The 43,495-nt window shown below is 65.1% G+C and carries 38 protein-coding genes; 25 read left to right on the top strand and 13 right to left on the bottom strand.

Going from position 1 to position 43,495, the window contains the following annotated elements:
• Nucleotides 1-229 precede the first annotated feature (229 nt).
• The 9 genes from C7G41_RS34260 to C7G41_RS34220 all read left to right on the top strand — a co-directional run bounded on the left by C7G41_RS34260 (nt 230) and on the right by C7G41_RS34220 (nt 10,347).
• The gene (locus C7G41_RS34260; protein WP_106946666.1) at nt 230-1,234 is read left to right on the top strand and encodes a Gfo/Idh/MocA family protein; all 1,005 of its coding nucleotides are present in this window, start codon (nt 230-232) and stop codon (nt 1,232-1,234) included.
• 9 nt (nt 1,235-1,243) lie between these two features.
• Nucleotides 1,244-2,431 (top strand): DegT/DnrJ/EryC1/StrS aminotransferase family protein, encoded by a 1,188-nt coding sequence (locus tag C7G41_RS34255; protein ID WP_106946665.1) that lies wholly within the window; start codon nt 1,244-1,246, stop codon nt 2,429-2,431.
• 43 nt (nt 2,432-2,474) lie between these two features.
• Nucleotides 2,475-4,001 carry a murein biosynthesis integral membrane protein MurJ gene (gene murJ / locus C7G41_RS34250; RefSeq protein ID WP_106946664.1) on the top strand — a complete coding sequence of 509 codons (1,527 nt, stop codon included), beginning with the start codon at nt 2,475-2,477 and terminating at the stop codon, nt 3,999-4,001.
• A gap of 154 nt (nt 4,002-4,155) precedes the next feature.
• Nucleotides 4,156-4,572 carry an SRPBCC family protein gene (locus tag C7G41_RS34245; RefSeq protein ID WP_106946663.1) on the top strand — a complete coding sequence of 139 codons (417 nt, stop codon included), beginning with the start codon at nt 4,156-4,158 and terminating at the stop codon, nt 4,570-4,572.
• A 300-nt stretch (nt 4,573-4,872) separates the two neighbouring features.
• Entirely contained in the window at nt 4,873-5,151 is a 279-nt protein-coding gene (locus C7G41_RS34240) for a DUF1127 domain-containing protein (RefSeq protein WP_106946667.1), read from the top strand.
• Between the two features lie 50 nt (nt 5,152-5,201).
• Nucleotides 5,202-5,990, top strand: a complete 789-nt coding sequence (locus tag C7G41_RS38515; RefSeq protein WP_106946662.1) for a GNAT family N-acetyltransferase — start codon at nt 5,202-5,204, stop codon at nt 5,988-5,990.
• Nucleotides 5,903-8,176 (top strand): xanthine dehydrogenase family protein molybdopterin-binding subunit, encoded by a 2,274-nt coding sequence (locus C7G41_RS34230; RefSeq protein ID WP_245446846.1) that lies wholly within the window; start codon nt 5,903-5,905, stop codon nt 8,174-8,176. The genes C7G41_RS38515 and C7G41_RS34230 overlap by 88 nt, the downstream gene beginning before the upstream one ends.
• An 87-nt stretch (nt 8,177-8,263) precedes the next feature.
• Nucleotides 8,264-8,710 (top strand): cytochrome c, encoded by a 447-nt coding sequence (locus C7G41_RS34225; protein WP_106946660.1) that lies wholly within the window; start codon nt 8,264-8,266, stop codon nt 8,708-8,710.
• Between the two features lie 341 nt (nt 8,711-9,051).
• On the top strand, nt 9,052-10,347 hold the full coding sequence (locus tag C7G41_RS34220) for a cystathionine gamma-synthase family protein (protein ID WP_106946659.1): 1,296 nt from the start codon (nt 9,052-9,054) through the stop codon (nt 10,345-10,347).
• Nucleotides 10,348-10,425: 78 nt separating this feature from the next.
• On the opposite strand, the gene C7G41_RS34215 is transcribed toward C7G41_RS34220, so the two are convergent.
• Complete coding sequence (locus tag C7G41_RS34215; RefSeq protein ID WP_106946658.1) at nt 10,426-10,842, bottom strand: CHRD domain-containing protein; 417 nt, start codon at nt 10,840-10,842, stop codon at nt 10,426-10,428.
• A gap of 155 nt (nt 10,843-10,997) precedes the next feature.
• On the opposite strand from C7G41_RS34215, the gene C7G41_RS34210 reads away from it, so the two are divergent.
• A complete protein-coding gene (locus C7G41_RS34210; RefSeq protein ID WP_106946657.1) occupies nt 10,998-11,927 on the top strand; it encodes a cytochrome c in 930 nt (309 codons plus the stop codon).
• A gap of 25 nt (nt 11,928-11,952) precedes the next feature.
• Here C7G41_RS34210 and C7G41_RS34205 read toward each other — a convergent pair whose 3' ends face one another.
• Nucleotides 11,953-12,198 (bottom strand): Lrp/AsnC family transcriptional regulator, encoded by a 246-nt coding sequence (locus tag C7G41_RS34205; RefSeq protein ID WP_007602021.1) that lies wholly within the window; start codon nt 12,196-12,198, stop codon nt 11,953-11,955.
• A 128-nt stretch (nt 12,199-12,326) separates the two neighbouring features.
• Here C7G41_RS34205 and thiD point away from each other — a divergent pair, with 128 nt between their 5' ends.
• From thiD to C7G41_RS34185, 4 genes are all read left to right on the top strand, one after another.
• Complete coding sequence (thiD, locus tag C7G41_RS34200; protein WP_106946656.1) at nt 12,327-13,127, top strand: bifunctional hydroxymethylpyrimidine kinase/phosphomethylpyrimidine kinase; 801 nt, start codon at nt 12,327-12,329, stop codon at nt 13,125-13,127.
• A 185-nt stretch (nt 13,128-13,312) separates the two neighbouring features.
• On the top strand, nt 13,313-14,125 hold the full coding sequence (locus C7G41_RS34195) for a UDP-2,3-diacylglucosamine diphosphatase (RefSeq protein ID WP_007602023.1): 813 nt from the start codon (nt 13,313-13,315) through the stop codon (nt 14,123-14,125).
• Between the two features lie 13 nt (nt 14,126-14,138).
• Nucleotides 14,139-15,182, top strand: coding sequence for a glycosyltransferase family 1 protein (locus tag C7G41_RS34190; RefSeq protein ID WP_106946655.1), 1,044 nt, complete (start codon nt 14,139-14,141; stop codon nt 15,180-15,182).
• A gap of 63 nt (nt 15,183-15,245) precedes the next feature.
• The gene (locus C7G41_RS34185) at nt 15,246-16,229 is read left to right on the top strand and encodes a threonine/serine dehydratase (RefSeq protein ID WP_106946654.1); all 984 of its coding nucleotides are present in this window, start codon (nt 15,246-15,248) and stop codon (nt 16,227-16,229) included.
• 73 nt (nt 16,230-16,302) lie between these two features.
• Here C7G41_RS34185 and C7G41_RS34180 read toward each other — a convergent pair whose 3' ends face one another.
• Nucleotides 16,303-18,108, bottom strand: coding sequence for a caspase family protein (locus C7G41_RS34180; RefSeq protein WP_199198762.1), 1,806 nt, complete (start codon nt 18,106-18,108; stop codon nt 16,303-16,305).
• A 164-nt stretch (nt 18,109-18,272) separates the two neighbouring features.
• Here C7G41_RS34180 and C7G41_RS34175 point away from each other — a divergent pair, with 164 nt between their 5' ends.
• Nucleotides 18,273-18,716, top strand: coding sequence for an RbsD/FucU family protein (locus C7G41_RS34175; RefSeq protein ID WP_106946652.1), 444 nt, complete (start codon nt 18,273-18,275; stop codon nt 18,714-18,716).
• Between the two features lie 30 nt (nt 18,717-18,746).
• Here the strand turns inward: C7G41_RS34175 and C7G41_RS34170 are convergent, their stop codons facing one another.
• Complete coding sequence (locus C7G41_RS34170; protein WP_007602028.1) at nt 18,747-19,064, bottom strand: antibiotic biosynthesis monooxygenase; 318 nt, start codon at nt 19,062-19,064, stop codon at nt 18,747-18,749.
• A 121-nt stretch (nt 19,065-19,185) separates the two neighbouring features.
• Between C7G41_RS34170 and C7G41_RS34165 the strand changes: the two genes are divergently transcribed.
• Entirely contained in the window at nt 19,186-19,545 is a 360-nt protein-coding gene (locus tag C7G41_RS34165) for a hypothetical protein (RefSeq protein WP_106946651.1), read from the top strand.
• Between the two features lie 258 nt (nt 19,546-19,803).
• Here the strand turns inward: C7G41_RS34165 and C7G41_RS34160 are convergent, their stop codons facing one another.
• Complete coding sequence (locus tag C7G41_RS34160; RefSeq protein WP_199198761.1) at nt 19,804-21,201, bottom strand: hypothetical protein; 1,398 nt, start codon at nt 21,199-21,201, stop codon at nt 19,804-19,806.
• Between the two features lie 75 nt (nt 21,202-21,276).
• Here C7G41_RS34160 and C7G41_RS34155 point away from each other — a divergent pair, with 75 nt between their 5' ends.
• The gene (locus tag C7G41_RS34155) at nt 21,277-22,473 is read left to right on the top strand and encodes an MFS transporter (RefSeq protein ID WP_106946649.1); all 1,197 of its coding nucleotides are present in this window, start codon (nt 21,277-21,279) and stop codon (nt 22,471-22,473) included.
• Here the strand turns inward: C7G41_RS34155 and dgcA are convergent.
• On the bottom strand, nt 22,443-23,438 hold the full coding sequence (gene dgcA, locus C7G41_RS34150) for an N-acetyl-D-Glu racemase DgcA (protein ID WP_106946648.1): 996 nt from the start codon (nt 23,436-23,438) through the stop codon (nt 22,443-22,445). The two genes, C7G41_RS34155 and dgcA, sit on opposite strands and share 31 nt — an antisense overlap.
• A 143-nt stretch (nt 23,439-23,581) precedes the next feature.
• On the opposite strand from dgcA, the gene C7G41_RS34145 reads away from it, so the two are divergent.
• The 3 genes from C7G41_RS34145 to C7G41_RS34135 are packed head-to-tail and all read left to right on the top strand — an operon-like array spanning nt 23,582 to nt 26,383.
• Complete coding sequence (locus C7G41_RS34145; protein ID WP_106946647.1) at nt 23,582-24,715, top strand: ABC transporter permease; 1,134 nt, start codon at nt 23,582-23,584, stop codon at nt 24,713-24,715.
• A 2-nt stretch (nt 24,716-24,717) separates the two neighbouring features.
• A complete protein-coding gene (locus C7G41_RS34140; protein WP_007612400.1) occupies nt 24,718-25,488 on the top strand; it encodes an ABC transporter ATP-binding protein in 771 nt (256 codons plus the stop codon).
• A gap of 16 nt (nt 25,489-25,504) precedes the next feature.
• The gene (locus C7G41_RS34135; RefSeq protein WP_106946646.1) at nt 25,505-26,383 is read left to right on the top strand and encodes an MlaD family protein; all 879 of its coding nucleotides are present in this window, start codon (nt 25,505-25,507) and stop codon (nt 26,381-26,383) included.
• A gap of 251 nt (nt 26,384-26,634) precedes the next feature.
• On the opposite strand, the gene C7G41_RS34125 is transcribed toward C7G41_RS34135, so the two are convergent.
• Nucleotides 26,635-32,343, bottom strand: coding sequence for a negative regulator of septation ring formation (locus C7G41_RS34125; RefSeq protein WP_106946645.1), 5,709 nt, complete (start codon nt 32,341-32,343; stop codon nt 26,635-26,637).
• Nucleotides 32,344-32,739: 396 nt separating this feature from the next.
• Between C7G41_RS34125 and C7G41_RS34120 the strand changes: the two genes are divergently transcribed.
• Together C7G41_RS34120 and C7G41_RS34115 are read left to right on the top strand one after the other, a co-directional pair.
• A complete protein-coding gene (locus tag C7G41_RS34120; RefSeq protein ID WP_106946644.1) occupies nt 32,740-33,114 on the top strand; it encodes an Hpt domain-containing protein in 375 nt (124 codons plus the stop codon).
• A gap of 174 nt (nt 33,115-33,288) precedes the next feature.
• Entirely contained in the window at nt 33,289-33,609 is a 321-nt protein-coding gene (locus C7G41_RS34115) for a 2Fe-2S iron-sulfur cluster-binding protein (protein ID WP_007602043.1), read from the top strand.
• A gap of 12 nt (nt 33,610-33,621) precedes the next feature.
• Here the strand turns inward: C7G41_RS34115 and C7G41_RS34110 are convergent, their stop codons facing one another.
• Entirely contained in the window at nt 33,622-34,089 is a 468-nt protein-coding gene (locus C7G41_RS34110; protein ID WP_106946643.1) for a thioesterase family protein, read from the bottom strand.
• A 179-nt stretch (nt 34,090-34,268) separates the two neighbouring features.
• Between C7G41_RS34110 and C7G41_RS34105 the strand changes: the two genes are divergently transcribed.
• The 3 genes from C7G41_RS34105 (at nt 34,269) to C7G41_RS34095 (ending at nt 36,657) form a co-directional block, all read left to right on the top strand.
• Complete coding sequence (locus tag C7G41_RS34105) at nt 34,269-35,297, top strand: NAD(P)/FAD-dependent oxidoreductase (RefSeq protein ID WP_106946642.1); 1,029 nt, start codon at nt 34,269-34,271, stop codon at nt 35,295-35,297.
• A 116-nt stretch (nt 35,298-35,413) separates the two neighbouring features.
• The gene (locus C7G41_RS34100; protein WP_199198760.1) at nt 35,414-36,016 is read left to right on the top strand and encodes a DUF2147 domain-containing protein; all 603 of its coding nucleotides are present in this window, start codon (nt 35,414-35,416) and stop codon (nt 36,014-36,016) included.
• Between the two features lie 284 nt (nt 36,017-36,300).
• Nucleotides 36,301-36,657 carry a hypothetical protein gene (locus C7G41_RS34095; RefSeq protein ID WP_106946640.1) on the top strand — a complete coding sequence of 119 codons (357 nt, stop codon included), beginning with the start codon at nt 36,301-36,303 and terminating at the stop codon, nt 36,655-36,657.
• 154 nt (nt 36,658-36,811) lie between these two features.
• Here C7G41_RS34095 and garD read toward each other — a convergent pair whose 3' ends face one another.
• From garD to C7G41_RS34070, 5 genes are all read right to left on the bottom strand, one after another.
• The gene (gene garD / locus C7G41_RS34090) at nt 36,812-38,353 is read right to left on the bottom strand and encodes a galactarate dehydratase (protein ID WP_106946639.1); all 1,542 of its coding nucleotides are present in this window, start codon (nt 38,351-38,353) and stop codon (nt 36,812-36,814) included.
• A 118-nt stretch (nt 38,354-38,471) separates the two neighbouring features.
• The gene (locus C7G41_RS34085) at nt 38,472-39,920 is read right to left on the bottom strand and encodes an aldehyde dehydrogenase family protein (protein WP_106946638.1); all 1,449 of its coding nucleotides are present in this window, start codon (nt 39,918-39,920) and stop codon (nt 38,472-38,474) included.
• 17 nt (nt 39,921-39,937) lie between these two features.
• Complete coding sequence (gene gudD / locus C7G41_RS34080; protein ID WP_106946637.1) at nt 39,938-41,281, bottom strand: glucarate dehydratase; 1,344 nt, start codon at nt 41,279-41,281, stop codon at nt 39,938-39,940.
• Nucleotides 41,282-41,306: 25 nt separating this feature from the next.
• Nucleotides 41,307-42,251 (bottom strand): 5-dehydro-4-deoxyglucarate dehydratase, encoded by a 945-nt coding sequence (gene kdgD / locus C7G41_RS34075; protein ID WP_106946636.1) that lies wholly within the window; start codon nt 42,249-42,251, stop codon nt 41,307-41,309.
• A gap of 124 nt (nt 42,252-42,375) precedes the next feature.
• Nucleotides 42,376-43,281: a LysR substrate-binding domain-containing protein gene (locus tag C7G41_RS34070; RefSeq protein ID WP_106946635.1), complete on the bottom strand. Its 906-nt coding sequence runs from the start codon at nt 43,279-43,281 to the stop codon at nt 42,376-42,378.
• Between the last annotated feature and the right edge of the window lie 214 nt (nt 43,282-43,495).

Here is a 43,495-nt window from a genome sequence, read left to right as displayed (position 1 = left end):
CGAGCTCGCCTGGCTACTCGCTGCCCATCTGAGGCTCTTAACTCGCCGCTTGGCCAGACCTTGAAGACGTCTACGCTTTTTGAGTCAGGCTCTCAGGGACTTAAGGCCCGGAAAACGTGTAATTTTTTGAATCAAATCGTGTCCGGACCGCTAGCTCCGCATTCGCCACAAATGTGGCGTCCGTGCTAGAAGCGCCCCGGGGATTTGCGTTGAATCGGGGTTTGCTCACATGAGTTCCACAGGATCTGCACTGGCAAAGGCCGGCTTGCGCGTCGGTGTCATTGGCGCAGGCGTGATGGGCAGCAATCATGCGCGCGTGCTCGCGGGTCTTCCCGGCGTCAACCTTGTCGGCGTCGTCGATCCTTCGCCGGCACATCGCACGCGGGCGATGGAGCTTGCCAATTGCGCGAGCTTCGAGACGCTCGACCAATTGCTGGCCGAAGGCGTCGATGCCGTCACCATCGCGGCGCCGACCCATCTGCATCACGAGGTCTCGCTCGCCTGCATCGCCAAGAACATCCACGTGATGGTCGAGAAGCCGATTGCGTCCACGGTCGCGGAAGGCCGTGAGATCGTCACGGCTGCGCAAAAGGCCGGCGTGACGCTGATGGTCGGCCATGTCGAGCGCTTCAATCCGGCGGTCGCCGCCGTCAAGCAGGCGATCGCGGGCGAGGACATTCTGTCGATCGCGATCACGCGCGTCGGCCCGTTCCCGCCGCGCATGTCCAATGTCGGCGTCGTCATCGATCTTGCCGTGCACGACATCGATCTGATCCGCTGGTTCACCGAATCCGACATCATCGAGGTGCAGCCGCAATTGTCGAGCGCGGTCGCCGAGCGCGAGGACATCGCGCTCTTGCAATTCCGCACCGCCAACGGCGTGCTCGCGCACATCAACACCAACTGGCTGACGCCGTTCAAGGCGCGCAGCGTCACGGTCGCGACCCGCGGCAAATACGTGATGGGCGATCTCCTGACGCGCCAGGTCACCGAATGTTTCGGCTTCAAGCCTGATGGCAGCTATTCGATGCGGCATCTGCCGGTCGGCCATGACGAGCCGCTCCGCGCCGAGCTGATCGCGTTCCTCAAGGCCGTGCGTCACGGCGAGACGCCGGCGGTCACGGGTGACGAAGGCGTCGCCAGCCTCGAGATCGCGACGCAGTGCCTGGAAACGCCGTCGCGGCCCGCGGCCACCTCGTCTGCCCGCAAGGGTCCGCGCCGCGTCGCTGGCTGATTCCTCTCCATGCCGATCACTCAAGAAGGCGCCAAGAACCAGGCCATGAACCAGCATCTGCGTTCCGAACCCATTCCTTTCATCGACGTCGCCTCGCAGCGCCGCCGGCTCGGCGACTCGCTCGATGCAGCCGTGAAGCGCGTTCTCGATCATTGTCAGTTCGTCAACGGTCCTGAAGTCGCCGAGCTCGAGAAGCAGCTTGCGGCCTATTGCTGCGCCAAGCACGTCATCGGTTGCGCCAGCGGCACCGATGCGATCCTGATGGTGATGATGGCGAAGAATGTCGGGCCGGGCGACGCCGTGCTGTGTCCGTCCTTCACCTTCATCGCGACGGCTTCGCCCGTGGCGCGAACCGGCGCGACGCCGGTTTATGTCGACGTCGACGAAGCCACCTTCAACATGAGCCCGGAATCGCTCAAGCGCGGCATCGCGACCGCCCGCAAGGCCGGCCTCAAGCCGGTCGCGATCATTCCGGTCGATTTGTTCGGACAGCCGGCCGATCACGACGCCATCGCGGAGATTGCCAAGGCCGAAGGCCTGTTCGTGCTCGACGACGCCGCGCAGGGTTTTGGCGCGAGCTACAAGGGCCGCAAGCTCGGCACCTTTGGGCTCGCCACCGCGACCAGCTTCTTCCCCGCAAAGCCGCTCGGCTGCTTCGGTGACGGCGGCGCAATCTTCACCGACGACGACGAGCTCGCGGCGACGCTGCGCAGCATCCGCGTGCACGGGCAGGGCGTCGACAAATACGACAACGTTCGCCTCGGCCTGACCGGCCGGCTCGACACCATGCAGGCCGCGGTCCTGATCGAGAAGCTGAAGATCTTCGACGACGAGATCGCCGCCCGCAACGAGGTCGCCGAGCGCTACGCGCGCGGTCTCAGCAATGTGGTCACCGTGCCGCGCGTGGCTCCCGGCAATACGTCGGTCTGGGCGCAGTACACGATCCGCCTCCCTGAGGGCACCGACCGCGACGGCTTTGCCGCCGCGCTGAAGGCGCAGGGCGTGCCGACGGCGATCTACTACGGCAAGTCGATGCATCAGCAGACCGCCTACAAGCAGTACCCGGTCGCCGAGGGCGGCCTGCCTGCTTGCGAGAGCCTGTCGCAGGACGTCATCAGCCTGCCGATGCATGCCTATCTGACCGAAGCCGATCAGGAGCGAATCATCGCGGCCGTGCGCGGCGCGCTTTCAACCTGATTTCCCCGTTTTGCTGCGCGAGCTCTTCCTTTAGAAGGGAACGATGCTCGGACGTATCTTCACGGTTGGTGGTTACACGCTGCTCTCGCGGCTGACGGGATTTGCCCGCGACATCATGCTCGCGGCGATTCTCGGCGCCGGCCCCGTCGCCGACGCCTTTTTCGTGGCGCTGCGCCTGCCCAACCATTTCCGTGCGATCTTTGCCGAGGGCGCCTTCAACGCGGCCTGGGTGCCGGCCTACGCGCATGTCCATGGCGAGCGCGGGGAGGGGGCGGCAAGACTGTTCGCCGACCGCATCTTCACGCTGCTGCTGGCCTCCCAGGTGGTGCTGCTGATCGTCGCCTGGCTGTTCATGCCGCAGGCCATGAGCATTCTGGCGCCCGGGTTTTCCGAGGACGCCGAACAGCGCAGGCTCGCGATCGAGCTCACGCGGATCACCTTTCCCTATCTGCTGCTGATCACGCTGGTGACGCTCTATGGCGGCATGCTCAACGTGATGCAGCGCTTTGCCAGCGCCGCGGCCGCGTCGATCTTCCTCAACATCTCGATGATGATGACGCTGGCGCTCGCCGCCTGGTTTCCCAGTGCGGGCCACGCCGCCGCCTGGGGCGTCCTCATCTCCGGCTTCCTGCAATATGTCCTGCTCGCCGGCGATCTCGCCGGCCATGGCGGCCTGCCGCGCTTTGCGCCGCTCAAGCTCGACGAAGACGTCCGCGCATTCTTTAGGGCACTCGGGCCGGCGACGCTGGGCGCGATGGGCACGCAGCTCGCGCTGTTTGCCGACACCATCATCGCGACCTTCTTGCCCGCCGGCGCGTTGTCGGCGCTGTATTACGCCGACCGTCTCAACCAGCTCCCGATCGGCGTCATCGGCATTGCCATCGGCACGGTGCTGCTGCCGGAGATGTCGCGGCGGATCACGGCCAACGACCATGACGGTGCGATGAAGGCGCAGCGCCGTGCGTTCGATTTCACGCTGCTGTTCTCGGTGCCGTTCGTCGCCGCCTTCCTCACCGTGCCCGACGCGATCATGCGCGCGTTGTTCGCTCGCGGTGCGTTCTCGAAAGCCGATGCCGCCGCCGCAGGCGCCACGCTCGCGGCCTATGCCATCGGCCTGATCCCCTTCGTGCTGATCCGCAGCGCGGTCGCGACCTTCTATGCGCGCAAGGACACGGCGACGCCGGTGCGGGCGTCGCTGACCGGCATCGCGGTCAACGTCGCCTTGAAAATTGCCTTGATGGGATCGCTGGCCCAGATCGGGCTTGCGCTGGCCACTGCCGTCGGCGTCTGGACCAACCTGCTGATGGTGCTGTTCTTCGCGGTGCGGCGAGGCTTTCTCGTGCCGGACCGCGCCTGGCTATTGTCGCTCGCCAAATTTCTGCTGACCGGCCTTATCCTGGCCGCCGCCTTCTGGCTCATCGCGCGCTTTAGCGGTCCTTGGTTGGGGTCGATGCACTTCCGGGACGAATTGACGCTGCTTCTGCTGGCCGTCGGGGGCACGATTGTCTACGCGCTCGCCATCCTTGCACTGTTCGGCCGCCGCTGGCTGGTCTCGCTGGTGCGCGGCTAGCTTTTCATATTTTTGACGGCTCGACCTTGTCGGCACGGGCCAGTCTCGATCGTCCTTGGATGGACACATCTCGGAAGTGCGGCGGATGGACCCTGCACAATTGACGTGATGCCGTCACCTCGAGCCGGCAAAATTCGAACCAGGAGCACTGTTTATGAGGATCACCGTCGAAACTAACGTAGCAGCCCCCATCGATCAGGTCTGGCGCGCTTATACGACGCCTGCCGACATCATGAAGTGGAACGCCGCGTCCGACGACTGGCATACGACGAAGGCGGCCGTCGACCTGCGAAAAGGCGGTGTCTTCTCCTCGCGCATGGAGGCCAAGGACGGCAGCATGGGCTTTGACTTCGCCGGTACCTATACGAAGATCGTCGAGCACAAGCGGATCGAATACGCGTTCGGCGAGCGAAAAGCTGAAGTCGAGTTTGTGCCCGCCCCGAAGGGCGTTCTGGTCCGGGTTGTCTTCGATGGCGAATCGACGCACTCGGTCGAGCAGCAGCAAGGCGGTTGGCAGGCAATCCTCGACAATTTCGCACGATACGTGGAAGCGAAGCAGACGAAGTCGTGAAGGGCGTTGACGGGCGTCGTCGGCTTCGGCGCCCGGCACCCTCAGGTAGGGACTCGCCTCCAGGATGCAGCGAACCTCTACACATCTCTTGATTTTGCGCGATTGCTGTAGTAATCGCGTCGCATGATCAAATCAGTGCGCAAACTCAACCGCAACCACATGACCCGCTTCGGCTGGGCCGTGGAAGGAGTCGCGCGCTAAGAATTCGACGACGACATCTTTCCACCAGGCCCCGCCGGCATCGGAGGGGGCCTTTTGTTTGGCCACGCTTCCCTGCCGGCACAACAGCAGGAGCGTCCGATGCCACCCCAACAGACGAACATCACATCCGAGGCCGAGGGACTCTCCCTCGAACTTGCATCGACGCGCAGCATCCCAGGCTTGCTCTCGCGATACTGGCGTGCGCTCCAGGACTGGCGCTGGCGGCAGGGTCCACAAATCGCCTTGCAGGACCTGAGTGACAGGGAGCTGATGGATATCGGCCTGACGCGTGGCGAGGTCGACTACATCTCGCCGGAACGGGCTATCGAAAGGCTGAGGGATAATGCGAGGACCCTGTGGGGCCGCGGTGGGATGTGACCGACCAGCGGTCCTGCCGACCTTCGCAGCGACAAGGAGAGGAAGCGACCATGATGTCGCATGCGCCGAGTGCCCCGGCGGATTTGGAAATCCGCCGATTGACTGTCGATGATCTCGACCTCTTTCGCGACATTCGCGCGGAGGCGCTTCGGACGCACCCTCAAACATTTGGTTCTGCCGAAGAGGACGAGGGCGGAGAGGCGATGCTGACTGCCTATCGGCATTGGCTCAGTGGGGCGATCCTTGGCGCCCTCTGGCGGGGAAATCTGATCGGAGTCGCAGGCTTCTACGTGTCGCCAGCTCTTCGGTCGCAGCACAGGGGTCACATCTTCACGGTTTACGTGAGGGAAGATGGCCGAGGTAAAGAAATCGGAGATCGACTCATCAAGGAGCTTCTTGCCGATGCTGAGGGATGCGTCGAGCAGGTACATCTTGAGGTCCTGCTCGAAGCAATCGCTGCAATCAGGACCTACAAGCGCAACGGATTCGAGGTCTACGGCACGGATCCCGCTGCAGTCCGTATAGGTCATATCACGTATGACAAATACCTCATGGTCAGGAAATTCAGCCATGGAGGCGCGGGGTCGCCCGAAGCCCCCGAGGGCGGCTTCGAATCATCGGCCTTGACAGGCGCGGCCCGCCTAAACCCGTTTGCCTTGCCAGTTTTTCCACGGCAATATGCCGGCAAAACAACCATGAGAAACGGGACGAGAAAATGGCGGCTCCCATCAAGTTCGGCGTTGGCCAAAGTGTGTTGCGCAAGGAGGATGACGCGCTCATCCGCGGCAAGGGCCGCTATACCGACGATTATGCGCCGCAGGCCGCTTTGCGCTGCCTGATGCTGCGCTCGCCGCATGCGCATGCCAAATACACCATCGATGCGAGTCGCGCCCGCACCCTACCCGGCGTCGCGCTGATCCTGACTGCCCATGACGTCAAGGATCTCGGCAATCTGCCCTGCCTGTTTAACCTCGAGACCGATCCCTTCACCGGGCCGCCTTACCCGATCCTCGCCAAGGACGAAGTGCGACATGTCGGCGATTCCATCGCCTTCGTCGTCGCCGAGACCATCGACCAGGCCCGCGACGCGATCGAGGCGATCGAGGTCAAATGGAGCCCGCTGCCGGCGGTAACCGGGGTCGTCAATGCTGTGAAGAAGGGCGCAGCCTTGGTCTGGCCGGACAAGCCCGGCAACGTGCTGTTCGACGTCTCGATCGGTGACAAGAAAGCGACCGAGGCTGCCTTTGCCAAAGCGCATGCGGTGGCCGAGATCTCGATCGTCAATCCACGCGTCGTCGCGAACTTCATGGAGACGCGCGCGGCGGTGTGCGAATACGACGCCAAGCGCGACCATCTGACGCTGACGGTCGGCAGCCAGGGCAGCCATCGCCTGCGCGACATCCTCTGCCAGAACGTGCTCAACATTCCGACCGACAAGATGCGGGTGATCTGCCCCGACGTCGGCGGCGGCTTCGGCACGAAGCTGTTTCCCTATCGGGAGTACGCCCTCCTGGCAGTCGCCGCGCGAAAGCTGAAGAAGGCGGTGAAATGGGCGGCCGACCGCACCGAGCATTTCATGGGCGACGCGCAGGGCCGCGACAACGTCACCACCGCAAAAATGGCGCTGGCCGAGGACGGCAAGTTCCTCGCGATGGATTGCGACCTGATGGGCGACATGGGCGCGTATCTGTCGACCTTCGGGCCCTATATCCCCCATGGCGGCGCCGGCATGCTGCCGGGCCTCTACGACATCCAGGCGTTCCACTGCCGTGTGCGCACCATCTTCACCAACAGCGTGCCGGTCGATGCCTATCGCGGCGCCGGGCGGCCCGAGGCTGCTTACGTCATCGAACGTCTGGTGGACGCCTGCGCGCGAAAACTCGACATGACGGTGGATGCCATCCGCCGCAAGAATTTCATCCAGCCGAAGGCGCTGCCCTACAAGACCGCGACCGGCAAGGTCTACGATTCCGGCGACTTCGCCGCGCATCTGAAGCGCGCGATGGAGATCGCCGAGTGGAAGGAGTTTGGCAAGCGCGCCAAGGCGGCCAAGAAGAACGGCCTGATCCGCGGCATCGGACTTGCGAGCTATGTCGAGGTCTGCGGCACCATGGGCGAGGAGACCGCCAACGTGCGGATGGACCCCAATGGCGATATCACCGTCCTGATCGGCACCCAGTCGAGCGGGCAGGGCCATCAGACCGCCTACGCGCAGATCGTCGCCGAGCAGTTCGGCGTTGCGCCCGAGCGCGTGCACGTCCACCAGGGCGACACCGACATGATCGCCACGGGCCTCGGCACCGGCGGCTCGGCTTCGATCCCGTCGGGCGGTGTCAGCGTCGAGCGTGCGACCCGCGAGCTCGGCGCGCGGCTCAAGGAGATCGCAGCGCAGGCGCTGGAAGCCAGTGCCGGCGACCTCGAGATCACCGATGGCCTGGTGCGCATCGCCGGCACCGACCGTTCGATCTCGTTCGCCGACCTCGCCAAGCGTGCCGGCGTCGATCCGTCGAAGCTCAATGCGAGCGCGACTTTCGCCAGCGCCGACGGCACCTATCCGAACGGCACCCATGTCGCGGAGGTCGAGATCGATCCGGCCACCGGCATCATCAAAATCGTCAACTACGTGATCGTCGACGATTTCGGCATGACGCTTAATCCACTGCTGCTGGCCGGCCAGGTCCATGGCGGCGCCATGCAGGGCATCGGCCAGGCATTGATGGAGCAGGTGGTCTATGGCGCGGGCGACGGCCAGCTCGTCACCGCGACCTTCATGGACTACGCGCTGCCGCGCGCGGCGGACGGGCCGGCCTTCGTGTTCGAGACCGCCAACGTTCCCTGCAAGACCAATCCGCTGGGGGTGAAGGGCGCGGGAGAGGCCGGTGCGATCGGGTCCTGCCCGGCGGTCGTCAATGCCATCGTCGACGGGCTCTGGCGCGAATACAAGATCGACCACATCGACATGCCGGCGACTCCGGAGCGGGTGTGGATCGCCGTCAACGAGCACCATCGCCGTCACAGCCTGTGACAATTTTTCACGGAATGAAATCTGCCAGGCGGTGTTGGCCCATTGAGGGGTCAGCAAGATCCTGCATTAGGGAAAAGGATTCTGCGAATGAAGCGAGTGTTGGTGGTTGGGGGCGCGCTCCTGCTCGGTATGGGCGCGGTTTGGGCACAACAGGACTCCGTCAAGGAGGTCCAGACCCTGATGAAGGGCAACGGCAAGAACGCCGGCGCCGTGGCGGCGATCGTCAAGGGCGAGAAGCCCTACGATCAGGCCACGGTGGACAGTGCGCTGGCGCAGTTCGAGGACACCGCCAAGAAGCTGCCGAACTTGTTTCCGGCGAGCGCAAAAGGCATGAAGCCCGAGGGCGACTACAGCGCCTCGCCGAAGGTCTGGGAGGACAAGGCCGGGTTCGATGCCAAGGTCGCCAGCTTCGCCAAGGTCGTCGCCGAGGCCAAGGGCAAGATCAAGGATCTCGACTCGCTCAAGGCGATTTTTCCCGCGGTCGGTAAGGAATGCGGCGGCTGCCACGAAACGTTTCGCGTGAAGAACGGTTGAGGCGCACAGGAAGCGCGTAGCCCGGATGGGAGCGCAGCGCAATCCGGGAGATCTATCCGAGCTGACATACTGTCCCGGATTGCGCTGCGCTCCATCCGGGCTACCAGATTTTAGAAGGGCGGCCTGCGAAAGCAGCCGCCCTTTTTATTGGGCCGCGTGTCGCCGCTGGAAATTCTACCCGCAAGGCCTGACGGATCGCCGCTGGAGCAGCTATCTTTACTCCAGCCGCCGCGGCATTGCGTGAGCTCTTGACGCTGACGCATTCCGCTTCCTGACTCGTTCATGACATCGGGAGTTCCAACCCTCGGCGAGCACCTCAATTAGCAACAGCGAGACAGGCCATGGTAAAACCGTTCCCGTCGAAGACGCACATCGGCAACCACATGCTGCATCCGGAAACGCTGATGCTGACCTATGGCTATGATCCGCAATTATCGGAAGGGGCCGTCAAGCCGCCGGTGTTCCTGACCTCGACCTTCGTATTCAAGACGGCCGAGGACGGCCAGGACTTCTTCGATTTCGTCTCTGGCCGGCGCGAGCCGCCGGAAGGGATGGGCGCGGGCCTAGTCTATTCGCGCTTCAATCACCCCAACAGCGAAATCGTCGAGGACAGGCTCGCGATCTACGAGCGCACCGAGAGCTGTGCGCTTTTCTCGTCCGGCATGGCGGCCATCGCGACCACGATTCTGGCGTTCGTCCGCCCCGGCGACGTCATTCTGCACTCCCAGCCGCTCTATGGCGGGACGGAAACCCTGCTGACGAATACGCTTGCGCGTCTGTCGATCGGCGCCGTCGGCTTTGCCGATGGCGTCGATCAAGCCGTGGTCAGTCAGGCCGCGGAGGAGGCCATGCGCAAGGGCCGGGTTTCGATGATCCTGATCGAAACTCCGGCCAACCCCACCAACGGGCTGGTCGACATCGCGATGATGCGGCGTGTCGCCGAGACCATCGGAAAGGCCCAAGGCCACGTTCCGATCGTCGCCTGCGACAATACGCTGCTCGGGCCGGTGTTTCAGCGGCCGATCGAGCACGGCGCCGATATTTCCCTGTACTCGCTCACGAAATATGTCGGCGGTCATTCAGATCTGATCGCGGGCGCCGCGCTCGGCGCGAAGGCGGTGGTGAAAGGCATCAAGGCGCTGCGGGGCGCCATCGGCACCCAGCTCGATCCGCATTCCTGCTGGATGATCAACCGCTCGCTCGAGACGCTGAGCCTGCGCATGGAAAAGGCAGATGCGAATGCGCGCCTCGTGGCGGACTATCTGCGCGATCATCCCAAAGTGGCCAAGGTTCACTATCTCGGTCATCACGACGCGGCGTCGCCGGACGGACTTGTGTTTGCGCGGCAATGCACAGGGGCGGGATCCACGTTCTCGTTCGACATCGTCGGCGGCAAGGCCGCGGCCATGAAATTCCTCAACGCGCTGCAGATCCTCAAGCTGGCGGTGAGCCTCGGGGGAACGGAGTCGCTTGCGAGCCTGCCTGCCACCATGACCCACTCCGGCGTTCCCGCCGACATCCGCCGGAAGATCGGCGTGCTCGATTCCACGATCCGGCTGTCGATCGGCATCGAACACCCGTCGGATTTGATCGCCGACCTCGCGCAGGCGCTGAACGCAGCCGAACCTAAGGTGTGACGCCTGCGCCAGCGCTACGCGGAATCGAAAAGGGCGGTTGCGCAAGCAGCCGCCCCTTTTGTTGGGTCGTTCGAAAGCTTACTTCGTCACCTGACCGCGGATCTCGCCGCCCGGATTGGCCGCGGTGTGGATGTTGACGTAGAGTTTGCCGCCGAGCAGATCGGCGGCCTGCGCGTCGGTCAGCGTCGCCGAGCCCTCGGCCGGGCTGGTGGCAGCGCTTGGGATCGGGATCGCAACGCCGGCGTTCTTGCCGGGCTCGGCAGGTCCGTGGAAATGCGCGGCGGTGGCGGGCCCGGACAGGCCGGAATAGGTGACCTTCCAGGACAGCTTCTTGCTGGCGGCGTCGTAGTCCAGATCAGCCGTTCCGGTGCCGCTGCTGGTCGTTGCGGGGACCTCGGACTTGGCGTCGAGCGTTGCTTTCAGCTTTTCCGCGCTGGCCGAACCCGCAAAAGCAACGGCGCCAAGCACTGACATGGCGATGACGATCTTGTTCATGATTTTTCTCCCTGCTGAACCCGTTTGGGCTGCCAAACTTCCAACAGCCGGCATTGCAGTTTATTCCCGTTTCAGGCCGCGGTGGGCTAAATTCTTCGTGGCTGGAGCCGCGAGGACATCGGTCATAAGCTTCGCCGCGACGACGAAAGGACCGCATGTTGCGACGAACAATCTCCGTGGCGCTGCTCGCCGCACTCGCCACAGCCGGCGTCTATTGGTGGCTCAGTGCGCCGGTGGGGGCGGCCGCCGGTACCGCGCCCGCCCGCGTCCCTGATCTTGCCGATGGCCAGGTGATATTCAACGCCGGCGGCTGCGCCTCATGCCATGCCGTCCCTGACCAGCCTGATCGTCTCAGGCTCGGCGGCGGCGTTGCGATCAAGTCCCCGTTCGGAACGTTCTATGCGCCGAACATCTCCTCCGATCCGACCGACGGCATCGGCAAATGGAGCGAGGCCGAATTCGTCAACGCGGTGATGCACGGGGTCTCGCCCGACGGACAGCATTATTTTCCGGCCTTTCCCTACACGTCCTATCAGCATGCCAGGCGCGAAGACGTGCTCGATCTCTTTGCGTATCTGAAAACGCTGCCGCCCGTTGCCGGCAAGGTGCGCGACCACGACGTGGGCTTTCCGTTCAACATCCGGCGCAATGTCGGCATCTGGAAATTCTTATTTCTGGACGGCAAGCCCTTTGTCGCCGACAGCGCGAAGTCGCCGCAGTGGAATCGTGGCGCCTATCTCGTCAACAGTTTTGGCCATTGCGCGGAATGCCACAGCCCGCGCAACCCGCTTGGCGGCATCATCGCCGGACAACGCTTCGCCGGCGGTCCCAATCCGGAAGGCGAGGGATGGGTCCCCAACATCACCCAGAAGGGCCTCGGCGAGTGGAGCGCGAAGGATATTGCCTATTTCCTGAAGACCGGCGAATTGCCCGACGGCGACAGCGTCGGCGGCGCGATGACGCGGGTGATCAAGAACACCTCGCAATTGCCGGACGACGATCTCGCGGCGATGGCGGACTATCTCAAATCGCTGCCGGCGGTGGACGGTCCGCCGCGCCCCAAGCGCAAGGAGGGCGGCGCCTGATCGGGGCCCGCCCTTTTCCGGACGGTCAACTCGCGCCAAACGCCTTGAAGGTGATGATGGTGAGGGTGTCCTGGATGCCGGGTAACACCTGCACCTTCTCGTTGACGAAGTGGCCGATATCGGTGTCGTTGTCGACGTAGAACTTCACCAGCAGGTCGTATTGACCGGCCGTGGAATAGATCTCGGAGGCGATCTCGGCTTCGGCAAGCGCATTGGCGACCACATAGGATTGGCCGAGCTTGCATTTGATCTGGACGAAAAAGGGAACCATCGCGGTCACTCCGAGAGCATATCTGGCGGCTAATAGGCCAAACCCGGCCGGATTTAGCAAGCGAACTTGCTGGGTTGGGGCAGGCGCGCTAGGACGGGCCATGGCTTCGAAAACGCGGAAAATCGCCCATGACGACGCCTGTCGCGCTGACCATTGCCGGCTCCGATTCGAGCGGCGGCGCCGGCATCCAGGCCGACCTGAAGACCTTCGCCGCGCTCGGCGTTTTTGGCGCTTCCGCCATCACGGCGCTGACGGCGCAGAACACCCGCGGCGTCACCGGCATTCACACGGTGCCCGCCGAATTCGTCACCGCGCAGATCGACGCGGTGTTTTCCGACCTCGAGGTCGGCGCGGTCAAGATCGGCATGGTGGCGCAAGCGGCCAGCATCGATGCGATCGCTGCCGCGCTGTCGCGCTGGGCGCCCCGGCATATCGTGCTCGATCCCGTGATGGTGGCGACATCGGGTGATCGCCTGCTCGCCTCCGAAGCGGTCGACGCGCTGCGCATCAAACTGATGCCGCTGGCCTCGGTGATCACACCCAATCTGCCCGAGGCCGCGGCTCTGCTCGACGAACCGGTCGCGGCCAGCGAGGCCGAAATCGAGAGCCAGGGGCGCCGGCTGCTGGCGCTCGGCTGCCGGGCGGTCCTGATCAAGGGCGGACACGGCGAGGGCGCCGAGAGCATCGACTATCTCGTCGATGCCAGCACCACGATCGCGCTCGCCGCACCGCGCATCGCCACAAGCAACACCCATGGCACCGGCTGCTCGCTGTCCTCGGCGGTCGCCGCGGGGCTCGCCAGAGGCGAGGATCTCGAGCGCGCCGTGCGCAACGCCAAGGCCTGGATCAGCGCGGCGATCGCGGCCGCCGATCGCTTCAGCGTCGGCCACGGCCACGGCCCGATCCATCATTTCCATAAATTTTACTGAACGCCGGTCGCGCGCGCGCCGCGGTTCCGGGTTCTTGCGGAACCGCCGCGAGGCCCATGTCGCCTGATTGTCGCATGCGACTGATATTCGCGGGGTGGGCGAGGCAAGCGCGATTCGTATCCGAAGGTGCCTCAAAGGTTCAATTGGTCATCCCCCTGTCACGGGACATTGTTACAGGCTGGCGCATGGGAAGTTACGATGTGAGTGACGAGAGCCCGGAGCGGCGCTTTCGCACGTTGTTCATCTCCGACGTTCATCTCGGAGCCCGCGGTTCTCAAGCCGACCTTTTGCTCGATTTCCTGCGTTTCCATGATGCCGACACCATCTATCTCGTCGGCGACATCGTCGACGGCTGGGCGCTGAAATCGAGCTGGCATTGGCCGCAATCGCATAACGACCTGGTCCAGAAGCTTTTGCGCAAGGCGCGCAAGGGCGCCAAGGTCATCTACATCCCCGGCAATCACGACGAGTTCCTGCGTAACTATTACGGCACGCATTTCGGCGGCATCGACGTGGTCGAGAACACCGTCCACACCGGCGCGGACGGCAAGCGCTATCTCGTCATCCACGGCGACATCTTCGACCTCGTGGTGCAGAACGCACGCTGGCTCGCCCATCTCGGCGACAAGGCCTACGACTTCGCGATCCAGCTCAATCGCTTCGTCAACTTCTTCCGGCGCATGTTCAAGGTGCCCTATTGGTCGCTGTCGCAATGGGCCAAGCAGAAGGTCAAGAACGCGGTCAACTATATCGGCGCATTCGAGCAGGCGCTCGCCGCCGAAGCGCGGCGCCACGATGCCGACGGGGTGATCTGCGGCCACATCCATTACGCGGTGATTCGCGATGAGGGCGGCATCCGCTACATGAATTGCGGCGACTGGGTCGAGAGCTGCACGGCGCTGGTCGAGCACGACGACGGCCATTTCGAGATCATCACCTGGGCGGACCAGGCCGAGAAGCCGGCACAGGTCCCGCAGGTCGCAGCCAGAGCCGCATGACAAAGGCAGCCTGATGCGCATCCTGGTCGCGACCGACGCGTGGCACCCGCAAGTCAACGGTGTGGTCCGGACGCTGACCAAGCTTGCCGACGCCGCCAAAGGTCTCGACGTCGAATTCTCGTTCCTGACGCCGCAATCGTTCCGCACCTTTGCGATGCCGAGCTATCGCGACGTGCGGCTGGCCATGCCGCGGCCGGGCAGAATCGCGAAGCTGATCGAAGAGGCGCGCCCGGACAGCATCCACATCGCGACGGAGGGGCCGATCGGCCTGATGGTCCGCCGCTATTGCCGCCAGCGCAAGCTGCCGTTCACGACCAGCTTCCACACCCGCTTTCCCGAATATGTCCGCGCCCGCATGCCGGTTCCGGAATCCTTGATCTGGCGGGCGGTGCGCCGATTCCATAGCCCCAGCCGCGCCGTGATGGCGGCGACGCCGGCGCTCGCCAGCGAGCTGACCGAGCGCGGCTTCGACAATGTCGTGCTGTGGCCGCGCGGCGTCGACACCCATCTGTTCCATCCCCGCGCGATCGATCTCTGCCTGCCGGCACCGGTGTTCCTCTCGGTCGGCCGGGTCGCAGTGGAGAAGAATCTCGAGGCGTTCCTCGACCTCGAGTTGCCCGGCACCAAGGTGATCGTCGGTGACGGTCCGGCACGTGCCGCGCTGGAGGAGGCCTATCCGGACGCGATCTTCCTCGGCGAAAAGCACGGCGAGGAGCTGGCGGACATCTATGCTGCGGCCGATGTCTTCGTGTTTCCGAGCAAGACCGACACGTTCGGCCTCGTGCTGCTCGAAGCGCTGGCGAGCGGCCTGCCGGTTGCGGCGTTTCCGGTGAAGGGGCCCCGCGACGTGATCGGCGATGCGCCGGTCGGCGCGCTCGATCACGATCTGCGCAGCGCCTGCTTCGCCGCGCTCGACATCTCCCGGCAGGACTGCGTGGACTTCGCCGCCAACTACACCTGGGAGGCCTCGGCCCGGGCTTTTATCGACAGCATTTTGGCGGTCGGCGCGGTGCTGCCCGGCCGAAACGGGGCGGCGCCAGCGCGATTCGTCGCCTGAGAACCCAAAGCCCTCGCGCGGAGATGTCTTGCTCGCGCCTCATCCGCCGCGATAACATCAGGCATGACAGAACAGCTCCTTCCGATCGGCCCTGCCGATATCGATGCCGCAGCCCGCGTGATCGCGCCCTTCGCCGTCCGCACCCCGCTGTTGTCCTTTCCCGTGCTCAACGAACGCGTCGGCGCAAAGGTCTATTTCAAGCCGGAGATGCTCCAGCGCACCGGCTCGTTCAAGTTCCGCGGTGCCTTCAACAAGGTCGCCTCGATCCCGCAGGACAAGCGCGCCGGTGGCGTCGTGGCGTTCTCCTCCGGCAACCACGCCCAGGGCGTGGCGGCGGCGGCCAAGATCCTCGACATGCAGGCGACCATCGTGATGCCTGCCGATGCGCCGTTGTCCAAGCGCGAGCGCACCAAATCCTACGGTGCCGAGGTCGTGCTGTACGACCGCGACCGCGACGACCGCGAGGCGATCTCGCGCGGCATCGCCGAGAAGCGCGGCGCGACACTGGTCAGGCCCTATGACGATCCCTTCGTGATCGCCGGCCAAGGCACCGCCGGCCGCGAAATCGCGGAAGACATGGCGGCACTCGGTCTCGCTCCTGACATCGTGGTGGCGCCGGCCTCCGGCGGCGGCCTGATCGCGGGCGTCGCGACGGCCGTGAAGGCCCGCTTTCCACTGGCCCAAATCGTCGTCGCCGAACCCGAGGCGTTCGACGATCATAGCCTGTCGCTGACAGCAGGGCATCGCGAGCCGCATGCACCCGCCGGCCGCACCATCTGCGATGCGCTGATGGCCCTGATCCCCGGCGAGATGACCTTTGCGATCAACAGCAAGCTGCTCGCGCGCGGCGTCACCGCCTCGGACAAGGAAGTCGGCGCGGCCGTCGCGTTTGCCTATCGCGAGCTGAAGCTCGTGGTGGAGCCGGGCGGAGCGGTGGGCCTCGCCGCGCTGCTTGCGGGACGACTTGATGTTGCCGGCAAGAACGTCGTCATCGTGCTCTCCGGCGGCAACGTCGACGCCGATTTGTTTGCGGAGCTGGTGGCCTGATAATCTAATCTTCTGACATGAAGAAGGGCAGAGCGTCACCGCTCTGCCCTTTATCGTGTGTGGCCGACCGCGATCAGTGCATGAAGCCGTGGTGGTTGTTGCCGCCGTTACCACCCTGGCTCTGGTTCATCGACTGCCGGAAGTTGTTGCCGCCATTGTTGACCATGCGATTGGTCTCATTGAACTGCGGGCGGTTGTTGTTCTGCACCTGCACCTTGTTCACCGGGTTGTTGTTGATCTTCGCGCCGTTGTTGATGCGGATCGGGTTGTTCTGGGTCTGAACGTTGACGGGCTTCGCATCGACGGTCGTGCCGCCCTTGCCGACATTCACCGGCATGCTCACGATCTTGCCGGGGTTGCCGTTGACAGTGCCGGCATTGTTGCCGCCGTTCTGCGTCTTGTTAGTCGCAGGCAGCGTCACGATCTTGCCGATGCCGCCATTGTTGTTGGTGGTCTTGGTCGGCGCAGGCAGGGTGACGATCTTGCCCGGGGTCTGCGACGGCGTGCCGTTCTGCGGGTTGGGCTGGTTATTGCCCGCCGGCAGGTTGATGATCTGGCCGCCATTGCCGAGCTTGCCGATGCCGTTGTTGTCGCCCGACTTCTGCACGATCGGGAAATTGCCGTTCACTTGCGCACCGCCATTGCCCTGCTGCAGCGGCATGTATTTGGGCTGGCCGAGATTGCCGATCTTGAAGGTCGGGGCGATATTCTGCGGCGCCAGGAACTTGGTCGCCTGCATCAAGGGGATCTGCTTCGGCTGCATCTGGAGCTTCAGCGCGACCTGCGCATAGGGCGTGTTGCCGTAGCTGTCGTAGAAGTTCTTGTAGCCGAGCGGCGAGTTCGCGAGCACCGCCTTGTGCCAGGCCTGCGTAAGCAGCAGGTTGTTGAGCAGCCAGCGGACGTGATCGCACAGCGGGTCGTGCGGATACATCGTGATGAATTCCTGATAGTACTCGGGCCGAGCTTCCGACACGACGTAGTCATAGGCCTGGCGCGTCGAGCGGCTCGGCAGGTTGGAGGCCATCTGCACGACAGGCGCATTCACCGGCGCGCGGTTGGCGGCAACGGCGGTGTCGCCGAAGAAGGTGAAGTCGGACGTCAGCGACGAACTCTCCCACGGGATCTGCGCGCCGCTGGTGGTCTGGTTCACTTCGAGGCGAACGCGCTTGAACAGCTGCTCGATCGGCACATTGGGCTCGCGCGCGACGTTCAGGAAAGCCTGCGTGTAGGGGCTGTGGCCGCCGGTGCCGTCCAGCGCTTCCGCGCCCGGTGCGGTCGAGTAACCGACGATCGAACCGTTCGGCGCATCGACGATGGCCAAGCCGCGACCGGCATCATTCACGTTCGGGAACGGGTTGTTGCGGCAGGCATCGAGGATGACGATGCGCATGCGGCTCGGGATCGTCTCCAGCGTCGACATCACGTCGACCAGGCGGACGGAGTTGTTGACGAGCTCGGTCTGGCTCGAGACCTTGGCGTCGACGGGAACGAGGTAGTTCTCGCCGGCGAGCTGCACGCCGTGACCGGCGTAGTAGACCATCGCCACCGTATTCGGACCGCGCGCCGACACTTTGGCGGAGAAGTCCTGCACCACGCGGAGCATATCGTTCTGAGTCAGGTCGGTCGCGGCGACCACTTCGAACCCGGCGGAGTTCAGGAACTTCGCCATGGACTCCGCGTCGTTGTCGGGGTTGGCGAGCTGCGGCGCGTTCTGGTAGTTCGAATTGCCGATTACCAGCGCGACGCGCTGTTCCGGGCCTTGCAGCGCGGTGGGAGCCGGCTCGACCGGGGCGACTTGCGCGGAAACTGGGCCGCAGGCGAAGCCGAACAGGCTTGCCAGCAGGCTGGCCGTCATCAGGAAAGGTTTTAGGCGGAACATGGCGTGCTCCTTTGGCACTGATCTCGATACGAGATTGGTTGCCGCGGAGCTTGGGCGCGTTCGAGTTTGAGGTCCGTGATCCCAATCACCATGGTAGGCTGCGTGATCTGAATCACGCTTGGAACATGCCGAGGTGGGCGCCCAATGGGAGGACAGTCCGTCACATGCTGAAATCCATCGATCCGATCCTCACGCCCGACCTGCTCTGGCTGCTGGCGTCCATGGGCCATGGCGACGACCTCGCTTTCGTCGATGCCAACCACCCGGCGGCACGCATCGCGCAGAGCACGCATTCGCAGCGCCTGATCCAGTTGTCGGGCATGAGCATGGAGACCGCGATTCGCGCCATCATGTCGGTCTACCCGCTCGACGATTTCGATCCTGATCCGGTGCGCGTGATGATGCCGGTCGACGATCCCGGCCGCGTCCCCGACGTACAGCGCGCGGTGCTCGCCGAGATCGAGCGTGCCGTCGGCAGCCCCGTCACGCCCGGAAAACTCACGCGGCCGGATTTTTATCGCGCAGCGGCAGCCAGCTTTGGCGTCGTGCAGGTCGGGGACAGCAGCAGCTACGGATGCTTTCTGATCAGGAAGGGCGTGATCAGCTAGCAGCGCACGATTGAACGGTGCGGGACGGCGTCACGCGTGCTCGAATGGTCCGACCTCGCGGATCACCTTGCAGATCTGCAGGAAGCCGCTGGCGTAGAATTCGGCATGTCCCCGCTTCATCGTCTCGACATGTTCAGGGTGAGTGCGCCAGGCTTCGAGCGCTTCCTCCGAGGCAAAACGGAACACGGTGAGCTCCTCGCCGTCGTCGGCCTTGAACGACTTGACCGACACAAAGCCGGGAAGACGGCTGACGATGTCGTACATGCGCGCGCCGAGCCGGTCGTGTTCGTCGACAGAGGCGCCGTCACGCAATTGCAGATCGCCAATGACAATCACTTCGCCAATCATGTTTCCTTGCCCCTCGGTGATGGATTTCCGTTCCCGATCTCTTCGGTTTCGCGGTGGCTTTGTTACATCGCCCACCCGAATTTGAATGGCCTGCCCGCATCCGACTGTCTATGGTCGGTCCATGTCGCGCCTTATGTGTCTATCTGTCGCTATCGTCCTATCGCTGCTGCCGGCTGTCGCGCCGGCTGCTTCAATCCAAAAGCGCCCCAAGCAAGCCTGGCATGGCTACGGCTTCCTGCCGGGCTATCGCCAGCCGCTGAGCAACAGCATTCCGCTCTACAAGCAGAAGGAAGCGATGCGGCGGATGTCGCCCAGCGACCGGCGCCATTGGTACATCGATCCGGTCCCCCAATATTTCGGCTGGGACGGTGAGTGGCGCTATTTCGGCCGGCCTGGCTTCGGCGGCGGCCGCTACAACGGCGGCAGTTTTGGCCCGTGCTGGACGCGAACGCCGATCGGCGCGGTGTGGAATTGCGGGTGATCTCGCTGATCCGTCATTGCGAGCGCAGCGAAGCAATCCAGACTTTTGCCGCGGAAAGACTCTGGATTGCTTCGCTGCGCTCGTAATGACGGCGAGAGTGTTTTCCTCACTCCGCTCTCGTGCGCCGGACGCAGCGCAGCGTCTCTTTGACGGTGCGCTGCAGAGCCGGGGCCCAAGTTGCGACGGAAGCTGTGGCTCCTGGGTCGCGGATCTGCGCTTCGCTTGTCCGGGACACGAGACGGAGCAGGCCGCATCCCCCTACGAGAAGAACGCGATCTTCTCGGCCTGGGTCATGCGGCGGATCGGCGCCATGGGATCGTTGGCGGCGGCGCGGGGCTTTTGCAGGATGCCGCTGGCGAGGATGGTGGCGCCAAGTGAGGCTTCCGGAACCGGCGACGTCATCGGCAGCGTCGTGGCCTGCGCTGCGCCGAATGTCGCGGTGGCCGCCATGACCGGCGCCGGCTGCTCCATCACTTCGGCGGCGGCTTCCGCAATGGCGTTGGTGAGGCGCGCCAGCGATTCCATCGCGATCGGCGCTTCCTCTACGGGCTCCTCCACGACCGCTGCGGCGGCGACTGGCTCGGCTGCGGCCGGCTCCGGTGCGATCGGCTCCGGTATCTCGGCTGCAATGGGCGCTGCGGCCTCCGCAACCACCGGCTCCGGAACCGTCGCTTCGATCTCGACCGGTCCGATGATCTCGTCGAATTCCGGATCGGGCGCGGCCATCTCCAGCGCAATGGCCTCGAGGATGGCTTCGTCCTCGGCTTCGGCGGCGGCATCGAGCGAAAATTCGTCCGTCACCTCCGCGAAGGCCTCAGTGGCCGGCTCTTCAAAAGCGATGTCTTCAGGCGCGATCCGGCTCTCGGCGACGGTCTCCGGCTCGAGCGCGGCGTCCGTCGCCTGCTCGGCAACGGAGAAGGCCTCGGCGACGATTCCGGCCGCTTCCACGGCGGCTTCGGGCTTGATTGCCTCTGCGATGTCCTGCGGCGCCCCCGTACAAGCCACGGGTGCTTCGCTGGCCATCGCCGCAGGCGCGGCCTCCGGCAGCGGAGCTTCCGCAACGGGCGACGGCGCCTCCTGCACCGGAGCCGGCGAGGGGCGCGCGGCCTGCGGCGTTGAGTCAGCGTCGGTCTGGTCGATCCGGTCCTTGAGCAGGTCGAATGCGGCCTTGAGGTCGGCGCGGGGGTCGATGGTCGAAACCTGCGCGCAGGCCGCCTCGATGGAGGCGAGCTGCGAATCAATCAGGTCGCAGATTCGCCCGTCGGCGCCGATCTCGCGCCAGCGCCAGGAGATCTCCTTGATGATGCGCAGGCCGCGCGGGATCGGCGCGAGGCTTGCCTCGATCGCCGCGGGATCGAACGCTGCGATCGCGATCGTCTCGGCTTCGCGGATCGCGTGCCGGATCGCGACCAGCGCCTCGGGCAGGCGGTCCTCCACGACGGGTTGGCGCTGTGCCGCAAGGGTTTCTTCGATTTTCGCGACCGCGTCGAGCACCATGCGGGTGTCGGCATTGCGGTTGCGCTTGGCGTATTCGCCGAGGAACCAGCGGCCGCGCGCGGTCTCCAGGAAGGCCTCGCGGATCGCGTCGTAATCCTGCTCGTTCGGCTCGGCCGCGCGGGCAGACATAGGCGAGAGGGCGAATGCTTCGTTGGCCATGTCAATCTCGTCGCGCAAATCACCACGCGTTACAGTAACGATCACCACGATATCGACCGAATCGCAATTGGTTTGATGGCACCCGAATCACAAATCCCCATCGCAGCATCTCAGAAGCGGCGATTCGCCGTGAGCCTCGCGCTGTTCTATTCGGCCGTGTTCGCGGTGTCGGGAACGCATCTGCCGTTCTTTCCGGTCTGGCTGAAGGCGATCGGCATCGACGCGGCCTGGATCGGCCTCATCAACGCGCTGCCGGCGATCACGCGCTTCACCACGCTGCCGCAGATGACCGCCTTTGCCGAAAAGAGACATGCGATTCGCGCCGGCATGATGGTGTCCGTGCTGGCGACGGCGATCGGGTTCACGGCGGTCGGCTTGCAGCAGCAGCCGCTGGCGCTGTTCCTGATCTATGCGCTGACCTGCATGATGTGGACGCCGACCATGCCGCTCACCGACGCCTATGCGCTGCGCGGTGTCGCCCGCTACGGGCTCGATTACGGGCCGGTGCGGCTGTGGGGCTCGGCAGCCTTGGCGGCCGGCTCGCTCGCCTGCGGCTATCTCGTAGACCACATCGCGGCGCGCGATCTGATCTGGGTCATCGTCGCCTGGGCCGTGATTGCGGTCGCCGCCGGCATGCTGCTGCAGCCGCTTGACGATGTCAGGCGAAGGACGATTGCGGCGCACGCCAGCAAGGCGCTGCTGCGCGATGCCGGCTTCTGGGCCATCATCGTTTCGGCCGCGCTGATCCAGGGCAGTCACGTCGCGTATTATACGTTTTCGGCCATCAACTGGCAGGCCCACGGCCTCGGCGGGCTGACGATCGCGGGCCTCTGGACGTTAGGGGTGATCGCCGAGATCGTCGTGTTCGCGCTATCGCCGCGCTTCTCGCTGCACCCGTCCTCGCTCATGGCGATCGGGGGCGCGAGCGCGGTCGTGCGCTGGGTCGTCACCGCACACGATCCGCCGCTCGCGCTGCTCGCGGTCGTGCAACTCGGCCACGGCCTGACCTTCGGGATGACCATCCTCGGCACGATGAGTCTGCTGGTGCAGCGCGTGCCGTCGCATCAGATCGCGCGGGGGCAGGGCTATTACGCCGCGTGCAACGGGCTGCTGGGTGCGACCACCTCGATCGCGTCAGGGGCGATCTACGCCCGCATCGGCGATGGCCTCTATTACGTCATGGCTGCGATGGCCGCCGGCGGCGCGCTTGTGATCTGGTCGGCGCGGCACCGGCTCAAGGCTCAGCCCCAGAGCGACGAGTCCGGCGGGTAGACCAGGCTGTCATCGTAACGAAGCCCATGATCGCGGTCGTGCGCCAGCAGCAGCGGGCCGTCGAGATCGACGAAGCGCGCCTCCGGCGTCACCAGCATCGCCGGCGCCATTGACAGCGAGGTCGCGACCATGCAGCCGATCATGATCTCGAAGCCGAGCGCCTGAGCCACATCGGCCATCGCCAGCGCCTCGGTGAGGCCGCCGGTCTTGTCGAGCTTGATGTTCACGGCGTCGTAGCGCTCACGCAGAAGTGCGAGCGAGTGGCGGTCGTGCACGCTCTCGTCGGCGCAGACCACGAGCGGCCGCTTGATCCGCGCCAGCGCGTCGTCTTGGCCCGCGGGGAGCGGCTGCTCGACCAGGGTGACGCCGACGGCCTCGCAGGCCGCAAGATTGTGCTCCAGATTGGCCTCGGTCCAGGCCTCGTTGGCATCCACGATCAGCTCGGATTCGGGAGCGGCGTTGCGTACCGCGGCGATCCGCTCCCCGTCGCCGTCGCCGCCGAGCTTGATCTTGAGCAGCGGCCGGTGCGCCGCTTTGGCGGTCGCCGCCGCCATGGCCTCGGGCGTGCCCAGCGAGATCGTGTAAGCCGTGGTGCGTTCGCCCGGCGCGGGGCGGTCGAGCAGGCTCCAGGCGCGGACGCCGGCCGTCTTGGCTTCCAGATCGATCAGGGCACAATCCAGCGCGTTGCGGGCCGCGCCGGGCGGCATGGCGGCTTGCAAGGCCCGGCGGGTGAGGCCGCCGGCCACGGCCGCCTGCATGGCCTGGATGGCGGCAAGGGTCGCCTCGGGCGTCTCGCCATAGCGGGGATAGGGCACGCATTCGCCGCGGCCGGTCAGGCCGTCCCGGCTGACCTCGGCCACGACCGTGACGGCCTCGGTCTTGGCGCCCCGGCTGATGATGAAACTGCCCGCGATGGGAAAGCGCTCGATTCGCGCGGCGAGGGCAGGAACTTTGCTGGAAGTCATTTTGAACTCTGGCGAAATCTGAACCTGCTGGTTACCTCTAGCAACTAAGGTTAACCAGTTGGGGATACCTTCTCTGGGTAAGGGCGCGTGCGCAACCATCTGATTTCATCCGTTTCTCGCGCCCCGGCACGGGAGCGGACATCTTGAACGGCGATCCGAAGCTGGAACGGATTGCCAAGGGCAATGCGCTGGCACTCTGCGCCACCGGAACCTGGACCGCGAGCTTCGCGCCGGTCCTGGAGCGGATGGTGGCTGACGCCGAGAAGCTCGCCGGCGGCTCGCAAAGCATCTTCATCGACGTTTCCGAGGTCTCCAAGCTCGACACCTTCGGCGCCTGGCTGATCGAGCGGCTGCGCCGCAGCCTGACGCAGGGCGCCGTCGAGACGCAGATCGCCGGCCTCTCCGCCAATTATTCGAGCCTCGTGGACGAGGTGCGGCGGGTCAGGGCGATGCCCGTGACCGACACCAGTGCTGTCACCATCACCGGCATGCTGGAGCAGATCGGCCAGACCGTGGCCGGTATTGCCGGCACGGTCGCAGGCCTGATCGACATGCTCGGCGCGGTGCTCGCAGCGGGCGCGCGCACCTTGATACACCCGCGCTCGTTCCGCCTGACCTCGACCGTGCATCATCTCGAGCAGGTCTGCTGGCGCGCGGTGCCGATCGTCGTGCTGATCACCTTCCTGATCGGCTGCATCATCGCCCAGCAGGGCATCTTCCATTTCCGCAGGTTCGGCGCCGACATCTTCGTCGTCGACATGCTCGGCGTGCTGGTGCTGCGCGAGATCGGCGTGCTGCTGGTCGCGATCATGGTCGCCGGCCGCTCGGGCAGCGCCTACACCGCCGAGCTTGGCTCGATGAAAATGCGCGAAGAGATCGACGCGCTGCGCACCATGGGATTCGATCCGATCGAGGTGCTGGTGCTGCCGCGCATGCTGGCGCTGGTGCTGGCGCTGCCGATCCTGGCCTTCCTCGGCGCGATGGCCGCGCTCTATGGCGGCGGTCTCGTCGCCTGGCTCTATGGCGGCGTCGATCCCGAAGCCTTCCTGCTGCGCCTGCGCGACGCCATCTCGATCGACCATTTCATCGTCGGCATCGTCAAGGCACCGGTGATGGCCGCTGTGATCGGCATCGTCGCCTGCGTCGAGGGCCTCGCCGTGCAGGGCAGTGCGGAATCGCTCGGTCAGCACACGACGGCGTCGGTGGTGAAGGGTATCTTCTTCGTCATCGTCATGGATGGCGTGTTCGCCATCTTCTTCGCCTCGATCGGGATGTGACGATGGCAGGCGAGATCCAGAACCCCATCATCCGCGTCCGCGACATCACCGTGCAGTTCGGCGCGACGCGCGTGCTCGACGGGCTGGACCTCGACGTCAAGCGCGGCGAGATTCTTGGCTTCGTCGGCCCTTCCGGCGCGGGCAAGTCCGTGCTGACACGCACGATCATCGGCCTCGTGCCGAAGGTCGCTGGCAGCATCGAGGTGTTCGGCGTCGACCTGGATGCCTCCAACACGTCGCAGCGTCGCAACGTGGAGCGGCGCTGGGGCGTGCTGTTCCAGCAGGGCGCGCTGTTCTCCTCGCTCACGGTGCGGCAGAACATCCAGTTTCCGATGCGCGAATATCTGCGGGTGTCGCAGCGGCTGATGGACGAGATCACCATCGCCAAGCTCACCATGGTGGGTCTCAAGCCCGAAGTGGCGGATCGCTTTCCGTCGGAACTCTCGGGCGGCATGATCAAGCGCGTGGCGCTGGCCCGCGCGCTGTCGCTCGACCCGGATCTCGTCTTCCTGGACGAGCCGACCTCGGGCTTGGACCCGATCGGCGCCGGCGACTTCGACGAGCTGGTCAGGACGCTGCAGCGGACTTTGGGGCTGACCGTTTTCATGGTAACCCACGATCTCGATAGCCTTTACACAGCATGTGACCGCATCGCCGTTTTAGGGAACGGTAAGATCATTGCGGCAGGGTCGATCGCCGACATGCAGGCCTCGCAGCATCCCTGGCTGAGACAATATTTCCATGGCAAGCGCGCTCGCGCGGTGATGGGCTGAGGTGCCGGAGTAGCTGATGGAAACGCGCGCAAATTACGTGCTGATCGGGTCGTTCACGCTGGCGGTGATCGCGGCTGCGATCGGCTTCGTGCTGTGGTTTCAGTCGTTGCACACAACCAAACAGCGCAGCCCCCTGCGCGTCGTGTTCGAGGGCCCGGCCGCGGGCCTGCGCAACGGCGGCAGCGTCAATTTCAACGGTATCCGGGTAGGCGAGGTGGTCTCGGTGAAGCTCGACAACCCGCGGCGGGTTGTCGCACTCGCCATGGTCGAGAACAACGCCCCGATCCGCAAGGACACCCTGGTCGGGCTCGAATTCCAGGGCCTGACCGGCGTCGCCGCGATCTCGCTCAAGGGCGGCGAGGAGGCCGCGCCGTCGCCGCCGCTCGACGAGGACGGCATCCCGACCCTGACGGCCGATCCCAACAAGCTCCAGGACGTCACCGAGGCGATCCGCGGCACGCTCCAGAACATCAACAAGATCGTCGCCGACAATCAGGAGTCGGTGAAGAACTCGCTGAAGAATCTGGAGACCTTCACCAACTCGCTCGCCCGCAACTCGGAGAAGATCGACGGCGTGATGGCCAAGGTCGACGGCGTCATGCTCAAGGCCGACAGCCTCATGCTCGGCCTCAACACGCTCGCCGGCGGCAAGGACGGCGGCGAGCTGTTTCAGGCGGTGAAGTCGATCCGCGAACTGGCCGACGATTTCGACAAGCGCTCCGGCGCATTGATGACCGACGGCCGCCGCACGCTCGGCGACATCAGCCGCGCCGTGATCAATTTCGACCGCAACCCGACCCGCGTCCTGTTCGGCGCCAGCAACAGCGCGCCGCCGGCCGCTCCGCCGCCGCCGCCAGAGCCGCCGAAGCCCGCGGCGCCGCCGAGGCGGCAGTAGCGGCAATCGTGCTTCCCCGGCGTCGTCCTGGCGAAAGCCAGGACCCATACCGCGAGGTCCATCGATTGCATTCGATCGGAGTACCGAACGACGGGTCTTCGCCAAACTCCTCCCTGGGGTAATGGGTCCTGGCTTTCGCCAGGACGACATCGAATGTTTGGTCGGCCGCTTCATTCATCATAACGAGCTCTCAAACAAAAACGGAGGCCGCGAGGCCTCCGTTTCCTTATTCGTCATTTGCGAGCTGGGTCTTATCCCAGCCGGCCCGCCGCGTGCGCGAGCAGCGTGTACACCAGGCCCGTCTCCGAGGTCAGGTGGTTGCGCAGCTCCTGCGGGCCGCGGCCGTCGCGGGCGACTTCGTCGAGCAGGCGTTCGAACTCGGCGACATAGCGGTCGACCGTGCCCTTGAAGTTGCGGTCGGAGCGATACTTGCGGGCGACCTCGTCGAAGGCCTTCTGGCCGGCGGGCGTGTAGAGCCGCTTGGTGAAGGCCTTGTTCTCGCCGCGCTGGTAGCGGTCCCACATCTCGGACGCGAGGTTGCGGTCCATCAGCCGGCCGATGTCGAGCGACAAGGATTCCAGCGGATTGCCGCCACCTTGCGGAGCCTGCGGCTGCGGCGCCGGTGCAGCCTGGCGGCCGCGCTGGGGCTCACGTCCGGTGGGCGCACCCTGGTTGGCGTCCGTGCGGCTCAGCAGGTCAGACAGCCAGCCGTCGCGGCCCTGGTCGTTGCCGGCCGGCGCGACCGGCGGCGCTTCGGTGCGGCGCGAGGAGGCCGGCATGCCGAGGTCCGGCGGCGGCAACGTCGAGGCGCTGGCGCTCTCGCGCATGCGCGTCTCGGTGCTGCGCGCGCCGACGGCGGCCAGCATCGGCTCTTCCTGGCGCTGCACGGTGGCGCGGCCCGTCGTAGAGACGTCGAGGCCACGGCCATGCTGGGCCACGATGCGGTTGAGCTCGGCGAGGGCCTCGATCTGGTCGACGATCACCTTGCGCATCTGCGCAGTGCTCTCGGCGGCCTCCTGGGGCATCTCGAGCACGCCGCGGCGCAGCTCGTTGCGGGTGGCTTCGAGCTCGTTGTGCATCTCGAACGCCATCTGCTTCATGCTGGAGACGAGGTTGGTGAACTTCTCGGTCGACTGCTTGAACATCGCATCCGCCTCGTCGGTGGTCTGGCGGTAGATGTCGTGCATGGCCTCGACGGTCTGCCGGTGCTCCTCTTCGGAGGCCGACCGCACCGCCTCGAACTGGCGGGTGATCGCGGCGGAACCGGCGCCGGCGGTCTCCGCGACGACGCGGGCGATGTCGCGGGCACGCTCTTCGGCGGCGGCCAGCGATTCATCGAGCAGGCCGGTGAAGCGCGACAGGCGCTGGTCGAGATCGGCCGTGCGCAGGTCGATCGTGGTGACGAGCGATTCCAGCGCCTCCTTGCGTTCGGCGAGCGAGGCGGTGGTGTTCTTGTTGCTCTGCTCGACGACCTGCGCAGCCTCGACCAGTGCCTTGCCGTGCGCGTCGAACTGGGTCGACAGCTCGCCGAGATCCTGGAGCGCCCGCGTGGTCTTGCTGTTGAAGACGTTGAGCTGGTCTTCCAGGTTCTGCGTCGCAGCGCCGTTGCGCGAGGTGACGTCGTTCATCGCCGAGACGAAGTCGGCGACGCGGGTCACCAGCGCCCGCTCGAGCGAGTTCAGGTTGTCGTGCGCACCGGTCAACACCTCCTGGAGCAGGATGTTGCCTTCGCGCAGGCGCTCGAACAGGGCGACTGTGTCGGTGCGCAGGATCTTGCTGGTCTCCTGCATCTCGGTGACGGCCGCGATCGAGACCTGGCGCGACTGGTCGATCGCCGCGCGGGAGGCCTGCTCGAGGTCCTTGAGCGACTTGTTGACGGCACCCGTCGCCATCTCGCTCGCCGAGTTGATGGTTCGCGCCACCTCGGAGCCGTTGCCCATCATGGTCTGCGAGAACGCGTGGCCGCGCGTCTCGATCGACTTCAGCGCGTCGGACGTGACGCGATCGATGTCGAGCGTGAGCTGGCTGGTCTTCGAGCCGATCGCGTCCACGAGCGAGCCGCGCTTGGCGTCGATCATGTTGGCGAGACGGTCGGACTGCTGCTGCACGTAGGTGACGATCTCGTCGGTCTTGCCGGTCATGGCCTGGCCGAAGCTGCTGCTGGCGGCGAGCACCGAGCGCTCGACGTCCGCCGAGCTCGACTTGACCCGCGAGCTCGCCTCGTTGGAGGCGTTGATCAACGCGTTCTGGGCGTTGAGCGCGCTGGTCTGGATGTCGTTGGTGGCGTTCGCGGTGGCCGTGCTCAGCGTACGCTCGATCTCGCTCGAGATCGTGCGGATCTGGCTTGCGGCATCCGCCGAGGTCGAGGTCAGCGAGGTCTGCGCTTCACGTGCGCTGTTGAGGATGGTCGAGGCGGTGTCGGCGCCGACCGAGGTCAGCGTGCGTTCGATGTCGATGGTCAGCGACTTGATCTGGCCTGCTGCGTCCGTCGAAGCGGAGATCAGCGTGCCCTGGGCCTCGCGTACGCCGCTGGTGAGCGCCTCGATGGTGGCGCCGCCGGCGGTCGCCAGCGCGCGCTGCATCTCCGCCGCCAGCGAACGGACCTGGCCGGTCTGTTCGGCGGAAACCGCCAGCAGGGTGCTCTGGGCATCGCGGGCGCTGGTCGTGATCGTCTCGGCAGTCGACTGACCGACCTGCGAGAGCGACCGATGCACTTCGGCGGCGAGAGACTTGACCTGGCTCGCCGCATCCGAGGATGCGTTGACGAGCGTGCTCTGGGCTTCGCGGGCGCCGGTCATGATGGTCTCGGCTGTTGCGGTGCCCGCCATCGAGAGCGAGCGCTGCACGTCCGAGGACAGCGCCTTGATCTGGTTGGCGGTCTCGCTCGAGGCCGCGATCAGCGCGCTCTGCGCATCGCGGGCGCCGGCGGTGATCGATTCCGCCGTGGTGGTGCCGGCCATCGACAGAGAGCGCTGCACGTCGGCGGTGAGGGTCTTGACGTGGTTGGCCGCATCCGAGGACGCCGTGACGAGCGTGGTCTGCACCTCGCGGGCGCCGGCCAGGATCGAGGCGGCGGTCGCCGAGCCAGCCGACGACAGCGTGCGTTCGACGTCGGCCGCGAGCCCCTTGATCTGGTTGGACGCATCGCCCGACGCGGCGACCAGCGTCGACTGCGCTTCGCGGGCGCTGGTCAGGATCGAGTTCGCAGCACCGGTGCCGACAGCGGTCAGCGCGCGCTCGACCTCGGCGGAGGTCATCTTGAGCTGGGCGTTGACGTCGGAGGAGACCGTCATCAGCGACTGCTGCGCGGTGCGCGCACCGGTCTGGATGGTCTCGCTGGTGTTGACGACGAGGTTGGTGAGCGAGCGCTCGGCGTCCTCGACATGCGAGCGGATCGCGGTCGAGATCATCTCGGCGCGCGACATCATGTCCTCGCTGGCCTGGCGTCCGCTGCTCTCGATGCGGCCGGCGACGGCCTCGACGCGCGAGCCGAGCAGGTCCTCGAATTGCGCCACGCGCACGTCGATGTCGCTGGCGACCGAGCCGACCTTGGTCTCGATGGCCTGCTGGATGTCCTGGAAGCGCGCCGTGACCGTGTCGGTCAGGTGCATGCTGCGGCCGTCGATGATCTCGGTGACGCCGGTGATGCGGCGGTCGACCGCCTCGATCGCCTGCGCGGTGCCGTCCGTGAGCGTCGAGGTCAGGAGGGTGAGGCGGGTGTCGATCGACTGCACGGCCTGCGAGGCGCCGTTCGTCACCGCGGTGGTCAGATAGGTGAGGCGCGTGTCGATGGATTCGAGCGCCTGCGACGCGCCGCCGGTGAGGGTGGTCGTCAGATGCGTGAGGCGCGTGTCGATCGTCTGGATGGTCTGCGATGCGCCATCCGTCAGCGAGGTCGTGAGGTGGTTGAGGCGGTTGTCGATCGTCTCGATCGCCTGCGATGCGCCATGGGTCAGCGAGGTCGTGAGATGGGTGAGGCGGGAGTCGATCGACTGGATCGCCTGCGCGGCACCGTCGGTCAGCGACGAGGCGAGGGTGTTGAGCCGTCCGTCGATGGTCTCGGTGACCGACTTCGCACGGGTATCGAACGACTGTTCGAGCGCGGCGACGCGGCCGACGAGCTGCTCGTCGAAGGTCTTGATGTGACCATCGATCGTCGAGTCGAGGCTGGAGATTTTGTCGTTCAGCGAGGTGTCCAGGTTGCTGACGCGCTCGCGGACCGTGGTCTCGAACTGCACCAGGCGTTGGTCGAGCACAGCCGTGATGGCGCCGCCGTTGGAGGTGAAGCGGGTGTCGAAATTGTCGACATAGGTCTTCAGCGATTCATGGATGTCCTGGGTGCGCTGGCCCATCCGATCGACGATCTCGCCGCCGAAGGTCTTCACGGTGCGGTCGAACTCGGAAATGTGGCGGGTGATCAATGCGCCCAGCGTGCCGGAGTCGCGGGCGAACTTCTCGACCAGCTCGGTGCCCTGGTTCTTCACCAGTTCGTCGAAGGCGCTCATCTGCAGCGACAGCGAGTCGTGCGCGGTCTCGGTCTGGCTGACGACCTTGGCGACCAGCGTGTTGACGGTGGCGTCGAGGGCTTCGCTCGCCTTGTCGCCGGAGGTCATGATGTGGCCGGCGAGGCGGTTGCCGGCGTCGTCGATCTTGGCGGAGAGGTCGTTGGAGCGCAGCTCGAGCTCGAGCAGCAGCGAGTCCGACGAATTCTTCAGGCTGTCGTGCACCTGCTCGGTGCGCTCGGAGATGCCGTCGACGATCGCGGCGGAGCGCTGCTCGAACTCGCCTGTGATGCGGTCGATGCGCTCGTTCAGCATCTCGTGGACGCGGTCGGCGAGGTCGACGAACTCGTCGTGGACATGGCCGGTCTTGAAATTGAGGCTGGTGGTCAGCCGCTCGCTGGCGTCGAGCACGGCGCGCGTGGTCTCGTTGCTGGCCTCCTCGAGGCGGTCGAGCAGGTCGCCGCCGCGCTCGCCGAGGGCCAGGATCATGTTGTCGCCGGCGTTGCTGAGCGCACCGGTGATGTGGGCGCCGCGCTCTTCGAGTGCGCCGGTGATGGACTTGGCGACCTCGTCGACGCGCGAGGCGATCGCGTCCGAGATCAGCGCAATGTCATGGCGCAAATCGATCTGCACGCCGGAGATGGCGCTGCGGACCTGCTCGGCCTGGCCGACCAGATTGTCGCGCTGATGTGCGATGTCCTGGAGCAGGGCGCGGATGCGCACCTCGTTGTCGGAATAAGCGCGTTCGAGCGCCGCGACCTCGTTGGCGACCAGCGTCTCGAGCTCGCCGGCGCGCGCGATGGCGCGCTCGATGCCGTCGCCCATCGCCGCAACCTCGCGGCGGATGGCCTGGCCGACGGTGACCATCGAATCCGAAGCCGAGCCTTCCGGCTCGGAGAAGCGGATCGCAACCTGGGCCATCGCCTGCGCGACCGAGCTCATTTGCTGGCCGCGCCAGACGAGGCTCGCCAGGAAGAAGAACAGCATGATCGGGGCGAAGAACATCGTGACGAGGCCGGCAATGGCCAACACGCCGCCGCTCTGGCCCATCGCCGCCTGGATCGAAGGCAGGAAGCCGACCGTCAGCGCGGCGCAGGCCGCCAGCCAGATGACGGTGAAGATTGTCGCGCCGGTGTAGATGTTGCGGGTCGGGCGTCCCGTCTGCAACGTCTGCAAGAGCTGGCCGATGGTCGCACGGTCGTCATTGGCGGCGCGGCGCGAGGAGCGCGGCTCCTCGATCTGGTCGAACATCGCGCGTTCGTTCGCGGCGGGGCGCGCGTCGAAGCTCGGTTCGTCGAACATCGGGGGCGCCGGTGGCACGACCGGGGGCGGCGTTTCGCTGCGCATCGAGGCATTGCGGCTGGTGTCCGCGGCCGTGTCGCTGATGTTCAGGGCTTCCTGGATTGCAGAAAGCGCATCTTCTGTGGGGTCTTTGACCTTTTTCGGAGTGTTTGCCATGTTCAGTCCGAGCCCTCGTTACTTGTACGCGTCCCCCCGCGAGCTCTGCGCGCTACGCAAGCCCACAGTCCGGATCATGCCGCTTGCGCGGATCTCCGAGCCATCCCCACCCGGACGGCTTGTCCGCCAATTTCTCCAACATCCTATTGGCAGAGCGTCGCGAATGAAATGCCCGCGATTAAGACATTCTTAATCATCGTTAACAGGATCGCGCCGTAAGGCCTTAGCAATAAATGCAATTCTCCACCGGACTCGCCGGATTGCGGCAACTTTACGTCAATAAACAGGCAGATTTGCGCAAAACGGCCGGAACATTTCGTTAACCATTTCCATGCTTGGGTAGAGGGAACTTGACCGCCGGACCGGCGGACATCGCGCGATGCCGGGGCCTGCGCCATGACGCCTGAACTGCAACGGATGGACTGGATGCCCTCGCCCCCGCTTGCACCCATCGACAGCCCGCTCGACCTCGATCATCTCTCCCGCATGACACTCGGCGATTCCGAGCTGGAGCAGGAAGTACTGGCGATGTTTGCCGAGCAGGCGGTGCGCCTGATCGCGGCGATGGCAGCGCTGCCAGCCGAGACTGGCGCACTCGCCCACAAGCTCAAGGGCTCGGCGCGCGGGATTGGCGCCTTTGCGGTAGCGGATGCCGCGGCCAGCCTGGAGACCGCGATCCTGACCGGCCAGGGCCGGCCTCACGCCTTCGCCGCGCTGAAAGAGGCGGTGACCGAGGCTCGCGCCGCCATCGAGGCGATCCTCAACCCTTAAACCCTCGGGGCGCGAGGGCGAGAACCACGCTCTAGTCTTTTGTTTTGACGGGTTTTCTTCCCGCGAAACGGTATTCGCGACTTCATCAAAACGCTATGGCGCCGGGCTGACCGACCCGTTATAGGACAGCCCGGACCCTCCTTCATTCCCTAGATCGCGGCAGTACGAGCACACATGGCCAAAATTCACTTTGTCGATCACAAGGGCGAAACCCGTACGGTGGACGTCGAGAACGGCGCGACTGTGATGGAAGCCGCCATCCGCAACAGCATTCCCGGCATCGAGGCCGAATGCGGCGGCGCCTGCGCCTGCGCCACCTGCCATGTCTATGTCGACGAAGCGTGGCGCGAGAAGGTCGGCAGCCCGACGCCGATGGAAGAGGACATGCTCGATTTCGGCTTCGACGTGCGCCCGAACTCGCGTCTGTCCTGCCAGATCAAGGTCTCCGACGATCTCGACGGCCTCGTGGTGGCGACACCGGAACGCCAGGCCTAACTCTCTTACCTGTCATGAGCTGGGCTGCGCGACCTCGATGCCGCGCTTGTGCCAGGGTCTGAGCTTCTCGAGCACTTCTGAGGTCAGCGGTGCCGGCCGTCGCGTCGCCTCGTCGAGCATGACGCCGACTGACGTCGCAGACGCAATGCACTTCCCGTTCGAAAACACGACCTGCTCGAACGTCACCGATGTCCGCCCGAACTTCACCACGCCGAGGCCGAGCTCGATCGTATTCGGCCAGTGCAACTCGGCGCGAAAATGCATGTCGAGCCGCACCATGATCCAGGCAAGTCCCGGCGGCGTCAGGCCGTATTCCGGGAGCTTCATCAGCGTGACACGGCCGGTCTCGAAATAGGTAGCGTAGACCGCATTGTTGACGTGCTGGTTGGGGTCGAGATCGCCGAAGCGGACGTTGTCGCTGAGGCGAAAAGGGTAGTCCTCCAGGCGCGGCGTCGTATCGAGGCGGCTTGGTGCGTTCACCGATTGATCTCCGTCATAGCGTTGCTGGTTACAGCCCAGTTATCCTGACCCGGCAAGTGGGTGCGGCTGCGGGGCGCTCCCGCTTTTATGCCTTCCCTGATCCATCCCCGTTGGCTAGACAGGCAAGGTCACCTCGGCCCAAGGGCGCCGTCCCACCGAACGATCGATAAAGAGACGACATGAGCGACGCGATCAAAACCGATGTGCTGATTATTGGCGCCGGCCCCTGCGGTCTGTTCGCCGCCTTCGAGCTGGGCCTTCTCGACATGAAGACGCACTTCGTCGACATCCTCGACAAGGTCGGCGGCCAGTGCGCAGAACTTTATCCGGAAAAGCCGATCTACGACATTCCCGGCATTCCGCAGGTTTCGGGGCAGGGCCTCACCGACGCGCTGATGGAGCAGATCAAGCCGTTCCATCCGACCTTCCATCTCGGCGAGATGATCGAGACCGTGGAGAAGATCGGCGATCCGCTGTTCCGCTGCACGACGGACGCCGGCAAGGTGTTCGAATGCAAGGTGCTGGTGATCGCTGCGGGCGGCGGCTCGTTCCAGCCCAAGCGTCCGCCGGTGCCGGGGATCGAAGCCTATGAGGGAAGCTCGGTGCACTACGCCGTGCGCAAGATGGAGACGTTCCGCGACAAGAACGTGCTGATCGTGGGCGGCGGCGATTCCGCGCTCGACTGGACGCTCAATCTGCATCCGATCGCCAAGCGCATGACGCTCTTGCACCGTCGCGACGATTTTCGCGCCGCGCCCCACAGCGTCGAGCAGATGCGCGCGCTGGTCGCGGCCGGCAAGATGGATCTGCGCCTCGGCCAGGTCACCGCGCTGTCAGGCAACGAGGGCAAGCTGAGCGGCGCCACCGTCAAGGGCAACGACAACAGCGTGACCGAAATCACTTGTGACACCATGCTGCCGTTCTTCGGGCTGACGATGAAGCTCGGGCCGGTCGCGAACTGGGGCATCGCGCTGGAGAACAATCTGGTGCCGGTCGAGACATCCGCGTTCGAGACCAACGTGGCGGGCATTTTCGCGATCGGCGACATCAACACCTATCCCGGCAAGCTCAAGCTGATCCTGTGCGGCTTCCACGAGGGCGCGCTGATGTCGCAAAAAGCCCATCGCTACGTCTATCCGGAGAAGCGGCTCGTGTTCCAGTACACGACCTCGTCCTCCAGCCTGCAAAAGAAGCTCGGCGTCAACTGATTGGGGCGGGCGATGCCCCATGTTTCTGGTGCTGGAACAGTTCGCGAAATCGCCGTAGTCTGCGGCCATTGCGGTAGGCGGCTTAGCAAGGCGATTAGCTCAGCAAGGTGATGATAATGCGGACTCTCTTTTCCAACTTTCGGCTGTTCTCGCTCCTCGCGCTCGCGATGGCGCTCGGTGCGGTGAGCCCGGTTGTGGCGCAAGTGCAGCAGCCGACCGCCGCGGGCCTGTGGCAGAAGGTCGAAGACGGCAAGACGGTGGGATGGTTCCTCTTCATCGACCATAACGGCATCTTCGAAGGCGTCATCGCGAAAACCTTTCCGCGTCCTGGCGACGACCCGAACGAGATCTGCGCGAAATGCGCGGACGATCGCAAGAACGCGCCGGTGCTCGGGCTCTCCTTCATCCGCGACATGAAGCGCGACGGCTTGAAGTATGACGGCGGCAACGTGGTCAATCCGCGCGACGGCAACATCTGGAAGGCCAAGATGACGGTCAGTCCGGATGGGCAGACGCTGACGATGCGCGGCTTCCTCGGCATTTCCCTGTTCGGCAAGGACGAGACCTGGACGCGTCTTCCCGACGCCAACATCGCGCAGGTCGATCCCGCCATTGTCGCGAAATATCTCCCGGCGCAAGCGACCGCCGCGACCAAGCCGGTGCCTGCGGCACCGGCGAAGAAGGGCGGCGCGATGATGGCGCCGGCGCCGAAGCAGTAGCGCGTTCCCGCTTAGCTCCAGTGTCATTCCCCGCGAAGGCGGGGACTTCAGTACGCCGCGGCTTCTTCGGATTCTCCCGCGCAAAGTGCAGCTCGTTTGCGGGCAGCCGGTCGAAAGCCGCGGCCCGCCAGTAGTTCCCCGGAATGCGCGGTGGCGCCGGATTTGCATAGCTATCCGCAAAGCTGTTGGGGGAATGAGTCGCCGTCCTTGACGCCTTCGCCGAGTCGCGGAAGGCGGACGGCACCTATCGCCCCGCGGCGGTGATTTTGATCCGCGGAGACGACATGAGACGTGCAATATCGTGTGCCGCCATGCTGCTGGTCCTGGCGGTGCTGCTGACGGCCCCGACGCTGGCACGCGACGACGGGCGCTACGCCAACTCGCCGTTAAAACCCTGGTTCGAGAGCCTGCACAGCGAATACGGCCAGTGCTGCTCGGATGCCGACGGCTATGTGGTCGCCGATGTCGACTGGGAATCCGACAAGGGCCGTTATCGCGTGCATCTCGACGGCGAGTGGGTGGTCGTGCCCGACGGCGCCGTCATCACCGAGCCGAACAAGATCGGCCGCACCATGGTGTGGAAGCACTATATCGACGGCCATCCGCGCGTGCGCTGCTTCATGCCGGGCAGCATGACGTAGAGCGAAGCGTCATCCCGGGCGATGCGTCGCGTCGAACCCGGAATGGCGTGGAGGCTTAGCGCGCCTCGTTCTTCGCGCTCACGCTCGCAAGCCGCTTCACGCGTGGCGACAGCACCGACATTTGCGCGGGCGCGGCAGTGTCCGCGCGCAGCGCTCACGTCACCGGCGCCGGATTGAACAGCGTCAGATCGTTGTGGATGCCCCAGCGATCCGACCACGGCTTGGTGCGGCCGCTCGCGACGTCGAGGATCAGGCGGAACAGGTCCCAGCCGGTTTCCTCGATCGTCTTCTCGCCGGTCGCGATGCCTCCCGCATCGAAATCGATCAGGTCCTTCCAGCGTCGCGCCAGCTCGGTCCGGGTCGCGACCTTGATCACGGGCGCAGCCGCAAGGCCGTAGGGCGTGCCGCGGCCGGTGGTGAACACCTGCAGCGTCATGCCGGAGGCGAGCTGGAGCGTGCCGCAGATGAAGTCGGACGCCGGCGTTGCCGCAAACAGCATGCCCTTCTGCGTTGCCTTCTCACCGGGCGAGAGCACGCCGGTGATTGCGCTTGATCCCGACTTGACGATCGACCCGAGCGACTTCTCGACGATATTCGCCAAGCCGCCCTTCTTGTTGCCCGGGGTGGTGTTGGCGCTGCGGTCGGCGCCGCCGCGGGCCAGATAGGAATCGTACCAGGCCATCTCGCGGACCAGGGCGCGGCCGACGTCCTCGTTGATGGCGCGTCGGGTGAGGAGCTGGATCGCGTCGCGCACTTCGGTGACTTCCGAGAACATCACGGTGGCGCCGGCGCGCACCAGCAGGTCGGCGGCGAAGCCGACGGCGGGGTTCGCGGTCACGCCGGAGAAGGCGTCGCTGCCGCCGCATTGCAGGCCGATGACGAGATCGGCGGCCGGGCAGGTCTCGCGGGTGCGCTTGTTGAGGATTTTCAGGCGGGCCTCGGCCTGGGTCATGATCGCCTCGACGATGGCGCCAAAGCCGTCGAAGGCTTCGTCCTGCATGCGCACGATGGCATTGCTGACGCCTTCCGGCACCAGACGCTCGGGCGCTAGCTTCTCGCAGCCGAGGCTGATGACCAGGATCTCGCCGCCGAAATTCGGGTTCTGCGCGATGTTTTGCAGCGTGCGGATCGGAATCACGGCATCAGGCGCGTTGATGGCGACGCCACAGCCATAGGCATGCGTCAGCGGCACGACGTCGTCGACATTCGGATATTTCGGCAGCAGCTCGGCGCGGATGCGCTTCACCGCATATTCCATCGTGCCCTTGACGCATTGCACGGAGGAGGAGATGCCGAGGATGTTCTTGGTGCCGACCGAGCCGTCGGAATTGCGAAAACCTTCGAACGTGAAATCTTCCAGCGGTGGAAGGGGAGCGGGAACGGCGGTGGAGATTTCCAGCTTGTCGAGGGCAGGGGCCTCGGGCATGCGGATGCGGGCTTCGTCCACCCATTCGCCGGCCAGGATCGGCGCGAGCGCATGGCCGATCACCTCGCCGTAGCGGATGATCGGGGCGTCCTGCGGGATATCGACCAGCGCCGTCTTGTGGCCTTGCGGCACGAAGGCGCGCAGCGTCAGCCCGCTGGCGAAGCGGGAGCCGGCGGGAAGCCCGAAATCATTGACAACGATCGCGACGTTGTCACGCTCGTTGAGCTTGATGTAGCGGGGCTGCTCTTTCGCCGCGACTGACTGGTCCATGGAGGGACTCCGAAGTGTAGGGCGGGCTAGCGCAGCGTAACCCACCACCGTCTGCATCCGTCGAACCAGAAGAGGTGGGTTACGCTGCGCTAACCCACCCTACGTCACCTACGATCCATCAACCGGGATAGGTATAGGCGGTCTTCACCGTCGTATAGAACTCGCGGGCATAGGAGCCCTGCTCGCGGGCGCCGTAGCTCGAACCCTTCCGGCCGCCGAACGGCACGTGATAGTCGACGCCGGCGGTCGGCAGATTGACCATAACCATGCCGGACTCGCTGTTGCGCTTGTAGTGCGAGGCGTATTTCAGGCTCGTGGTGCAGATGCCGGAAGCAAGGCCGAACTCGGTGTCGTTGGAGATCGCCAGCGCCTCCTCGTAGTTCTTTGCGCGAATGACGGTTGCCACCGGGCCGAAGATTTCTTCGCGCGCGATCCGCATGTTGTTGTTGGCTTCGGTGAACAGCGCCGGCTGGAGATAGTGGCCGGGCGTTTCGCGCTTGAGCAGCTCGCCGCCGAAGGCGAGCTTGGCACCTTCGTCCTGGCCGATCTTGATGTAGCGCAGGTCCTGGTCGAGCTGGCTCTGGTCGACGACCGGGCCGATATGCACGCCGGCCTTGAGCGCGTCGTCCACCGTCAGGCCTTTCAGGCGCTCGGCCATTGCCGCGACGAAGCGGTCATGGATGCCTTCGGTGACGATCAGGCGGGACGAGGCGGTGCAGCGCTGGCCGGTCGAGAAATAGGCGCCGTTGACGGCGACTTCGACGGCGTTCTTGAGGTCGGCGTCGTCGAGCACGACCAGCGGGTTCTTGCCGCCCATCTCGAGCTGGAACTTCTTCATCGGGTTCGACAGCACGCAGGCCTGTGCGATCTTGCGACCCGTCTGCACCGAACCGGTGAAGGAGATCGCGGCGACGTCGGGGTGCTCGAGCAGCGTCTGGCCGACCACCGAGCCGGAGCCGACCACGAGGTTGAACACGCCGGCGGGAATGCCGGAACGGGTGATGATCTCGGACAGCGCATGCGCCGAGCCCGGCACCAGCTCGGCCGGCTTGAACACCACGGTGTTGCCATAGCAGAGCGCCGGGGCGATCTTCCAGGCGGGGATCGCGATCGGGAAATTCCAGGGCGTGATCATGCCGATGATGCCGACCGGCTCGCGGGTGAGCTCGACGTCGAGACCGGGACGCACCGAGGCGCCCTTCTCGCCGATCAGGCGCAGCGCTTCGCCGGCGAAGAACGCAAAAATCTGGCCGGCACGGGCGACCTCGCCGATACCCTCGGGCAGCGTCTTGCCTTCCTCGCGAGCGAGCAGGCGGCCGAGCTCTTCCTTGCGGGCGATGATTTCGAGAGAGATTTTGTTCAGTGCGTCATAGCGCACCTGCGGCGTCGACTGCGCCCAGGCGGGGAAGGCGGCCTTGGCGGCTGCGATGGCCTTCTCGGTCTGCGCCTTGTCGGCCTTGGCGTATTCGCCGACGACGTCGTTGGTGTTGGAGGGGTTGATGTTCTTGGTGACGGCGGAGCCATCGACCCATTCGCCGCCGATGAAGTTCTTCAGGATCGCAGTCATAGCTTCCTCCAGAGTTTTTAACGAACCAGGCAGGGACGCTTGTCGTCGAAGGTCCAGCCGGGGATCAGGTCCTGCATGGCAATAGCGTCATCGCGGGCGCCGAGTCCATGCTGCTTGTAAAGGTCATGCGCGGCGTCGATGGCGGCCCTGTCGATTTCGATACCCAGGCCCGGCCTATCGGGCACGGCGATCTTGCCGGCCTTGATCTGGAGCGGCTCCTTGGTCAGGGCCTGGCCGTCCTGCCAGATCCAGTGCGTGTCGATCGCGGTGACCTTGCCGGGGGCGGCGGCGCCGACATGGGTGAACATGGCAAGCGAGATGTCGAAATGGTTGTTGGAGTGCGAACCCCAGGTCAGGCCGTTGTCGCGGCAGGTCTTAGCCACGCGCACCGAGCCTTGCATGGTCCAGAAATGGGGATCGGCCAGCGGAATGTCCACCGCGCCGAGGCGCAGCGCATGGGACAATTGCCGCCAATCGGTCGCGATCATGTTGGTCGCGGTCGGTAGCCCCGTGGCGCGGCGGAACTCCGCCATGATCTCACGGCCGGAGAAGCCGTCTTCGGCGCCGCAGGGGTCCTCGGCATAGGCGAGGATGCCGTGCATGTCCTTGCAGAGGCTGACGGCCTCGTCGAGCGACCATGCGCCGTTCGGGTCCAGGGTCACGCGCGCATTCGGAAAGCGCCTGGCGATCGCGGTGACGGCCTCGATCTCCTGCTCGCCGCGCAGCACGCCGCCCTTCAGCTTGAAATCGGCGAAGCCGTAATGGTCGTGGGTGGCTTCCGCGAGCCGCACCACGGTCTGCGGCGTCATCGCCTCCTGATGGCGGAGGTTGAACCACTCGGGCTTGCCGCTCTCGCCGCTGACATAGTCGAGCTTGCTTTTGCGCCGGTCGCCCACGAAGAAGAGATAGCCGAGGGTCTCGACACTGTTGCGCTGCTGGCCCTCGCCAAGCAGGGCTGCGACGGGCAGATTGAGATGTTGACCGAGCAGATCGAGCAGCGCCGACTCCACGGCCGTGACGGCGTGGATCATGACGCGGAGATCGAAAGTCTGCTTGCCGCGGCCGCCGGCATCGCGATCGGCGAAGGCGGTCCTGATATCGGCGAGGATGTTGTTCATCGCACCGACGGTCTTGCCGATCACGAGATCACGGGCGTCCTGCAGCGTCTGCCAGATCTTCTGCCCACCCGGCACCTCGCCGACGCCGGTGTGACCGGCATTGTCGGTAAGGATGACGATATTGCGGGTGAAGAACGGCGCATGCGCGCCGCTCAAATTGAGGAGCATGCTGTCACGGCCTGCGACCGGGATCACCTGCATCGCGGTGACGACCGGTGCGCCAGTGATCTCGGTCTTGGCCATCGCAGGCTCCTCCCTGTGTCGTTTGTTATTCTGCAGCCTGTTGTGACGATCGGATGGCAGGCAGATTTCTCACGAGCGCCGTGACTTCCGCGATCTCCTGCTCGGTGAGGTCGGTCAGCGGCGGGCGGACCGGGCCGGAATCGCGGCCGATCACCTTCATGCCAGCCTTGATGATCGAGACCGCATAGCCCTTCTTGCGGTTGCGGATCGCGATCAGCGGCAGGATGAAGTCCTTCAGGCCGGCGTGGATCGTCGCGTGGTCGCGCTTGCGCACGGCGGCGTAGAAGTTGGTGGCGAATTCCGGAACGAAGTTGAATACCGCCGAGGAGTAGGTGGTCACGCCCATGTCGAGATAGGGCAGCGCAAACGTCTCAGCGGTCGGCAGGCCGCCGATATAGGTGAGGCGGTCGCCGAGCTTGGTGTAGACGCGGGTCATCAGCTCGATGTCGCCGATGCCGTCCTTGTAGCCGACGAGGTTCGGGCAGCGTTCGGCGAGGCGGGCGAGCGTATCGGGCTGGAGGATGGCGTTGTCGCGGTTGTAGACGATGACGCCGATCTTGACGGAGGCGCAGACCGCTTCCACATGGGCAGCAAGACCGTCCTGCTCGGCATGGGTGAGATAGGGCGGCAGCAGCAACAAGCCGTCGGCGCCGGCCTTTTCCGCGCCGATCGCGATCTCGCGCGCGGTGGCGGTGCCGTAGCCGGTGCCGGCGAGCACGGGCACCCGGCCCTTGGTCTCGTCTACGGCGATCTTGACGACCTGCGGAACCTCGGCCGCCGTCAGCGAGAAGAACTCGCCGGTGCCGCCGGCGGCGAACAGGCCTGCGACGTCATAGCCGCACAGCCAGTCCATGTTGGCGCGATAGGTCGCCTCGTCGAAGGAGTAATCCGCCTTGAACGGCGTGACGGGGAAGGACAGGAGGCCGGATCCGATCTTCTGGGCCATTTCCTGCGGGGTCATCTTGCTCATGGGCGCTGCTCCCTGGTCTCGTGTTGTGGAGGACGCAAAGGCTGCGCGTCCATGCGCCGTGGTTTAGGAGACCGTTCGATGCGGGTCCAAGCCAAAGCCTATATCGACCAATGCGAAATCAGCATCAATCTTCCATCGCCTCCGCCGAGGACAATTCGCTCGCGATTTTGACGAGCGCCGACAGCAGCGGGTTCTCGTCGTCGCGGCGCCAGACCATGAACAGCTCGACCGGGACGCGCGTGCGCAGCTTCAGCGGCCGCAGGCGGACGTCCGCGATCTTCAGGCTCGCCGCTGCCGCCGGCACGATAGCGAGGCCGAGGCCGGCGCGCACCATGGCGAGTATCGAGTGGATCTGGCTCAGGTGCTGGACGTAGCGCGGCAGGATGTCGGCGCGGGTGAACAGCGCCACCAGCACGTCGTGAAAGTAGCGGCTCTCATAGGGCGAATACATCACGAAGGGCTGGTTGTCGAAATCCTTGATCGTGATGTACTCGGCATTCGCCAGCGGATGCTTTTTCGGGATCGCGGCGAGCAGGGGCTCGGCGACGACGCGGCGGCTGGCGATTTCGGGGCGCGCGATCGGGGGCCTGAGCAGGCCGGCATCGATCTGACCCGAGGTCAGCGCCTCGAACTGGTCGCCCGACACCATCTCCTTCAGTGAGAAGTCCACCTCGGGCAGCTTGGCGCGGCAGGCGGCGACGAGTTCGGGGAGGAAGCCGTAGGCGGCGGCCGCGGTGAAGCCGATCTTCAGCGAGCCGGACTTGCCGAGCGCGATACGACGGGCGACCTGCGAGGCGCTTTCCGCAAGCTTCAGGATGCGCCGCGCCTCCGGCAGGAAGCTGCGCCCGGCGGGCGTCAGGCGCACGGAGCGGCTGGTACGCTCCAGCAGCGGCGCGTCGATGATGTGCTCGAGCACCTGGATCTGCCGCGACAGCGGCGGCTGGGTCATGTTCAGCCGTGCGGCGGCGCGGCCGAAATGCAATTCCTCCGCCACCGTGACGAAACAGCGGAGCTGATTGAGGTCGAACATCGATACATGCCTTAGATGGATAAGGCGTTTCCCCGGCGCTTCTAGCATCGATTACTCCCAAAACAAAGACGGCGGCCGTGAAGCCGCCGTTAGTTGCCTGGTCAAGCTCCCATGGGAGCCCTCAGAGCCTGACCGGAAAAGGGTGAGCGGCTTTGGCTGGCCTGTGATTCCTTCGGATTTGCAAAGATTCGAGGGAGGACACCATGCCATGGAC

Source organism: Bradyrhizobium sp. MOS002, assembly GCF_003020115.1.
Classification (GTDB): Bacteria; Pseudomonadota; Alphaproteobacteria; order Rhizobiales; family Xanthobacteraceae; genus Bradyrhizobium.
This window is presented reverse-complemented; position numbering and strand designations above follow the sequence as displayed.

Bases quoted from the DNA above. Each gene is read 5' to 3' on its own strand.
- C7G41_RS34155 (WP_106946649.1), top strand. From the start codon at position 21,277: ATGGCACCCGAATCACAAATCCCCATCGCAGCATCTCAGAAGCGGCGA.
- C7G41_RS34105 (WP_106946642.1), top strand. From the start codon at position 34,269: ATGAGCGACGCGATCAAAACCGATGTGCTGATTATTGGCGCCGGCCCC.
- kdgD (WP_106946636.1), bottom strand. From the start codon at position 42,251: ATGAGCAAGATGACCCCGCAGGAAATGGCCCAGAAGATCGGATCCGGC.
- C7G41_RS34240 (WP_106946667.1), top strand. From the start codon at position 4,873: ATGCCACCCCAACAGACGAACATCACATCCGAGGCCGAGGGACTCTCC.
- C7G41_RS34095 (WP_106946640.1), top strand. From the start codon at position 36,301: ATGAGACGTGCAATATCGTGTGCCGCCATGCTGCTGGTCCTGGCGGTG.
- C7G41_RS34135 (WP_106946646.1), top strand. From the start codon at position 25,505: ATGGAAACGCGCGCAAATTACGTGCTGATCGGGTCGTTCACGCTGGCG.
- C7G41_RS34195 (WP_007602023.1), top strand. From the start codon at position 13,313: ATGGGAAGTTACGATGTGAGTGACGAGAGCCCGGAGCGGCGCTTTCGC.
- C7G41_RS34185 (WP_106946654.1), top strand. From the start codon at position 15,246: ATGACAGAACAGCTCCTTCCGATCGGCCCTGCCGATATCGATGCCGCA.
- C7G41_RS34245 (WP_106946663.1), top strand. From the start codon at position 4,156: ATGAGGATCACCGTCGAAACTAACGTAGCAGCCCCCATCGATCAGGTC.
- C7G41_RS34170 (WP_007602028.1), bottom strand. From the start codon at position 19,064: ATGATTGGCGAAGTGATTGTCATTGGCGATCTGCAATTGCGTGACGGC.
- thiD (WP_106946656.1), top strand. From the start codon at position 12,327: ATGACGACGCCTGTCGCGCTGACCATTGCCGGCTCCGATTCGAGCGGC.
- C7G41_RS34225 (WP_106946660.1), top strand. From the start codon at position 8,264: ATGAAGCGAGTGTTGGTGGTTGGGGGCGCGCTCCTGCTCGGTATGGGC.
- C7G41_RS34125 (WP_106946645.1), bottom strand. From the start codon at position 32,343: ATGGCAAACACTCCGAAAAAGGTCAAAGACCCCACAGAAGATGCGCTT.
- dgcA (WP_106946648.1), bottom strand. From the start codon at position 23,438: ATGACTTCCAGCAAAGTTCCTGCCCTCGCCGCGCGAATCGAGCGCTTT.
- C7G41_RS34085 (WP_106946638.1), bottom strand. From the start codon at position 39,920: ATGACTGCGATCCTGAAGAACTTCATCGGCGGCGAATGGGTCGATGGC.
- murJ (WP_106946664.1), top strand. From the start codon at position 2,475: ATGCTCGGACGTATCTTCACGGTTGGTGGTTACACGCTGCTCTCGCGG.
- C7G41_RS34100 (WP_199198760.1), top strand. From the start codon at position 35,414: ATGCGGACTCTCTTTTCCAACTTTCGGCTGTTCTCGCTCCTCGCGCTC.
- C7G41_RS34175 (WP_106946652.1), top strand. From the start codon at position 18,273: ATGCTGAAATCCATCGATCCGATCCTCACGCCCGACCTGCTCTGGCTG.
- C7G41_RS34205 (WP_007602021.1), bottom strand. From the start codon at position 12,198: ATGGTTCCCTTTTTCGTCCAGATCAAATGCAAGCTCGGCCAATCCTAT.
- garD (WP_106946639.1), bottom strand. From the start codon at position 38,353: ATGGACCAGTCAGTCGCGGCGAAAGAGCAGCCCCGCTACATCAAGCTC.
- C7G41_RS34260 (WP_106946666.1), top strand. From the start codon at position 230: ATGAGTTCCACAGGATCTGCACTGGCAAAGGCCGGCTTGCGCGTCGGT.
- C7G41_RS38515 (WP_106946662.1), top strand. From the start codon at position 5,202: ATGATGTCGCATGCGCCGAGTGCCCCGGCGGATTTGGAAATCCGCCGA.
- C7G41_RS34190 (WP_106946655.1), top strand. From the start codon at position 14,139: ATGCGCATCCTGGTCGCGACCGACGCGTGGCACCCGCAAGTCAACGGT.
- C7G41_RS34160 (WP_199198761.1), bottom strand. From the start codon at position 21,201: ATGGCCAACGAAGCATTCGCCCTCTCGCCTATGTCTGCCCGCGCGGCC.
- C7G41_RS34120 (WP_106946644.1), top strand. From the start codon at position 32,740: ATGACGCCTGAACTGCAACGGATGGACTGGATGCCCTCGCCCCCGCTT.
- C7G41_RS34115 (WP_007602043.1), top strand. From the start codon at position 33,289: ATGGCCAAAATTCACTTTGTCGATCACAAGGGCGAAACCCGTACGGTG.
- C7G41_RS34070 (WP_106946635.1), bottom strand. From the start codon at position 43,281: ATGTTCGACCTCAATCAGCTCCGCTGTTTCGTCACGGTGGCGGAGGAA.
- C7G41_RS34165 (WP_106946651.1), top strand. From the start codon at position 19,186: ATGTCGCGCCTTATGTGTCTATCTGTCGCTATCGTCCTATCGCTGCTG.
- C7G41_RS34140 (WP_007612400.1), top strand. From the start codon at position 24,718: ATGGCAGGCGAGATCCAGAACCCCATCATCCGCGTCCGCGACATCACC.
- C7G41_RS34255 (WP_106946665.1), top strand. From the start codon at position 1,244: ATGCCGATCACTCAAGAAGGCGCCAAGAACCAGGCCATGAACCAGCAT.
- C7G41_RS34210 (WP_106946657.1), top strand. From the start codon at position 10,998: ATGTTGCGACGAACAATCTCCGTGGCGCTGCTCGCCGCACTCGCCACA.
- C7G41_RS34220 (WP_106946659.1), top strand. From the start codon at position 9,052: ATGGTAAAACCGTTCCCGTCGAAGACGCACATCGGCAACCACATGCTG.
- C7G41_RS34215 (WP_106946658.1), bottom strand. From the start codon at position 10,842: ATGAACAAGATCGTCATCGCCATGTCAGTGCTTGGCGCCGTTGCTTTT.
- gudD (WP_106946637.1), bottom strand. From the start codon at position 41,281: ATGGCCAAGACCGAGATCACTGGCGCACCGGTCGTCACCGCGATGCAG.
- C7G41_RS34180 (WP_199198762.1), bottom strand. From the start codon at position 18,108: ATGTTCCGCCTAAAACCTTTCCTGATGACGGCCAGCCTGCTGGCAAGC.